This is a genomic window from Caballeronia arvi (assembly GCF_001544695.2).
Taxonomy (GTDB): domain Bacteria; phylum Pseudomonadota; class Gammaproteobacteria; order Burkholderiales; family Burkholderiaceae; genus Caballeronia; species Caballeronia arvi.
Genome location: NZ_FCOM02000016.1, coordinates 1 through 56,037, shown reverse-complemented (window position 1 = coordinate 56,037; position 56,037 = coordinate 1). Strand labels below are relative to the sequence as shown.

The following is a 56,037-nucleotide window of genomic DNA, read 5'->3' as shown; positions in this document are numbered from 1 at the left end:
AGAAAACGAAGGTGTTTCATGGTGACATCGGGAACGGGAAAGCCGAGCGCGAATTCTGGCGGAACACGCTCGTCACCATGTCAAAAAATGTAGCAAGCTCAACCCGGCTTGCCGTCCTCGCGCGCTCGGAAGAGCGGCGCCGCATACGCGGCGACATACAGCGCGAACGCGAGCACCCAGCCGATACCCGCAGCGAAAATCCACGTCGAATGCCATGAAGGCGCAGCGAGCGGCCCGAGCACGCGCAGCGCGCCCGCCGCCATCACGAGGGCATAGCACGCGATATCGCGCTTGTCCGCGACGAGCGGCCGGCCCGTATGCCCGCGCGCGGTACGCGTGATCATCGCGATGATCGCGCCGCCGATCGCGCCCACAGCAAACGCATGCATCGCGAGGCTGTGCGGCACGCGCGTCCATCCGAGCGCGGACAGCGCGAGCAGCGCGAAGCCGAGCGGCAGCCACGCATACGCGAGATGCAGGATCGCGAGAATCGGCCGTCCGCGCACCGCGTACGAGCGCCAGCCGATCATGCGCGCCAGATGCACGCCGCAGGCGAGAAGGGCGAGCGGAGCGACGATCGCGGCATCGAGCGCGAAGGCATCCGCGAAGAACGCGGCGAGCGTGAGCGGCGCGATGGCCGCTTCGACGAACCGCCAGCGCCGCGTGACGAAACCGGGAATCGCGTTGGCGGTGAACATCGGGATCACGCGTCCGCCGATCACGCTGATCAGCAACACGACGATACCCGCCGATGCGTACACGACGCGCATCGCGAGATCGGGACGCGCATCGATCGAAAAGCTGTGGAACGCCGCGTTCAGCGCGCCGAACGCCAGCAGCACCGCAGCGATGAAGTAATTGCGCTGGTTGCCCGCTTTCACGAGCACGCGCAGCAGCAGGCACGCGGCGACGGGCAGGAACGCGCTATCGACGATCGCAGCCGGCAGCGCCGGGCCGCTCCACACGAGCACGCGCCCTGAGAGCCAGAGCAGCGCGAGCGCGGCGAGCGTCGCGCCCTTTGCCGTGTCGCGCCCGGTCCACGCGCGCACGGCGGTCAGCAGAAACCCGGCGACGATGGCCGCCGCGAAACCGAACACCATCTCGTGCGCGTGCCAGCCGATCGGGTCCGCGCGCAGCAGATAGCCGCCGAAGACCGGCACGCCCGACAGCACGAGCAGCCACACGGTCAGCGCCACCGCGCCGAATGCCGCGCCGCACAGATAGAACGGCCGGAAGCCGAGATTGAGCAGCGCGAAGCGCGGCCGATGTTCCGGCTGCCGCCGCTCCGGCGCCGCGGCGAAAACGGTGTTGGGTTCTGCGATCTTCATGACATCCTCACGATGAAACCGTCACTCGCGAGCGAGCAACGAAAGAATCCGCGCCGGCGACATGAAGACGTCTTGCGATGTCATCACGCCGGCATTTTGCGAAACGCGATCGAAAAGCGGTTCCAGCTATTGATCGCGTTGATGAGCAGCGTCAGGTCGACGATTTCCTCGTCCGTGAAATGCGGCTTCACGGCTTCCCACACGGCATCGGGCACGTGATCGTGCGCCACCAGCGTCAACGCTTCGGTCCATTCCAGCGCGGCGCGCTCGCGGTCGGTGAAGAACGGCGTTTCGCGCCACACCACCACCGTCGCCAGCCGCCGATCCGTTTCGCCGCCCTTGCGTGCATCCGTCGTGTGCATGTCGACGCAGAACGCGCAGCCGTTGATCTGCGATGCGCGCAGGCGCACCAGTTCGGTCAACGACTTTTCGAGCGCCGACTTGCCGATGCGCTCTTCGACGCCGAGCATGGCTTTGATCGCGGCGGGGCTGGCTTTGTAGAAATCGAGACGGGGTTCCATCGAAGTATCCTCTTTGCTTGGGTTCGGACCGTGCGCCAGATCGGCGCGGCAAGAGAAGATTAGGCGTCGAGGTGGTTTTTTTAAATGACCGTTTTTGCGGATTTTCAGGTAACCAGTGAATCGCGATCCGAAGCCGTTCGTCGCAGACACGGTGCGCAAAAAAAACCGCGGAGCAAATGCGCCGCGGGTCGAGAGGCGCAGTGTCACGCGCAAAGATCAGTCGAGCGCCGCGGCCGGGCCGAAGAACTCGTAGCGGCTCTGCGTTTCGGGCACGCCGAGCGCCTTCAGATGGCGCTTTACGGCCTTCATGAACGCCTTCGGTCCGAGGAAGTACGCGTCGACATCGCGGTTTTTCGGCAGCCATGTGTCGAGCAGCTTTTCATCGACGAAGCCGATGCCGTGCGCTTCATGATCGCCGTCGCGCTGATGCTCGTAGCAGTAGAAGCGCTTCAACTGCGGATGGCGCGCCGCCAGTTCTTCGATGACCGTGCGGAACGCATGCACGCCGCCGTGCCGCGCCGAGTGGATGAAGTGGACCGGGCGCTTCGTTTCGAGCGCGGCGTGCAGCATCGCGAGCGTAGGCGTAATGCCGACGCCCCCGCTGATCAGCACGAGCGGCTTGTCGCTGGCTTCGAGCTTGAAATCGCCGGCGGGCGGATAGAGATTGAGCACGTCGCTCTCATGCACCTTCTCGTGCAGGAAGTTCGACACCTTGCCGTTCGCTTCGCGCTTCACGCTGATGCGATATTCGCGGCCATTGGGCGCAGCCGACAGCGAGTAATTGCGGCGCAGTTCCACGCCGTCGATGAACACGCGCAGACCGATGTACTGACCCGGATGGAAATCGAGCAGCGGGCCGCCGTCTTCGGGCACGAGATAGAAGGACGTGATTTCGTCGCTTTCTTTCACCTTGCGGGCGACGGAGAACGGCCGCGTGCCGCGCCATCCGCCCGGCGCCTGTTCGCGCTCGCTGTAGATGCCTTCCTCGAGGCCGATCAGCAGGTCGGCGAGTTGGCCGTAAGCGGCCGCCCATGCGTCGATGACGGCGTCGGTGGCGATCTCCTCGCCGAGCACTTCGCGGATCGACGCGAGCAGGCAGCGTCCCACGATCGGATAATGCTCAGGCTGAATATTGAGCGCGACGTGCTTGTTGATGATCTGCCCGACGAGCCCGCCGAGCTTCTCCAGTTCATCGATATGCCGGGCGTATATCAGCACGCCGTTGGCCAGTGCGCGCTGCTGCGCGCCGCTCGCCTGATGCGCCTGATTGAACATCGGGCGCACCTCGGGGTACTCGGTGAGCATCTTGTTGTAGAAGTGTTTGGTGAGCGCCTCGCCGCCGCTTTCCAGAAGAGGGACGGTTGCCTTGACGATGGCGCGGTGTTCTGCTGACAGCATGTTTCGATTCCTCGTGTGATGAAGGCGGGAGCGGGCGCTTCCGCATCGAAAATCTTCGGCAGATTCCTATACACGAACCGTGCCAGAGTAGAATCGTCGATAAATCAATCGCTTAATACTCAACATGGTCGATTCGACTCTTGTCCAAAAGACTACAGAAGTAGTCGCAATGACTTCGCGAGTGCTGCTGGATGCGCTCGTTCCGCTGATCGAAGATCTGTCGGTCGCGATGCCCGATACCGAGCGTTACCGGCGTCTGCTGCACACGCTGCGCGCGCTCTTTCCCGGCGACGCGACCGCGCTTCTGCGGCTCGACGGCGACACGCTCGTGCCGCTCGCCATCGACGGGCTTTCGAGCGACACCCTCGGCCGGCGCTTTCGCGTGAGCGAACATCCGCGATTCGCGCGCATCCTCGCCCGCGAAGAGCCGACGCGTTTTGCCGCGGGCTCCGATCTCCCCGATCCCTACGACGGCCTCGTGAAAGGCGTCAGCGGCAATCTGGAAGTGCACGATTGCCTGGGCTGCCCGCTCGTCATTCACGGGCGCGCGTGGGGTCTGCTCACGCTCGACGCGCTCGATCCCGCGCGTTTCGATGGCATCGACATGGCGTCGCTGCAGGCGTTTCTGAGTCTCGCGGCGGCGACCGTGAGCGTGGCCGAGCGCATCGATACGCTCGCGCGCACGAGCGAGGCGGAGCGCCAGCGCGCGGAGGTGTACCGGCAGGCGAGCGGCCCGCGTCGGCGCGAGATGATCGGCAGCAGCGCGCCGCACAACCGCTTGCAGGAAGAGATCGCGATCGTCGCGTCGAGCGAGCTGACTGTGCTCGTCACCGGGGAAACGGGCGTCGGCAAGGAACTCGTCGCGAGCGAGATCCACGCGCTGTCGCCACGCGCCGATAAGCCGCTCATCAGCCTGAACTGCGCGGCGCTGCCCGATACGCTCGTCGAGAGCGAACTGTTCGGGCATGTGCGCGGCGCGTTCTCGGGCGCGTCGTCGGACCGGCGCGGCAAGTTCGAACTCGCCGACGGCGGCACGCTCTTTCTCGACGAAGTCGGCGAACTGCCGCTGCCCGTGCAGGCGAAGCTCCTGCGCGTGCTGCAGAACGGCCAGTTGCAGCGCATCGGTTCGGACAGCGAGCACAAGGTCGACGTGCGGCTGATCGCCGCGACCAATCGCGATCTCGCCGAGGAAGTGCGCGAGGGGCGCTTTCGCGCGGATTTCTACCATCGGCTGTCGGTGTATCCGCTCGTCGTGCCGCCGCTGCGCGAGCGCGGGCGCGATGTGTTGCTGCTCGCAGGCTACTTTCTCGAAGAGAATCGCTCGCGCCTCGGGCTGTTGAGCCTGCGTCTGTCCGCCGACGCGCAGGCCGCGCTGCTCGCGTACCGCTGGCCCGGCAACGTGCGCGAGCTGGAGCATCTGATCGGGCGCAGCGCGCTGAAGGCGCTCGCGGCGCATCGCGAGCGTCCGCGCATCCTGACGCTGACCGCCGCCGATCTCACGCTGTCCGGCGACGGCGCGCCGGGCACGCCGGAGATCGCGCCCGCTTCGACGTCGTCGTTGCCCGCGCCGGGCGCGGACTTCCGCGAAGCGGTGACGGCCTACGAGCGCACGCTGATCCTCGACGCGCTCAAGCGTCACAACCAGAACTGGGCGTCGGCCGCGCGCGAGCTCGGCATGGATCGCGCGAATCTCAATCGTCTCGCCAGGCGGCTCGGGCTCAAATGAGCAAAGCCGTTGCTTATCCCAAAAAGATGCGATTCATTGTTCAAGCGCAAAAAACGATCAGATGTGTCACACGCATCGCCGCGACGCATTGAGACAATTCTGAATCTGGGAAAAACGGGCGGTCTCTTCTAAGATCAGAAAAGCCAAGCGCAACCCATCGGCAGCAAGTACATTGCAGCGCCTTGAAAAACCGCGTCGGGCGACGCGCATCCTGCGCCCGACAAATCGAACACGGCAAATCGACAACGGGGGTTACGTGCGAAACGTGGCAAAGCGCAGCGCTTTCGTGTTGTCCGCGCTCTTCGCCTTTTTCGGCATCGCGGCGTCGGCGTCGGCCGCGGACGCCCCGGGCGGTGCGCCCCTCGAGCGCGCGCCGGACACGATGCAGGCCCGCGTGATGGGCTGTGCGGCCTGTCACGGCGCGCACGGCGAGGGCACCGACAACGACTACTTCCCGCGTCTGTCCGGCAAGCCCGCCGGCTATCTGTACAACCAGCTTCTCGCGTTCCGTGACGGCCGGCGCAAGTATCCGCCGATGAACTACCTGCTCGCGTATCTGCCGGACGCGTATCTGAAGCAGATCGCCGACTACTTCGCGGGCGAGCGTCCGCCGTTTCCGCCGCCCGCCGCCGTCACCGTCGATGCCAAGACGCTCGATCTCGGCAAGACGCTCGTCACGAAGGGCGATGCGTCGCGCAAGGTGCCCGCGTGCGTGGCCTGCCACGGGACGTCGATGACCGGCATGGAGCCTGCGATTCCCGGTCTGCTCGGCTTGCACCGTGACTACATCAGCGCGCAACTCGGCGCATGGCGCTACGGCACGCGCTCGACCGCCGCGCCCGATTGCATGGGGCAGGTCGCGAAGCTGCTGTCCGAGCGCGACATCACCGCGATCGCCGCCTATCTCGCGTCGCTGCCGGCGCCAGCCAATCCGGTACCCGTCGCCGCCGGCTCGTTCAAGATGCCGCTCGCGTGCGGCAGCGTTCACAACTAACCGAGGACCGACGTGCTCCGATTTCGACATCTCCGAGCGCTGACCGTCGCGGTCTTCATGGCGGCGTGCGCCGCGCCCGTCGGACAGGCCGTGGCGCAGGGCGCGGACCCGGCCACCGTCAAACGCGGCGAATATCTCGCGCGCGCGGGCGATTGCATCGCGTGCCATACGCTGCCCGCGGGCAAGACCTTCGGCGGCGGCCGCCCGATGGACACGCCCTTCGGCACGCTCTACACGCCGAACATCTCGTCGGACAAGGAGACGGGCCTGGGCCAATGGACCGCCGACGAGTTCTACGCCATGATGCACACCGGCAAGTCGCGCGACGGCTCGCTGCTCTATCCGGCGATGCCCTTCGCGTCCTATACGAAGGTGACGCGCGCGGACTCCGACGCCATCTACGCGTTCCTCATGTCCACGCCGGCCGTGCATCAGCCCAACCGCCCGCATGAACTGCGCTTTCCGTTCAACAAGCGGCAACTACTGCTCGGCTGGCGCTCGCTGTTCTTCAAGCAGGGCGAATACGAGCCCGACCCGAAGCAATCGGCGGAATGGAATCGCGGCGCGTATCTCGTCGAAGGTCTGGGGCATTGCTCGATGTGCCATACCGCGATCAACGCGCTCGGCGGCAACGTGACCTCGAAGGCGTTCGAAGGCGGGCTGATCCCGATTCAGAACTGGTACGCGCCGTCGCTCACGTCGAACAAGGAAGCGGGACTCGGTGACTGGAGCATCGACGAAATCGTCGGACTCTTGCACGCGGGCGTGAGCAATCGCGGCGCGGTGTACGGGCCGATGGCCGAAGTTGTCTACGACAGCCTGCAATATCTGACCGAGGACGACGTGCGCGCAATGGCCGTCTATCTGAAGGCGCTGCCCGCGCGCTCCGGCGACAAGTCCGAGCCGCCGAGCCAGGCGGTCGTCGAGCAGAAGACGAGCCTCTCGCCGCTCGGCAAGAAAATCTACGACGCGCAATGCGCCGAATGTCACGCAGCGCAGGGTCAGGGCAAACCGCCCGATTTCCCGCCGCTCGCGAACAACCAGTCGATCGTGATGAATTCGGCCGTGAACCCGATCCGCATGGTGCTGAACGGCGGCTATCCGCCGGGCACGTTCAAGAACCCGAAGCCTTACGGCATGCCGCCTTTCGCGCAGTCGCTTTCCGATGTCGAGGTCGCCGCGGTCGTCACGTATATCCGCACCGCGTGGGGCAATCGCGGCACGCCGGTCACGGTGAAGGAAGTCAACGAATTGCGTTCGGCGCCCCTTTATTGAGCATCGTTTCGAGCATCGACCCACCATGAACGAAGATCCAAACGAAGACGCAAAGGTCGACGAGATTGTGAAGCGGGGCCCGTCGGGCGCAATCGCGCTCGCGGGCATTTCGACCGCGATCGTGATCGGCATCTGGTTCGTCTTCTACTTCGCCGTGTTCCTGCCGCGCGGCGTGATCCAGTGATACGCAAGGTTTATTAAGGCATCGCATATGGCCATTGATCCAAGCTCGCACGACGTCGCCGAAAGGGTCGAACGGCGCTGGGCGATTCTCGTTCTCGCGATCGTCGTCGTGCTGGTGGCGATGGTCGTCTACACCGGTCTGCACTGGGCGATGATGCCGCCTTCGCGCGTCGAGACGGTGCGCCCGGAAACACTGCATCTTTCGGGCGAATTCGTCGAAAGCAATCTCGGCAGCGCGCCCGAGGCGGACGGCTCGGTGACGGTGCGCATCGTCGCGCAGCAGTACTCGTTCACGCCGCAGTGCCTCGTCGTGCCGGCGGGCGTGCCGGTGACGTTCCGCGCGACGAGCTCGGATGTCGTGCACGGCTTTCTCATCACCAATACGAACATCAATTCGATGCTGGAGCCGGGCTATGTCTCGACCTTCAAGACGACCTTCAGCAAGCCCGGCGAGCATCTGATGCCGTGTCACGAGTTCTGCGGCACCGGGCATCAGAACATGTGGGCGCACGTGAAGGTGGTCGATCGCGCCGAATTCATGCAGATGGCCGACAAGCTGCCGGCCAATTCGCGGAGAGTGTCCTGTGTTCAATAGCAAGCGCCTCGTACTCGCGCATTTCTGGCTGGCGTTCGGCGCCTTCGGCGTTGCGCTGTTGCTCGGCGCATGGCAGATGCTCGTGCGCAGCCCGCTGCATCCGTGGCTGCAGAATCCGGAGCTTTACTATCGCTCGGTGACGGAGCACGGCACCGTGATGGGCTATGCGTTCCCGACGCTCGTCGCGATGGGCTTCGGCTACGCGGTCAGCGAGCTCGCGCTGAAGCGTCCGCTCGTCGGGCTGCGCTGGGCGTGGCTCGGCTTCTGGCTCGTCGCCATCGGCGCGGTGACGGCGACCGTGCCCGTCGCGATGGGTCTCGCTTCGGTGCTCTACACCTTCTATCCGCCGATGATCGGCAACGTGTTCTATTACGTCGGCGTCGTGCTCGTGGTGGTCGGCTCGTGGGTGTGGGTCGCGCTGATGTCGGTGAATCTGGCATCGTGGAAGCGCGAGAACCGTGGCAAGACGATTCCGCTTCCGATGTTCGCCACGGTCGCCGGCGCGTATCTGTGGGGCTGGACGGCGGTGGGCGCGGCCATCGAAGTGCTCTTTATGATCCTGCCTGTGGCGATCGGCTGGAAGACGACCATCGATGCCGGGCTCGCGCGCATCTTCTTCTCGTGGACGCTGCACGCGATCGTTTATTTCTGGCTGGTTCCGGCGTATATCGCGTACTACACGATCATTCCGCGCGCGATCGGCGGCCGCCTCTACAGTGATGCGATGGCGCGCATCTCGTTCATCCTGTTCCTCGTCGTGTCGATGCCGATCGGCATGCACCATCTCTTCGCCGATCCGCAAGTCGGCTCGGGCTTCAAGTTCCTGCATTCGGTGTTTACCGCGCTCGTGGCCGTGCCGACCTTCCTGACGGTCTTTACGATCTGCGCGTCGGTGGAGATCGCGGCGCGGCTGCGCGGCGGCAAGGGACCGTTCGGGTGGATCAAGGCGCTGCCGTGGGACAACCCGATGATGCTCGCCGTCGCGTTCTCCTTCGTGATGCTCGGCTTCGGTGGCGCGGGTGGTCTCATCAACATGAGTTATCAGCTCGACTCGACCGTGCACAACACCCAATGGATCACGGGCCACTTTCATCTGATTTTCGCGGGCGCGATCGTCATCATGTACTTCGTGATCGCGTATGACTTGTGGCCACATCTGACGGGCCGTGCATTGCAAAGCGTGAAGCTGATGCGCTGGCAGTTGTGGCTGTGGTTCATCGGCATGATCGTGCTGACGTTCCCGTGGCATTTCGTCGGCATTCTGGGGATGCCGCGGCGCATGGCGTTCTATGACTACAAGGATCCGGAGATTGCGGCGCAGGCGCTTTCGGTGGTGATTTCGGTGATTGGCGGATTCATTCTGGTGGTGTCGGCGGTGCTGTTTTTCATCGTGCTGATCAAGGGGCATCGCGCGCCGAAGATAGCGGTCGAGGAGTTTCGCTTCAGCCGCGCGGTGCACGAGCCGCGCAGCCTTCCGGTGGCGTTGAACAGCTTCGCGCTGTGGCTCGTGCTGATGATCGGGCTCACGCTCGTCAACTACGGCTTTCCGATTGCGCAGCTGATTGCGCGGTCCGACACGGCGGTGCCCGCGGTGCCGATCGGAGCACAGCGATGAGCGACGAACGCCTCTTCACGTTTCGCAACCGCTGGTTCACGGTCAGCGTACTCGGCACGATCGCGATTGCGGTGATATCGATTTTGATCGGCTTCGTGTGGCTGCCTTCGGTGCATCGCGATGCGCAGTTCACGGGCATCTGGAACGCGATCTGCAGCGCGGCCGGCGTGCCGCGAAGCTGGTACGCGGGTGAGGATTCGATCATGGCGCCGAGGGTGAAGCTCACGAGCGTCGAAGTCACGCCGCAACTGCTCGTCGATGTGAGTGCGAATTCGATCGGGCGCGGCGCGACGCTGGCCTTGCGCTGCACGATGTGTCATGGCGAGCGCGGCATGAGCGAGGCCAACTCGCCGAATCTCGCGGGGCAATATGCGTCGGTGATCTACAAGCAACTGATCGATTTTCAGAAGGGCGCGCGGAGCAATGCGGTGATGTCGCCGATGGCGATGAATCTTTCGGATCAGGATATGCGGGATTTGGCTGCTTACTATGCGAGCCTGCCGAGGCCGCCGGCGCAGCGCAAGGTGAGCGATTCGCTCGCGCCGCCGATCGTCGCGCATGGTGCGCCGATGCGCAATATCGCGCCGTGTGCGGCGTGTCATGGTGGCATCGATAACAAGGCTGGCAGCCCCTGGCTCGATGGATTGCCGGCTTCCTATACTAAGGCGCAGTTGGTCGCGTTTGCCAACGGGACACGGACTAACGATATCAATGAGGTCATGCGCAATGTTGCGCGGAATATGACTGCTGAGGAGATCGATGCGGCGGCGATGTATTACGCACGGGAGTTGAATGCGGGGAAGTGATTTTGTTGTGGTTGCCGGATCCCGTATTCGCGTTGGTCTATTGGCACTGCCCCTATGCGGGGCGGCAGTCACTTTCTTTGCTCGGGACCAGAGTAAGCGCTAAAGCGCCAACTCTGGTCGACGCAAAGAAAGTAACCAAAGAAACAGCTATCCCCAGCCTAAGCACTTCATGCCGGCCGCGGCACAGGCGATTGGTCTAATGGCCCCCGGAGTAGCGAGTGCCCTCGAAGGTCTTATCGGGCTTGGATCGCGCACGGTCTGTCTCGTCGTGCCGCACTACTGACTGGTTCAGCACCAATAGCTCCGGCCCGCTTCGCGGCCGACCGGTCAATCGGGTCTGCGCGTGCTTCTTTGTTTAAGTCTCTATCTCACTGCACGTGCATAAGTTGCTTTCCCTTGCGTACCTGGCGCCAGCGCGCAGCGCTGTGCCGGAACTCTTTCGTGCTGAACCAGTTTGCTTGATCTTATGGCTTGTCAGACCGTGCGCGATCCAAGCCCGGTGGGACCTAAGATGGCACTCGCTACTCTGGGGGCCATTAGGTCGATCGCCTGTGCCGCGGCCGGTGTGAAGTGCTCAGGCTGGGAAAAGCTGCTTTCTTTGGTGACTTTCTTTGCAGCAGCAAAGAAAGTTACCCCCGCCCCGGGGAGGGGCAACGCTAACAGACCAACACGAAAACGGGATCCGGCGAAAAGCAAACCATCGATGCCATCGCCGCCGTCCAGGCGATCGCGCAATCGCCGCTAAGCCAAAAGGGGCTTCGTTGCCCCATCAAGGCGCTTTCTGTATCGTGGCCCGAAGAATGCTGAAAACGCAACGAACCGCAAAACGAGCCCCGAAATGGAACCGCAACGCGAAGCGATAAAAACCGACGTATTGATCATAGGCGCAGGCCCCGTAGGGCTATTCGCCGCCTTCGAAGCCGGCGTGATCGGCCTCACGTGCCAGATCGTCGATACGCTCGGGCGCATCGGCGGGCAGTGCATCGAGCTCTATCCCGACAAGCCCATCTACGATATCCCCGCGATCCCATCCTGCACCGCGCGCGAGCTCGTCGATCGTCTGCTCGAACAGATCCGTCCCTTCGACGTGCCCATCCATCTCGATCAGCGCGTGCGGTCCGTCACGCAGCGCGAAGACGATCATCGCTGGACGATCGAAACCGAAAACGGCATGACCTTCGATGCCGCCGCGATTCTCATCGCCGCGGGCAACGGCGCCTTCGTGCCGCAGCGTCTGCAATTGCCCGAAGCGGCCGCGCTCGAAGACAAACACGTGCACTACAGCGTCTCGCGCGCGGCGGATTTCGCCGGCAAGGAAATCATCGTCGCGGGCGGCGGCGATTCGGCGCTCGACTGGGCGCTCGCGTTGAAGGACATCGCGAAGAAGCTCACGCTCGTGCATCGGCGCAGCGGTTTCTCGGCAGCGGCCAACTCCGTCGCGATGATGAAGCGCGCAGTCGATGCCGGCGAGATGGATTTCGTCGTCGGGATGATCGAATCGCTCGATGCGTCCGATGGCACGCTGCGCGGCGCGCGCATCAAACAGATCGAAGGCGCGAGCGATATTCCCGTGGACGACATCGTCGCGCTCTACGGTCTGGTCTCCGAGCTCGGACCGATCGCGACATGGAATCTCGATGTGCGCGGCGGACGCATCGAAGTGGATACGTCGAACTATGAATCGTCGCGGCCCGGCATTTTTGCGGTCGGCGATATCGCCAACTATCCGAACAAGCAGAAGCTCATCTTGTCGGGCTTTCACGAAGCATCGCTCGCATTGCGCAAGGCATATTCGTACGCCTATCCCGAGAAAAAGCGCGTGCACGTGCATTCGAGCTACGACGCAAAGCTCGCCGAGCGCGTGAACGCCGCGCACGCGGCCGATAGCGCATAACCCGGCGTGTTCGCACGCGTCATCGCGTGGCTGTTGCTCGCCGCGCTCATCGGCGCAATCGCTTTCGGCTATGCGGTGTATTCCAGGCGCATCGCGCTGCCCGAACGCTACGACCCGTTCGCGCCGCTCGATGTGCGCGCGCCGCAAGGTCCGCTCACGCGCTTCAAACTCTGGCGCACGATGCACGACCCGCAACTCTGCGATGCCGCGCTCGCGCGTTCCGGCCTCGTCTATCGCGCAATGGCCGATGCAACCGGGCCGGGCGGCTGCGAGTTGAAGGGCGTGATGCGCATCACGCAGTCGGAAGACCTGCGCTTCAGTTCGCCGTTTCTCGCGACGTGTCCGCTCGCGCTCGGCATCGCGTATTTCGAGCATCAGTATCTTCAGACGGCGGCGCTCGAGACATACGGCGAACGCGTCGCGCGTATCGAGCACGTGGGCAGCTATGCGTGCCGCAACGTCAATCATCAGCAGGACGCGGCGCTGAGCCAGCACGCGAGCGCGAACGCCATCGACCTGACGGGCTTCGTGCTCGACGACGGACGCCGCATCACGCTCGCGCGCTGGGACGATGCGTCATCGCTCGATGGACAATTCCTGCGGCGCGTTCACGAAGGCGCATGTCAATCGTTCGACACGACGCTCGGCCCCGATTACAACGTGTTGCACAAGACGCACTTTCACGTCGATATGGGACCGTATCGCGTCTGCCGCTGAATCACGCGTGATGATGCGCCGGATTGCGGCACGCCGAATGATCGTGAGGCTGATCGTTCCACGCCGAGCCCAGAATGATGCTGCAAAAATTCAGCCGCCTGTAGTTCGGGTCCTCCAGCGCGAGCACGTCGGCCTTGACGTTGCCGAACGTCGACAAGGGCTTGTTGATCGTGCCTTTGGCGAACGCATCGATGATGCTCTCCTTGAAGTTCGTCTCGCGCGGATGCGCCGCGACGACGAGACGACGCTGGTCCGCGCTGAACTCGTCGTAGGCAAGACCGAGCACGTCCATCTCGACGCCCGCCGTGACGAGCGCGACCACCGGCTTCTTGTACTGCGGAATGCCGGGCGTCGTATGCAGTGCGATCGCGTCCCACACCTGTTCGATCTCGTATTCGCCGATGCCATGCTGGTGCAGGAAATCGCGCGCGGCGTTCGCGCCATCGACCTCGAAGCGATCTTGCGCGCTGCTATACGCTTCGGTGAGGCCCATGTCATGGAACATCGCGCCGATGTAAAGCAGCTCCGGGTCGTACTGCAATTGCTTGCGCTCGCCCGCGAGCGCGCCGAACAGGAACACGCGGCGCGAATGGTGATAGAGCAGGTCGGGCTCGGTGTCGCGCACGAGTTGCGTGGCTTCGCGCGCCATCTGACTGTCGGGAATCCTGATGCCTGCGATGATTTCGCTCATGAGTGTGGCTCCTTGATGTAGGGCGATGAAGTAAGTCGATGAAGTAAGGCGGTGAACGACGCGAACCTCTGCGCGTTGCTAAAATCGCGCAGCGCGTCGGATGCCTTTAGTCTCGGCAAAACGCCTTCGCGCCTCAATCGGAACGACGCGTGAAAGCCTGCCAAGCGCACGCCGTCTCCTGCCACGCGAACTCATCACGGACATTCCCGCCGATGCGTACAGTTGCGATCGCAATCTTCCAGGGCGTGCAGGCGCTCGATGTCGCCGGTCCCGTCGATGTCTTCGCGGAAGCGAACGGCTTCATCCCCGCATCGAGCGCATACGAGATCACGCTCGTCGGTCCGGAGGAGCGCATCGTGCGGGCATCGAACGGCACGCGGCTCATTGCGGACTTGCCGTTCGACGAAGCGGATGCGCGCTACGGCACCGCGCTCGTCGCGGGCGGCCCGCGTCTTCCCGTCGATGCACCCGATGCCGATCTCATCGCCTGGCTCACCGATACTGCGTCGCGCTGCGAGCGCTACGGCTCGATCTGCACGGGCGCGTTCGCGCTCGGGCATGCGGGCCTGCTCGACGGGCGTGAGGTGACCACGCACTGGCAGAACGCGCCGCGTCTCGCCGAGCGCTTTCCGCACGCACGCGTCGAGCTGGATCGCATCTACATGCGCGACGGCAATCTCGTCACGTCGGCGGGCGTGACGGCGGGCATCGATGTCGCCCTTGCGCTCGTCGCCGAGGATCACGGCGCGCAAGTCGCGCTCGCGGTCGCGAAGCGCCTCGTCGTGTTTGCGCAGCGGCGCGGCGGCCAGTCGCAGTTCAGCCCTTACCTGAGCGCGCCCGCCGACGAGACTTCGCCGGTCGCGAAGGTACAGGCTTACGTGATGGAACACATTGGCGAGCGGCTGTCGGTCGCGCAACTGGCGAGCGTCGCGGGCATGAGCGAGCGCAACTTCGCCCGCGCCTTCGTGCAGCTCGCGCAGATGACGCCGCATGAGTTCGTCGAACGCGCGCGTGTCGACGCGGCCCGCAACGTGCTGGAAAGCAGCGACACGCCGTTGAAAACCGTCGCGTACGACTGCGGCTTCGGCACGGCTGACCGCATGAGGCTCGTGTTCGCGCGGCGGCTCGGGGTGTCGCCGAACGACTATCGGCTGAGCTTTCGCACGCGCTTTGCGAAGTGACCCGAGCGCTCGCGCGCCGACGTGTCACGGCAGGTTCGCTAAAATTCGAGATGAACGCGGCACGTGCGGCAGTGCGCGTGCCAAGAATCCACCCTCGACATATCGGAACAACGAATGACGAAACAAGAGACCGCCATGCAAGATCCCTACGAACGACGCGCTCTGCTGCTGCATCTGGGCGATGTGCTGGAGACGGTGTTTTGCCTGAGCCAATGCGCCGACGATTACGCGAGCATCGGCGATGCGGTGAAGGGCAACGATGCGCTCGCGGGCTTCACGCTGCTCGGCTTCGTCGACGTCAAGATGACGCCGCGCGATTTCATCCGGCGTGCTTCGGGCGCGTTTTTCGTGTGGCCGAAAGGGCTGCTCGATGAAACCTTGAATCGCCCGATGCTCGCCAACACCGTGAAGCACGATCTCTTCGCGGATAACGCGGCGGGCTGGGATGCGTATGCGGCAGAGCGGCGCAAGGAAGTGCCTTGGTTCGGCGAGGATTTGCCCGAGACGGCGGTCAGCGCGGCGCCGGCGCACGAGGCCGAACCGTCCGCTCCTGCTCCCGTTCCCGCTCCCGCGCCGGCGGAAAAGCGCGGCGCCAGGGCCGCGGCCAAGAAGACATCGCGCTATGCGACGTGGCCGTGGCCGGACAAGCCGTCCGACGCGTGATCGCTGCTACTGCTTCTTGCCCATGCCGCTCGCGCCCGCATCGAAGCCGAGGCCGTTCGGCCGATCGGGCTTCGCGCCTTTGCCTGCGGATTGTTCGCCGGGGCGCGTCTTCAGCGCGTCGCTGGCTTTCGCGGCTGCGGCCGCGGGCGGCGTGACGTTCTTCTCCGAATACGCGGGCGTGCTGTCGTAGTCGAGCTTGTTCGGTTTCTGCGGCGCCTGCTGAGCGCTCGCCACGACGGCGAGCGTGCCGCCGAGCAGGATGCCCGTCATGCGCCCGAGTGTGCTGAGTGTGGGTCTCATCTGCTGCCTCCCATTTTGTTCTGCACTTTCCCTTTGGGTTAGCAAGACGCGGACCCGCTTTCCGGTGGCTTTCGAACGCTTTATTTGTCGGCGCGCAAGCTTGCGGCGTGCGAGTGTGCATGCGCACCGCGCGATTGACTGCCATCAAGGGCGCGGGGGGAGGGTGCCGGGACAATTCTATTTTTAACGTAGGAAAGATAGAAATGAGAAAAGGTCTCGGGGCAATCGTGATGGCATGCGCGGCGCTGTTCGCAGGTACCGCGCAGGCAGCGGGCGAGGCATCGTCGAACAGTTCGATGGACGGCATCCACGCGGGCGACATTCTCGTGCGGCTGCGCGCGATCAGCATCCAGCCCGACGTATCGGCGGGCGGCGCGCTCGGCACGCTCAACGTCGGCGTGAACAATGCCATCGTGCCCGAGCTCGACTTCACGTACATGTTCACCGACCAGATCGGCATGGAACTGATTCTCGCGACGTCGCGGCATCAGGTGACATCGAGCATCGGCGGGCTGGGCGGCGTGGGCGTGCTGCCGCCTACGCTGCTCCTCCAATATCACTTCAATCACGCGGGACGCGTGCGTCCGTACGTAGGCGCGGGCCTGAACTACACCTATTTTTATAACGACAAGCTGAAGGCCGGCGACACGCCGGTGTCGATCAAACACAGCAGCTTCGGCCCGGCGCTGCAGGCCGGCGTCGATGTGCAGGTGGCGAAGAACCTGTTCGTCAACGCGGACCTGAAGAAGATCTGGATGCGCACGAGCGCGTCGGCCGACGGCGCGGATCTCGGCTCGCTGAAGATCGATCCGTGGGTGATTGGCGTCGGTGTCGGCATGAAGTTCTGACGCGCGCGGCTTCAGCCCGTGCGTGTGCGCCGGGCCGCTCACGTCTGAAAAATTGGCGGAAGATGCCAGTGCTTCTGGCGTGGACGGTTTGGCGGCCGCGGTATCCTTGACAGCAGGCCCGGCGCAGACTCGCGCCGCCGAGACATGTGCGAGTGGCGCGGCCTGCAACGACAAAAAACACCGCATCGGGGAACTGCAAGCCAATGAGACCTTCCACTTACGCGGGAATCGCCTTGCTCGCGGCGTGTGGCGCCGCCTTCGCGCAGCAGCCGCTCACCGTGCCCGGACGCAGCCAGTCTCCGTGGCAGCAATCGGTCGATAACGCCGCCTGCTACGGCTACGCGAACCAGACGACGAAAGTGAACATGGCGCGCGAGCCGCAGACGGCACCGCGCGACGCACCGCGTGAAACGCGCGTGCTCACGCCGCCGCGTCCGGTCGAGCCGCCGTTGCCGGCGCTTGCATCGGGCGCATCGGGCGCGCACGGGGCTTCGGCCGCAGTGCCGGCATCGGGTGTGGCGGTGGCCGTCGCGGCATCGGGCGCACCGGCAGCGACGATGGCGGGGGCTTCCGCGCCGCGCGACGCTTCGTCGGCGATGCCCACGCTTCCCGCATCGATTGCGGCCGGGGCTCCCGGCGCATCCGACGCCATCTACGGCGGCGACATGAAAATGCCGCCGCTTCCGCCGCCCGAACCGCCGATGGCGCGCTACTGGCGCGCGTACAGCGACTGCATGTCGAACCGCGGCTACTTCGTGCGATGAATCACCGGCCAGCGCCCGGCTCATGCCGGGCGTTGCCGATCGCGGGAGACACGACGCATGAACTCTCAGCCTATCCACGCAGGCGGTTGCGCATGCGGCGCGGTGCGCGTGCGCGTCACGGGCGAGCCGAAGGAAGTGAATCTGTGCCACTGCATGACGTGCCGGCGCATTCACGGCGCGCCGTTCGGCGTCTACGCGGTTTTCACGCGCGCCGCGTTCGAGGTATCGGGCGATACGGTGGCGTGGGAAAGTTCAGCGACAGGCAAGCGCCATCATTGCCCGACATGCGGTTCGCCCGTCTATCTGGCGTTCGATGGCGTGGATGAAATCGAAGTGCCGACCGGCATTTTCGACGAAACCGGGCTGTATCCGCCGCAGTATGAAATCTGGTGCAAGAGCGCCGAGCCTTGGCACGACGCGCAAGGCCGCCCGCGCTTTGCACGCGGCGCGCCGGGATCAACTCCTTAGCACTCGACGATCGCCTTCACGACGCCCGCTTTCGGATCGAGCAGCGACGAGAAGCGCTCGGGCACGTCGGAGAGCGTCAGACGATGCGTGTTGAGCGCATCGGTGGGCACTTCGCCTTTGCGCATCGCGGCGAGCACGGTCTCGAAGTCTTCGGGCGTCGCGTTGCGGCTCGCGAGCAGCGTCGCCTCGCGCTTGTGAAACTCCGGATCGGCGAACGAGATGCGGTCCGGCACGATCGACACCAGCACATACTTGCCGCCATGCGCGATGAACTCGAAGCCGCGTTCCATCGCGCGCGAGTTGCCGGTCGCGTCGAAGACGACATCGAAAAATTCGCCGTTCGTCAGCTTCGACAGTTCTTCCTTGTCATGCTCGCCGATCTGCACGGTCGCGTCGGCTTTCAGTTCGCGCTTGCAGAACGCGAGGCGGTCTTCGCGCGTGTCGAGCGCGGTGACGGTCGCGCCGCGCAGCCGCGAAAAGGTGATGGCCGCCATGCCGATCGGACCGGTGCCGACGACCAGCACGCGCTGCTTCGGCTGAACGTCCGCGCGTCGCACGGCATGCGCGCCGATCGCGAGGAATTCGACCATCGCGGCCTGATCGAGCGTCACGCCTTCCGCCTTGTGCACGAATTGCGCGGGCAGATTCAGATATTCGGTGAACGCGCCGTCGCGATGCACGCCGAGCACCTGGATATTCACGCAGCAGTTGGTCTTGCCCTGACGGCACGCGATGCACTTGCCGCACGACAGATACGGCATCACGTAGACGGTGTCGCCCGCCTTCAGGCCGCTCGCCGGGTCCGCTTCCTCGATCACGCCGGAGAGCTCATGGCCCATCACGCGCGGATACGAAAGATACGGCTGATTTCCGGTGAAGATGTGCAGGTCCGTGCCGCACACACCGACGCGCTTTACGCGCAGCAGCACTTCGTTCTCGCCGCGCTGCGGTTTCTCGCGCTGTTCGGCTTTCAGGGTTCCGGGCGTTTCGCAAATGACGGTCAGCATGCTTTTGTCTCGTGGTGTCTTTGGAGTGGGGCGTCCGACAATCTAACGAGCCGCGTCCATTTGGTCAAGCCAATTTCAATATTAGTAAAGTGGTAAGGCCAGCGACGCGCGCGGTTTCGCCTTATATTTTCACGAGAACGATGCGCACCCCACGCGCGGGAAAGGACGGCACGTGCAGCAGCTTCATGAATTCGTCGAACGGCATCCGCGGCTTTTCGTGCTTTCGGGCGCGGGCATCAGCACGGAGTCGGGCATTCCCTGTTATCGCGACCGCGAAGGCCAGCGGACGGGCCGCGCGCCGATCCTGCTGAAGGATTTTCTCGGCTCCGACTATGCGCGGCGCCGCTACTGGGCGCGCAGCCTGATCGGCTGGCCGGTGGTCGAAAAGGCCCGGCCGAACGCCGCACATCACGCGTTGCGGGCGCTCGCGGCGCGCTCGCGGGTGCATCGGCTCGTCACGCAGAACGTCGATGGATTGCACACGCGCGCGGGCAATCCCGATGTGATCGAGCTGCACGGCAATATCGGGCGGGTACGTTGCATCGAATGCGGCGAGCGGCATACGCGCGCGGCAGTGCAGCGCATGCTGGAGGCGGCGAATCCGGGTTTCGTCGGTTACACGGCGCCGGCAGTGCCGGACGGCGACGCGCAGATCGAAGATCTCGACTTCGCTTCGTTCGATGTGCCCGGCTGCACGCGCTGCGGCGGCGTCCTCAAGCCCGACGTGGTGTTCTTCGGCGAGAGCGTGCCGCGCGCGCTCGTCGACGACGCAGCGCGCTCGCTCGAAGCCGCCGACGCGATGCTCGTCGTCGGATCGTCGCTGATGGTGTATTCGGGCTATCGCTTCTGCGAGTGGGCCGCGAAGAGCGGCAAGCCGATCGCCGCCATCAACATCGGCAAGACGCGCGCCGATGCGCTCCTCGCGCTCAAGATCGAAGCGCCGTGTTCCGAAGCGCTCGAACGTCTGATCGAGCGCCTCGACGTGCGCTGACGCTTATTTCGACTCGCGCGACAGCGTTTCGATGCCTTCGAGCAAACGCGCCGCGTCCGACATCGTCGAGAACAGCGCGGGCGTCACGCGCACGACTTCGCCCGAGTCCGGGCCGGGGCGCGTCACGGTGAACACGCCGAAGCGGTCGCGCAATGCGGCGACGATCGCGTCGCAGGCGTCTTTGGTCGCACGCCCGTGCAGCCGGAAAGCGGTGATGCCCGCGCTCATCGACGAATTCATCGACGTATCCGCGGGCGTCATGATCTGCACGCCGGGCAGCGCGCGCGCGGGTTCCGCCCACGCATCGCGCAATGCCCGCAGACGCGCCTCCTTCGCCTTCGCGCCGATGCGCTGGTGCACGTCGAGCGCGGCCGGCAGCGTGAACCACGCAGCGAAGTTCGGCGAGCCGGTGTGCACGCGCGCGCGGATGTCGTCGGCGGGCCAGGTGCGGTCGCCGAAATACGGATCGATCGACATGACATGGCCGCGGCGGATATAGATCGCGCCGCAGCCGAGCGGCGCGCCGATCCACTTGTGCAGATTCAGTGCAGCGAACGGCGCGTTCAGATCGGGCACGTCGAAATCGAGCTGGCCCCAGGAATGCGCTGCGTCGACGATCACGTCGGCGCCTGCATCTTTCGCCATCGCCGATATATCCGCGACGGGCAGCACGAGACCCGTCGCGAAGCACACGTGCGAGAGCAGCACGAGCCGCGTGCGCGGATGCTCGCGCAACGCCTTCGCATACGTTTCGAGCACGGCTTCGCGCGTCGCGGGTTCGGGCATCACGATCCGCACGGGCGTCACGCCGCGCCGCTCGCGCAGCCATTCCATCGCGTCCTTGCCGCACGGGTAATCCAGATCGCTGTAAAGCACGGTATCGCCTGGCGCCAGGCGGTTATAGCCGCTGATGAGCGCGAGCAGCGCTTCGGTCGCGTTGCGCGTCAGCTCGATTTCCTCGACCGCACAGCCCATCGCGGCTGCGAGACGCTCGCGCAAACCCTGATACAGCGTCATCAGATGCGGCCGGATGAACAGCGTCGTTTCGCGATTCACCCGGTCGGTCCAGTGCTGGAACATCGCCTTGACGGGCTCGGTCATCGCGCCCCAGAAGCCGTTCTCCAGATTGATCAGCGCGTCGGAGTGATGCCACAGCGCGCGCACCGCATGCCAGTAGGGTTCGTCGGCGGCGAGGTTCGACGCGGGCGTGGGCGGGAGCGCCGCGAGCGCGGCTTCGAATTGGGGCGTGCGGTAGTCGAGGAAATCGGGCATCGGAGCGCGAGGGTGAATTGAAGGAAAGCGAGCACGAGCGTTCAGTATCGCCGATCGCGGATGCATGTAGGCAATTAACGGAGCGGAATCGGCCGATTCGACCGCACGCATCGGACAAAATGCGGACCGTCTGCATCTTTTACCCTTCAGATGGAAATGGGGCCGCCGTAATCAGCAAGTAGAGCGCCCCGTCCGATCCGCGGGCAAACGTTCGCTCGTGCGGTGCAGCATGCCGTGGGAAGCGATCGCAAATGGCGCCGTTTGTCTGTCGAACAGACCCTGAGAGAACCCACAAACATGAACCTCGAGAACATCACGATCAAGAACAAGTTGATCGCAGGATTCGGCATTCTGGCTGTACTGGTCGTGCTGGTTGCAGGCATGTCGCTGCGCGCGCTGTCGAGTGCGACGGAGAGCTTCGCCGATTACGTGAACGGGATCAACGCACGGGCCGATGTCGCCGCGCAGATCCGCACGGCCGTCGATCGCCGCGCGATTGCCGCGCGCAATCTCGTGCTCGTCACGAAGCCCGCCGATGTCGAGCTCGAGAAAGCCGAAGTCACGCGCGCGCACGAGGACGTGCAGGCGCGGCTGAAGCGCTTGCAGGACATGATCGCCGCCGCGACCGATACGAGCGAGAAGGCGAAGAGCCTCGTCGTCGAGATGGCGCGCGTCGAGGCGCTGTATGGGCCGGTGGCGACGGATATCGTCGCCACCGCGCTCGCGGGCCGGCACGAGGAGGCGGTCGCCAAGCTGGACGAGCAGTGCCGCCCGCTGCTCGCGCAACTCGTGAAAGCCACCGACGACTACGCGACCTACACTGCTACGCGACGCGAAGAGATCGTGCGCGCCGACGAGGCCAGCTACCACGCACAGCGCAACGTGCTGATCGCGCTGTGCGCGGTGGCGGCGCTCTTCGCGGCTGGCGCAGGCATCGCGGTCACGCGCTCGATCACCGTGCCGATCGGCGAGGCGGTCAGCATCGCGCAGACGGTGGCGCGCGGCGATCTGACGAGCCGCATCGTCGCCGAGCGGAAGGACGAAACCGGCGACCTGCTGCGCGCACTCGCCACGATGAACACGCGCCTTACCGAAACCGTCGCCCGCGTGCGCGAAAGCAGTGGCGCGGTGGGCGGAGCGGCGAAGGAGCTCGCGTCGGGCAACACCGATCTGAGCCAGCGCACCGAAGAGCAGGCTGCGTCGCTCGAGGAGACGGCGTCGAGCATGGAAGAACTCACGTCGACGGTGCGTCAGAACGCCGAGAACGCGCAGCAGGCGAGCGCGCTGGCGTCGAATGCGTCGGATATCGCGAAGAAGGGCAGCGATGTCGTCGGCCGCGTGGTCGATACGATGAACGGCATCAGCGACAGCTCGGGGAAGATCGCGGAGATCACGGGGATCATCGAAGGCATCGCGTTCCAGACCAATATTCTCGCGCTCAACGCGGCGGTCGAGGCCGCGCGCGCGGGAGAGCAGGGCCGCGGCTTTGCGGTCGTGGCGAGCGAAGTGCGCAGCCTCGCGCAGCGTTCGTCGACGGCGGCGAAGGAGATCAAGGAACTGATCGCGGATTCGACGACGAAGGTGCGCGACGGCTCCGTGCTCGCCGACGAAGCCGGCACGACGATGGCCGAAGTCACGCAGGCCGTCGCGCGCGTGACGGACATCATGCAGGAGATCGCGGCGGCGTCGGCGGAGCAGGGACGCGGCATCGAGCAAGTGAATCAGGCGATCACGCAGATGGACGAAGTCACGCAGCAGAATGCAGCGCTCGTCGAGGAAGCGGCGGCGGCGGCCTCGTCGCTCGAAGATCAGGGGCGCAGGCTCAACGAAGCGGTGGCCTTTTTCAAGATGGAGGGCGCGGCGGTTGCGTTCACATCGCCGGCGCCGCGCGTCGCGCGTGCGCCTCGCGTCGTCGCACAAACTGCCACGCCTGCCCGCAGCGAAGGCTGGAGCACCTTCTGACGCTTCAGGCGTTGACGTCGACGATCACGCGTCCCTTGATCTCGCCGCGCAACAGACGCGCGGCGGCTTCGGGCGCGTCGGCGAGCGCAATGGCCGCCGCGACGCTCTCGATGGTCGCGACCGGCACTTCGTCGGCGATCGCTTTCCATGCCGCGATGCGCCGCGCGCGCGGCACATAGACGCTGTCCACGCCCAACAGCGCGACGCCGCGCAGGATGAACGGCGCGACCGTCGCGGGCAGATCCATGCCTTGCGCGAGGCCGCACGCGGCGACCGCGCCGCCGTAACGCAGGCTCGCGCAGACATTGGCGAGCGTATGGCTGCCGACGCAATCGACCGCGGCGGCCCAGCGTTCTTTTTGCAGCGGCTTGCCCGGCTCGGACAGCGTCGCGCGCTCGACGATATCCGCCGCGCCCAGCGCGCGCAGCCGTTCGGCTTCCTCGGGACGTCCCGTCGACGCGATCACGCGATACCCGCGCTTCGCCAGAATCGCGACGGCAAAGCTGCCGACGCCGCCGTTCGCGCCGGTCACGAGTACGTCGCCGTCTTGCGTTCCGACGCCGTGTTTTTCCAGCGCCTGGACGCATAACATCGCGGTATAGCCCGCGGTGCCGACGGCCATCGCCTGGCGCGTCGTGATGTTCGCCGGCAGCGCGATCAGATGATCGCCCGGCACGCGCGCCTTCTGCGCGAGTCCGCCCCAATGCGTTTCGCCCGCGCCCCAGCCGTTGAGCACGACCTTGTCGCCCGGCTGGTAGTCCGGATGCGAACTCGTTTCGACGACGCCCGCGAAGTCGATGCCCGGCACCATCGGCCATTTGCGCACGACGGGGCCCGTGCCCGTGATCGCGAGTCCGTCCTTGTAGTTGAGCGTGGAGAATTCGACGCGCACGAGCACGTCGCCATCGCCGGACGATGCAAGGCTGGATTCGTCGATCGACTGAATGGACGCGACGGTGCGGTCGTCCTGTTTGTCGAGCATGAGGGCGCTGAACATCGGTGAACTCCGGTTGGCAAAAAGCGAAGAGGCGGCACGCTGGCCGCCTCCGATGGCTCGATCAGTGGTGCTCGTATTCCGCGCGCGGCTTGGCCGTGGCCTTCACCTTGTTGTACTGGAATTCGGGCAGCGCCTTGATCGCGTCTTTGGTCGCGCCTGCGAGCACGAACTGGCCGTTCTTCACGTCGAGTTGTTCGATGGGAATCGCGACGTCGTGACGCGCCACGCCGAGGAACTTGTTCGCCGCGATGATCGCGAACGAAACCGATTTGTCGGGCGCGACGATGATGTCGTTGATCACGCCGACGCGCTGTCCCTGTTCGTTCACGACGGGTTTATTGAGTACGGATTTCTTGACGCTCCAGCCGTCGATGATGGCGGTCGAGACTTCGACCGACACGCCGAGCGGTTGGGCTCCCGCGACCTGGGCGAACGATGCCGTGGAAGTCAGGCCGAGTGCCGACGATGCAACGAGCAGTGCCACGAGTTTCGATTTCATTGGTTCGATTCCTCAAGGTTTGTGCAAACCGGTTCAATAGAATGCGCGATTCAAGCTTCCGGCGCGGTAGAAGTTTGACCGCTAATCGTGTTTTTTGCAGGAGCGGTGTAAGGTCGCGCCGCGCGCACCGGAATAGTGCGAACGTGCGGCGCGATGCAAGGCTCAATGAGCGATGCGCTTGAGCGCGTCGGCCTTGTGCACCGCGCGCTTGCCGCTCTTGTCGCTTTCGACCTCGAAATGTGGATCGTCGCGCGATGCGTTGACGGTGTGGCCGTCGAGCGTCGTGTGTTCGGTGACGATGCGCACGATGCGGCCCGTCGTCTCGCCTTGCGGCGTATTCCAGCGGACGTGATCGTGCAGCTTGAAGGACTGGCTCATGGCGTCGGGCTCCTCGGAACGTGAGTGTTCCGAAAAGCGCAACGGCCATGCCCGTCATCCGAGGCGCGCGAGCGTCGCGTCGTCGGCGTGGCCTTCGAAATAGCGGCGCAGGGCTTCGTCGAACACGTCGGGATCGTCGGCGGTGCGCGCGAAGAGCGTCATCGACGAATGAAATTTCAGGTCGTCCGGATAGCCGAAAATCTGCTCGACGCCGCGCCCCTGCACGCCATTGACGATGCGCGTCAGCTCGACGAGCCGCGCGCCCAGCACCGGATGCGCGAGATATGCGCGGGCTTCGTCGCGCGACGAGATGGCGTAGTGCTGCGCCATCGCGCTGTGCCCGAGGCCGGCGATCTGCGGAAAGACGAACCACATCCAGTGCGTGCGCTTGCGGCCGGCCGAAAGCTCGGCGCGGACATCGTCGATGACGCTCGCCTGCGCGTCGACGAAACGCTGAAGGTCGTAGGGATCGCTCATCTTTGACTCCTTACGCGACCGCATCGGCGATGCGCTGCGTCATCGCCGCATCGGGATAGACGCCGACGCCCGCGCGTGCGTTGTCGATCATATAGTCGCGCCGTCCCGTGCCGGGAATCACGCAGGTGACGGCGGGGTTGGCCAGCACGAATTTGAGCAGAAGCTGTGCCCACGACGTGCAGCCGAGTTCCTGTGCGAACCCGGGCAGCGCGCGGTTGCGCAGACTTGCAAGCAGCGAGCCGCCGCCGAATGGCTGATTGACGATCACCGCGACGCCGCGATCGGCTGCGAGCGGTAGAAGGTGCGCTTCAGCGTCGCGGTCATTGGCGGCGTAGTTGATCTGCACGAAGTCGATGCGCTCCGAGCGCAGCACCGCTTCGACTTGCGGGAAAGCGCCCGACGTGTAATGCGTGACGCCTATGTAACGGATTTTTCCGGCGGCTTTCCAGTCGCGCAGGGTGGCGAGATGCGTGCGCCAGTCGAGCAGGTTGTGAATCTGCATCAGGTCGATGCGATCGGTTTGCCAAAAGCGCATCGACTGCTCCATCTGCGCGATGCCGGCGGCGCGGCCGTCGGTCCAGACCTTGGTGGCGATGAAGGCCTTGCTGCGCGTGTTCGATTCGGCGAGCAGCGCGCCCGCGACGGCTTCGGACGAGCCGTACATCGGCGATGAATCGATCACCGAACCGCCGGCCGCGAAGAGCGCGCGCAGCACGTCGGCGAGTTCGCGGCGGCGGGCGGCGTCATCGCCGGCATCGAAGGTGCGCCAGGTGCCGCAGCCGACGATGGGCAGTTTTTCGCCCGTCGAGGGGATCGGGCGGGTGTGCATGAGTTGTGGCTGCGACTCGGCGGCGTGGGGCGCGGGGCTGAATGGCGCGGCGAGGGCGGCGGCGGTGCGGAGGAAGTGGCGGCGGGTGGTCATGGGACGGTCCATTTGATTCCCTCGCTTTCGGGAACGCACGATGACCCAAAGTTCCTCTTCAGTTTCGAGCCGCCGCGCCTGTTCGACGTTACGCTGTTTCCGCCCCGGCCGCGCTCAATGCTTCCTCAGCGCAGGCGCGCGCCGAAAACCCCTGAAGCGTTCGCGCCGATGCTCTTCGTCGAAATGCGCCTTGGCCGGCTTGACGAGATCGCTGCGCGCCACGATGCCGACGAGCCTGAGCGACTGCTTGTCCGCGACCACCGGCAGGCGTTCCAGTTCGTGCACCGCGAGGCGCGTCGCGGCGAGGCGGCACGGCTCGCCCGGCAGCGCGAACGCCGGTGCGCCATGCTGCTGCCGCTGCAAGGCATCGCCGATAGTCGCGCCCGCTTCCTGCACCGACGACGCCCCGATCAGCGTTCCCAGCGACGCCCGGTCCAGCATCCCGACGAGCACGCCGTCGCGCACCACCGGATACGCGCGATGCACCTGCTGCGGCCCGAAGTGCTTCGCGAGCACATCGGAGAGCGGCGTGGCGGCGTCGATCGTCAGCACGTCGCGCGTCATGACTTCATCGACGTGATGGCGCTCCAGCGGGTCCACGCCGTATTCGCGATAGATGTGATAGCCACGCCGCGCGATCTTCTCCGTCATGATCGAGCGCTTCATGACGACGGTCGCGAAGCCGTGCGCGACGAGCGTCGCCGCCAGCAGCGGCAGCAGCGCGTTGGCGTCGTGCGTGAGGCCGAACGCGAAGACGATCGCGGTGAGTGGGGCGCCGAGCGTCGCGCCGAGTGTCGCCGCCATGCAGACGAGCGGCCACAGCGCGGCATCGTGGCCCGGCAGGATCGCGCCGAGGGCAGTGCCGAGGCCCGCGCCGAGCATCAATAGCGGCGCGAGCACGCCGCCCGACGTGCCGGACGCGAGCGCAACGACCCAGATGATTGCCTTCACGGCGAGAATCGACAGCGCCACTGAAATCGCGATGTGCTGATGCAGCAGATCGCCGATCACGTCATAGCCGACGCCGAGCGCGCGCGGCTCGAAGTAGCCGCCGATCCCGACGAACACCGCGCCGATCGCCGGCCACCACATCCAGTGGATCGGCAGCTTGTGAAACAGGTCTTCCAGCTTGTACAGCGCTGCCGACAGCCCCGACGCGAGCGCGCCCGACAGCAGCCCCGCGGCGAGGCACGACAGCAGCGAAAGCATGTGCGGCGGCTCCGTCTGGAGCGGGAACAGCGCCTCCGTGCCGAACACCGCCGCGCGCGCGAAGCCCGCGACCGCGCAGGCGAGCGCGACCGGCAGAAAACTGCGCGGCCGCCATTCGAACAACAGCAGTTCGACCGCGAGCAGCACCGCCGCGACCGGCGTGCCGAACACCGCCGTCATGCCCGCCGCCGCGCCCGCGACGAGGAGCGTCTTGCGCTCGGCGGCCGTCACGTCGATGCATTGCGCGATGAGCGAGCCGAGCGCGCCGCCCGTCATGATGATCGGGCCTTCCGCACCGAACGGCCCGCCGCTGCCGATCACGATGCCCGACGACAGCGGCTTCAGAATCGCCACTTTCGGCGACATGCGGCTCTTGCCGAAGAGAATCGCTTCGATGGCTTCGGGAATGCCGTGGCCGCGGATCTTCTCCGAACCGAAGCGCGCCATCATCCCGACGATCAGGCCGCCGATCACCGGAATCACGATCACCCAGGGTCCGAGCGTATTGAGCGCGGGCGAGCGGTCCGCGATCGAGAACGTGCCGAAGAAGAACAGGTTCGTGAAGAGATGGATGAGCGCGAGGAGCACGACCGCCGCGAGCGTCGCGATCCCGCCGATGATGGCGGCGAGCCCGCATATTTTCAGCAGCCGGTCGTTGACCGAAAAGTCCCGTTTGTGTTGGTCCATGAGATGTGCTCCAGGGTATTCAAAGATCGATTCGCGGCACGCGGAACGCGCCTTCGAGCGACTTCAGCTCTGCGCGATGCAGCGCGGCGAGGCGTTCGAGCACGGCTTCGCCGCGCGCTTCGAGATGCACGCGCACCTGACGCCGATCCTCGACGCTGGGCGCGCGGCGCACGAGCCCGGCCGCCTCGCAGCGCGTGACGAGCGCCACGACGCCGTGATGATGGGACTGCATGCGTTCGGCGAGCTCGCCAACCGTCGCCCAGTCGCGGCCCGGATAGCCCTTGATGTGCAAGAGCATCAGGTATTGCAGCCGCGTAATGCCTTCGTCCTGCGCGGCGCGCTCGGAGAAGCGCTCGAAGCGCCGCATCTGATAGCGGAATTCGGACAGTTGCTCGAAGTCCGGCTTGCTGAGATTGCGTGACTCGTTCATGGATTTCGGCTTCCCGACGTGGCTCATGCGCTTCTGCGCTCGCCCGCGAACGATTGTCGATAGAGGCCCGAAATCAGGTCGGTCTCGGTGATCATGCCCGCGAGCTGATCGTGCTGGCCGACCACCGGAATGTGGTGGTGCCCGAAGTGCGCGAACATCGGCACCAGCTCGGCGATCGGCGTGCCCGTCTTGACCGTGCAGACATCCGTCGTCATCAGCGCGGCGACGAGCGGCGGCGTCGTCGACGGGCCGCGCATCAGCTTTTCGATCGCATGCTTCATGCCTTCCACGACGCCGTCGCGGCGCACGGGCGCGAGATCGGCGCGCGTGACGATGCCGCGCACGCGGCGCGTCGCGTCGATCACCGGGAGCGCCTTCACGTGATGTTTGTCGATGAGCGCGAGCGCCGCCTGCGCGCTCGTGTCCGGGCTCACCGAGACGATCGCGCGCGACATGATGTCCGCGCACGTGAACTCCGTGAAGCGGCGCGCGTAGGCCTGCAACTGCGTTTCGCGCAGGAGCGTTTCGAGATCGTCCGGATCGACGTCGAGCATCTCGCTGCGGCGCGCGAGCACGGTTTCCAGATCCGCGCGCGTGAACGACGCCGCATCCGCCGGCGCGCTCACGGGCTTCGGCGCGGCGTGGCCGTGCGGATAACGATGCCCCGTCAGCGCATGAAACACGATCGCCGACGACAGCAGTGCCGCCGACTGGATCGCCACCGGCGCGAGCACGAAGCCGTAGCCGAGCGCGTGTACCGACGGCCCGCCGAGCACCGCCGTCAGCGCGACCGCGCCCGATGGCGGGTGCACGCAGCGCAGCGCGAACATCGCGCAGATGGCGAGACAGGCGGCGAGCGCGGCGGCATCGACGGGATCGTGGACGAGCATCGCGCAGGTGACGCCGACCGTCGCCGACACGATGTTCCCGCCGATGATCGACCACGGCTGCGCCAGCGGGCTCGCGGGCACGGCGAAGAGCAGCACGGCGGAGGCGCCCATCGGCGCGATCAGATAGGGAATCGCGGAGGCGTCGCCGATGACGAGATGCGCGATGCCGCCCGTCAGCGCAATGCCGATCAAGGCGCCGAGCCCCGCGCGCAGGCGCTCGGTCCAGCGCAGCGTGACGGGAGCGGGAAGAAAGCCATGCAGCCAGCGAAGCAATGCGTGTCGCGACACTTTTTCAGCGTTCCGGGGAAAAGTCAGTGGAATACACACTGGCCGGCCGGTCGATGACGCGAGAGCAAGCGTGCGAAAACATGAAATTGTATCGCAATATGATACAAATTGTCGCGTGCGTCGTTTCGCGGCGTGTACGATGGGTTATCCCTCGCGCCTCTGCTCATCACGCTCGACATGGCTCGCTGCCTCGCTCTTCTCTTCGGAATTTGCGTGTGGACTGGCGTCGTGGCCGCGCCGGACGACGATCCGTCGACCATCGTCAGCGACGACCACGAGTTCGTCGTCGCGGCCGATGGCTCGCTCAGCGAAGACGACACCGCCGTCTTTCGCGCCAACACCTCGGCGGGCGTCGACGAGATCGCGCAGCGCTACGTCTGGTACGACAAGAGCGTGTCGAAGGTGGAGATCGTCGAGGCGTATTCCGTCGATGCGAACGGCGCGCGCCACGACGTCACGCCGGAGCAGATCCGCGACATTCAGGAGCCGCGCTCGGCGGGCGCGCCGACGTTTCAGGACGCGAAGCTGCGCGCGGTGATCTTTCCGGCGGTGGGCATCGGCTCGACGGTGCATCTGCGCTTTCGCAAGAGCCAGGCCGCGGCAGTGATTCCGGGGCAGTTCAACTATTACGTCGATCCGGGTCAGCGGCCGGTTTTGCAGCAGCGGCTCGTCTTCGATTTGCCCGCCGACAAGCCGCTGTACGCCGATGCGCGCGGCTACGTCGCCGAGCCGCCGGTCACGGAAAACGGGCGCACGCGCTATGCGTTCGTCTACCGGCGCGACCGGATCGCGCGCATCGAAGGCGGCTCGGTCGGCTATGCGCAATACGGCGATCGCCTGATGGTCTCGACCTTTCCCGATTACGCGCGCTTCGCGCAGAGCTACCGTGATGCCGCCGCCGATCCCGGCGCGAACGATCCCGCCATTCGCGCGCTCGCGCAATCGCTCACGCAAAACGACGCCGACGATCGCGCGAAAGCCAAAACGCTCTACGACTGGGTGCGCCGCCAGATCCGCTATGTCGCGATGTTCATCGGTCAGAGTCCGGCCGTGCCGCATCGCGTGACGGACGTGCTCACGAACCGCTACGGCGATTGCAAGGATCATGTCGCGCTCTACGGCGCGCTGCTCGATGCGGTCGGCATCCGCAACGAGCCCGCGCTGATCGGGCTGGGCTCCGTCTATACGTTGCCGTCGGTGCCGGGTTACGGATCGGGCGCGATCAATCACGTCATCACGTGGCTGCCGGATCTGAACGTGTATGCGGACAGCACGGCGTCGAGCGTCGAGTTCGGCTTTTTGCCGCTCGCCGACATGGACCGGCCCACGCTGCTCGTCGGCTCCGGCCTGCTTTCCCGCACGCCCGCGACGCAGGCGCTCGCGCGCACGGCGCGGCTGCAGATCGAAGTCGCGCCGCAGGGCGAGGCGAGCTTCGCGTACTGGGTCGAGGATGCGGGATGGAGCGCGGAGATCGAGCGCATGAACCTGCGCCTCGCGAACACGCAGCGGCGCGATCAGATCGCGGCGGACCGGCTGCGCTACACGAATCTGCGCGGCGCGGGCGCGCTGACGACGAGCGATGTCGCTGCAACCGGCGGCCCCTTCGCGACGACCTTGCGCGGCACGCTCGACGACGTCGTCTGGCCGACCGGCACGACGGCGCTGCCCGCGCTCTCCAGCTTGTCCGGCGGCATCGCGACGACGACGCGCGGCTGGCTTGCCGAGCGCGTGCGCACGCAGCCGTATCTGTGCATCGGCGGGACGTTCGACGAGGTGTCGCAGATTACGCTGCCAAAAGCGATGCGCGTGACCGAAGTGCCCGACGACGTGGACCTGACGAGCGATTTCTTCCGCTATCGTTCGCGTTATGTGTTCGATCCGTCGACCAACGTGATCCAGATCTCGCGCACACTCGATGCGCGCTTCGGCCGTCAGGTCTGCACGCCCGGCGACTTTCAGGCGGCGCTGCCCGTGCTCAGGAAAATCGAGCGCGACACGCAGGCGCAGATCATCGTCAGAGTGACAGGGCGATGAAACTCACTCCATGTCCCGCGCGACGCGAAAGCCGTTCTGCGATTGGCGCACGCTCGAGCTGTACTTGAAGCGCGTCGCGGACTGCATGTAGGTCGCGCCTTCACGCCACGAGCCGCCGCGAATCACGCGCACGGAGCACGAGGGATCGTCCCAGGCGCGGCCATCGGCGGGCGCGTTCTTGTACGAGCTGTGCCAGCAGTCGGCGACCCATTCCCAGACGCTGCCGTTCATGTCGTAGAGGCCATACGGATTCGCCGCGAACGATCCGACCGGCGTCGGCGCTTCGGGCTTGTACGGATCGCCGCAGTCCTTGCAGTCGGCGTTGCCTTTTTTCATCTGGTCGCCCCACCAGTAAGTGGATTGCGTGCCGCCGCGCGCCGCATATTCCCATTCCGCTTCGGTCGGCAGCCGATACGCCTTGCCGCCCACTTTGCTCAGCCATTTGACGTAGACCTGCGCGTCGTCCCAGCTCACGTTGCGCATCGGCGCATTGCCGGGTGACGGCGTCGCACCTTCGCCCTCCGCCGCGATGCGCGTGCACGCGCCCGCATCGGCGCATGCGTTCCATTGCTCGACGGTCACCTCGTATTTGCCGATCGCGAACGGATGCCCGATCGATACGCGATGCGGCGGCTTCTCGGCGGGATCGTCGTTGTTGCTGCCCATCGTGAAGCTGCCGGGCGATAGCGGGATCAGCAGGGGGCATTGCGGGCAATCCTTGATTTCGCTGCCGCTCGCCGCTTTTGCGGCGGGTTTCGCGTTGGCGGCGGGCGCTGCCGGTGCTGCGGCCGCGGGCGCAGCCGGTGTGGTCGCACGCGGTTTTTCCGGCGCGGCGGCCGTGGGCGGCGTCGACGGCGCGGGCTTGGGCGCGGGTGCGGCGGGCGTGGCTGTCGCGGCCGGCGGCGCAGCGGGTGTTGAGGGCTTCGTGCTCGCCGCGCCCGATGCCTTGAGCCGCTCGATGCGCGCCTTGGCGAGCGCCGCGAAACGTCCGTTCGGATACGCCTTCAGATACGCCTCGTAATCGCCCGGATAGGTGCTGTCCTTGATCGAATCCCAGAAGGTCAGTTCGTACTGCTCGTTGCTGTCTTTCGGCAGGATGCCGCGCATGCGGATGGCCGTGGCGGATTTGGCGGAATCGATGGCGTTCGCGTCCGTCTGGGCGATGCGCACACTCGCCGGCGCATCGTCGATGGCAAAGCCTGCATCGAGCGTCGATGCGATCCACGGCCGTTGCGCGCCACGCGACTGCTGCGCGACATCCGATGCCGCGGCCGCGAACGTCGCCGATGTCACGGCATGCGGCGCATCGAGCGCGCGAAGGAGTGCCGCCGTGTAACGTCCGTTGCGCTGGTCTTCGGCTGCTGCGTCGCCGGGCGCGGCCGCATAAGCGACGAGCGTGCGCGGTGGCAGGTTCCAGACTCGCGCGGGCGCCTTTTCGAACGGCGCGTCGAGACACATGTCCAGCACGACGATATTCGCCGCGCCCGGCCGCGCGCGCGTCATGCGCTCGACGATGTCCTTCGCCGAAACCGCATTGCGCACGAGTGTGACCGGCCGGCGCTCGCTCGCGTCGAGCGGAAGCAGCAGCGCATCGCCGCCCGCCTGCAAGCCGTGACCGGCGTAATAGACGAGGCTCGTATCGTCCGGGCCGAGCCGCGCGGCGAACGCATCGAGCGCGTGGCGCATCGCGGCTTCATCGAGATTCGTGCGGCGCGTGACCTGGAAGCCAAGCGACAGGAGCGCGGCGCTCATGTCGTCGGCATCGCGCGATGCGCTCGCGAGCGGGCGCTCCGCATAGTCTGCATTGCCGATCACGAGCGCCAGACGCTGAGACGATGGAGCGGGCGATACGGTGACGGGCGTCGCGCTCGCTGGCGCAGGCACACCGCCGATCATCAACATGAACACGCCCGCGATAAGAATGGTTCGCCACATATTCACACCCTGTCCGTCCGGCTTTGAGTGGATGGCATAGCGCCGCATTCGCGCATCTATGCCGAGGCTTTCGGGGCGAGGTCCGCGCCCTCGATGACCAGTACCAACAACAGCATCAACAACGATAGCACGCACTCACGCGCCACTTAATCCCCTGAAAGGAGGTATTCGTCATGAGGGTCGAGAGATCGTCGTGTGTACGTAGTTTTTTTAAACGTTACGTCCTAATCTAAAAGCCGAAGACGATGCGTCACGCTGGCTGCATCGCGGCGCCGAGCACGAGCGTTCGCGTGCGCAAGGATCGATTTCCGGGCCCGTCCGCGAGGCCTTTCAACGAGAGGGGCGTGCATAACATGATGAGAAGAACCGTGCTTGGCGCGCTGGCTTCCCTGGCCGCGCTGGCCGCCGATTCGACGTTTTCCGCCGCGCGCACGCGTACGCCCGCGCCGCCGAACGCCGAGGCGTACATCATCTGGCCGTACGATGGCGCCGTCATCTCCGGCGGCAAGCTCTGGGTGCGCATGGGCTTGCGCAACATGGGCGTGTGTCCGAAGGGCGTCGATCTGCCGAACGTGGGGCATCACCATCTCCTCGTCGATACGGACCTGCCGCCGCTCGATCAGGAAATACCATCGGATCGCAACCATCTGCATTACGGCGCGGGCGAAACCGATGCGCGCCTCGAACTGCCGCCGGGCAAGCACACGCTGCAATTGCTGTTGGGCGATTACAACCACGTGCCGCACGATCCGCCGGTCTATTCGAAGAAGATCACGATCACCGTCACATGAGCCGCGAAGCCAGTCGCACGACGTGCTTCGCCGCCATAACCCGCGCATTTGCCGAGGGCATACGACATGAAGAATCGATCCGCTGACGCGCTCGCGCTCTCGCGTTCGCTCCTCGTCGCCGCCGCGCTGGCGACGGCGCTCGCCGCGCCTTGCGCGCTCGCCGGGCCGACGCCCGCGCCCGCCAACGCGTATGCGTACATCGGCTATCCGAACGACGGTCAGACCGTGCCCGCGGGCAAGCCGTTCAAGGTCTGGTTCGGGCTGCGCTTCATGGGCGTCGCGCCGCGCGGCGTGAAGTTTCCGAACACGGGGCATCATCATTTGCTGATCGACGTGGATCTGCCGCCGATGGATCAGGAGATTCCATCGGATCGCAATCATCTGCACTACGGCGCCGGCGAAACCGAAACGATGCTCGAACTGCCGCCGGGCAAGCACACGATTCAGCTTCTGATGGGCGATGACAAGCACATACCGCATAACCCGCCGGTCTATTCCAAGAAGATCACGATCTACGTCAAGTAAGTCGGGCGCTGCGCGCGCGTGTCCTGAGCGGCGCCTTTTCCGATCCCTTTATCGCGTTTCGTTCCGCGTGTTTCATCGCGGCGGGAGGCGTTTGTTTTCTGCTTTTAGCCGATGTCGCTTCGAGACAGACAGGCGAAATACGAAGTGTTGGTTCGACAGCATCAAGTGATGTTATCGGCACATTGGAGCGTGAATCGACGAGAGCCTTATGCATCAAGCCAGACGCGGCAATTAACGCGGTTTGAATCGCAATTGGCACGCCTCATGCATTTAACGGTCGCAAGCAGACAAGCTGTCCGAAGCCACCACCGAATGCGCGATGCGCACCAAGGAGCACCGAAATGAAGACGCTGACCATCAAGGACCTTCCCGTTACCGAAGAGCTCGACAGCCGTGCGATGTCCGCGGTGCGCGGCGGCTATGCGGTGCTGTTCCCCGGCTTCATCTCGATGGACGGAACGACGCTTTCGATGCCGTTCAGCCCGCAGCAGTTCATCAACCAGACGCAGACGACGACGAACTCGGTCGGCAGCAACATCGCCTTCGCGGAAGCGCTCAAGTCGCAGTCGAACGTCGCGCCGACGCAGAGCGCGAAGAACATCGCCAACGTCAACTTCGGCAATGCGGGCAATCTCGCATAAGGCGATCGTTGCAAGGAATGAATCATAAGTCGATGCAGTAAAGCATCCATGCAGTCAGCAGTAAAAGCGGGGCACGGGGAGCTTCGCTAAAACACCGCCCGCATCTGGGCGTCGCGGTTCGAGCGCAGCAGGGGCGTCGCATCGAACCGCGTCACGAAAACGCGCGACGTGCCACAGAGCACGCGCGCGCCATGTGACTTAACCCGTATGGAGTCCCGGCGCGCCGTGTGATTTACTTGATGAACCGAACGGCCGGCGCCGCGCTTCTCACCCAACATAATCTGACCGTCGGTGCGCGTTCACCGGGAGCGAGATCGTGCAAGCCTTGTTGCCATCATTGCGCGTCGCCATCGGGCGAAAGTGGACCGTATTGCCGGCGCTGGCCGCTGCCGCGCTGCTCGCCGGCTGCATCGACGTGAAAGTGCCGACGTATCAACGCCCGGACACGCCCGAGAAAACCGCCTTCACGAAGATCGACGCGCCCAAGGTCGCCGCCTCCGACACCATCCAGCCTGACTGGTGGAAGCAGTTCCAGGACCCGTATCTCGACTCGCTGGTGGAGAAGGCCATCGCCGGCAACTTCGATATCAAGGTGCTCGCCGCGCGCATCCAGGTGGCGGGCGCGCAGATCGGCGAAGCGCGCGCGGGCGCATTGCCGTCGATGGATCTCGGCGCGGGCGCGAGCTTCGAAAAGACGACGGGCCAGAAGTTTTCGAAGCAATACAACCTGGCGACGCAGGTCAGTTGGGACATCGACATCTGGGGCACCGTCGAAAAAGGCGTGCAGGCGCAGAAGGCCGAGTTCCGCGCGACCGAGGCCGACTGGCGCGCGGGCTATCTCGAACTCGTCGCGCTCGTCTCGACGACGTACTTCCAGATTCTTCAGTTCGACGATCAGATCCAGCAGCAGAAGCAGACCATCGCGACGAACCAGCAGATCCTGACGATCTTCGAGGGCATGCAGAAGAACGGCCTCGTGCCGAAGACGCAGGTGCTCACGCAGCGCGCCGAACTCAACCGCCTGACGCGCGAATTGCTCGAACTGCGCCGCTCGCGCGATCTCGCGAACAACGCGCTCTCGACGCTGATCGGCGTGCCCGCAGGCGAATTCAAGATGCCCGACGGCAAGCTGCAAAAACGCGTGCAGCCGCCGCCCGTACCGAGCGGCCTGCCGTCGCAGTTGCTCGCGCGCCGTCCCGATCTGATCGCGGCCGAATATCGCGTGCTCGAAGCGTATGACCTCGTCGGCCAGGCGAAGCTCGCGCAACTGCCGACCATCAACCTGACCGGACGTGCGGGCTCGGCGAGCTTTCAACTGACCGATCTGCTGAAGATGTTCACGCTGAGCTTCGTGCCGAGCATCAATATCCCGATTCTCGATCCGTCCGTGCGTGCCCATGTGAAGACGACCGAAGCGCAGACCGGGGTTGCGGAACAGCAATATCGCAGCACGGTGATGAATGCGTTCGAGGAAGTGGAGAACGCGCTCGTCAATCTGGATTCACACATGAAGCAGCGCGTCGAGTTGCAGCAGGAAGTCGATCAATTGAGCGTGGTGGCCGCGCAAATCGACGCGCAATTGAAAGAGGGCGTGATCTCGCAGCTACAGGTGTTCGAGACGGAACGCACGCTGCTCGCCGCGCAACTCGCGCTGCTCGCGAATCATCAGCAGATTCTGTCCGACACCGTGACGCTTTATAAAGCGCTCGGCGGCGGCTGGCCGACGGTCGACGTGCAGAGCGCGAGCAAGGACGGCTTGAAGTGAAGCGTTCCATGAATAGCCGGGCCGCAACGATATGAATAACTAACGATCGTTCCAAAGCGGATCGTTTCAAATCGCTGTTCTATGGCGTGATGCGCCAGTGCCGCACGATTGACTACGACGATGCGTGACTTAAACTCTCAACAGCCGCCGGTTCCCAATGACATCGATGACGGCGCGGTCCAACCTGTCCATGCGCCCGAGCTTGCCGGGCGATCCTCTGGCGCGTGCGCGGCAGCGGCTGGACGTACCTCGTGACATGGACATGGCTCAAGGCTCTTCCGTAGCGGAACAACAGCCGAGCGTGGGCGAGGCGTTCGACGTCATTCTGAAGCCCGCGCCGCATCCGGAGCTTGCCCGCGAACTGGCGGACAAGCTCACGGAAATCCGTATCGACGAAAATCTGTTCGCGATCGGCCGTGCGGAAGCACCGTTCGATACGAGTCCGCCTGAAGCCGTCGCGCAGCTTTCGCGCCGCCATGCGCGCATTTTCATCGAGCATGGCTTCGTTTATATCGCCGATCTCGGCAGCAAGAACGGCACCGCGGTGAACGGCACGCCCGTGCGCGAAACGCCCGCGCGCATACGCAGCGGCGACATCATTTCGTTTGGCAGCCGGCTGTCGTATCGCGCGCAGTTCGCGCCGCGCACGCGTCGTCTCGATGCGCCTAAGCCGGTCGGCATCACGCTCGCGCCGCAACGCGACGACATCGGCCTTCATCCGATCGAGCTCGCGCAGTTTCCGTTTCTCGTCAGCAAGACCGATGACACGTTCGCGCGCTATCGCGAGCAGTATCCGCATCAGGTGAATTACGTGTCGCGCCGGCACGCGCATGTGTTCATCAAGGGCGGCGCGCCGTTCGTCGAGGATCTCGGCAGCACCAACGGCACGTTCGTCAACGGCGAGCGGCTCGGCGCGTCGGCGGTCGAGCTGAAGAACGGCGACACGCTCGCGTTCGGCGGCACGCACTTCGCGTACAAGGTGCAGTTGCACGGCGACGAAGGCGAATCGACGCTCACCGAAATGGTCGCGCAAGCGGCCGCGGCGCAGTCTCATCACGATGACGGCGACAGCGACAAGACCACGTTCGTCGGCTCGGCGCATTCGTTCCTCGATATCTTTTGCGTCGATCAGGCCGCTGCGCGCGAAGACGAAGTCAACGAGGAAGCGCAGCCGGCGCCCGCCGAAGAGAAACGTCAGGACACGCGTCAGGCGAAACGCAGCAAGTTCTCGCTTTTCGTCGGCGAATTGCGCCGTGCGCTCGCAAGCGACGATCCGCATGCGGCGCGGCGCACGCGCATCATCGTCGCGTGCGTGCTGGCCGTGCTCGTCGCGGGCGGCGCGGCGCTTTTCTATAGCGGCTCGCCCGAACGTCAGGCGAAATCGCTGATGGCGAACGGCGAGTACGGCGAAGCGGCGACGGTCACGAACGATTATTTGAAGACGCATCCGAAAGACGCGCAGTTCGCGGCGATGAACACCGAAGCCGTGCTCAAGTCGAACGTGCCGCGCTGGCTCGCCGCGTTGAAGAAGGGCGATTTTGCGAACGCTGACGCGATCATCGCGCAGATGCGAACGCTCGCTGCGAACAACGCCGACGTGCACTCGCTCGTCGACGAACTCGAATGGATCGGCAAGCTGGAAAGCTTCGTGATGAGCCGCGGCGGTGCCGATGCGCCGATCCGCATGTACGGCGACGAGGGGCGCATCAGCGCGATCCTGAAGCACTGGGAAGCGGACGCGTCGGGGCATCAGCGCGATCTCGACCGCATCGCGGGCTACGTGCCCGAGTTTCGCGATCCTTATGCGCTCGCGCTGAGCCATCTGCGCAAGCTGCAAAGCGACGACTCCGTGTATCTCGCGGCTATCGACAGGCTCGATGCGAGCATCGTCAAAAGTCTCGGCCAGGACGATACCGATGCGATCAACGCGACGCTGAAGGAATACGCGGACAAATACCCGCGCCTCGCAGGTCTCGATCGCGTGCGCGCCGATCTCGCTGCCTACACGGCGCTGCGTCGCGGTCTCATCGGCGCGAGCCTCGCACCGGTTGCGGCCGCGGCGGCCAAGGCTAAATTTTCGACGCCGCCGTTCCAGGAAAAATTCAGGCAGATGAGCGCGGGCCAGTTGCCGCCGCCCGATGTGCTCGCGCAATACACGACCGTGTCCGATGCGTGGAATCGCGGCCAGAGCGCGCAGGCGATCGACGCGCTGCAGAAATTGCCGCAAGGAACCTGGTCGCCGATGGTGCAAAAGGAGCTCGCGCACAAGAAGTCCGTGGCTGCGCAGTTCGCCGACTTGCAGAAGGCGCGCGGCTCGAAGGGCTATGAAGACTCGCTGCTGTCGTTCTACGAAACGCTCGATCTCGACGCCGATTCGTTCTATGCGAAGGCGGTCGCGCCCGAGGTCGCATCGCTGAAAGACAAGGCGATCGGCCGCGCGCAAACGCTGATGGCGCAGGCGCAAACGTCGTGGCAGCAGTATCGGACGAACGGAGGCATCGGCGGATCGCAGCGGCTCGAATCGGGCGTGTCGGATACGTTCAGGACGCAGGCGCGGCTTCTGACGGATGCGCAGGACGCAGCCACGCGCGGCATGCGCATCTTCAGGCAGGTGAAGGCGGACAGCGCGACGGCGAAGTGGTCCGCGCTCGCCAGTGAGATCGACACCGAAGCGGACTTGCAGCGGCGTTCGCTGCAGGACCTGCGCATGGTGCTTGAACCGGGGCTTCTCAATACGAAGCTGAGTCTGATCGGCGGAGGCGCGAACAGTGAAGCGAGACGCACACCTTAAGCCGCTGTCGGAGGCGCTCGGAGAGCACGGCGCCGAAGGCATCGCAATACTTGCAGCCGAGCCGGCCCGTATCACGCAGGGGCTCGTCTTCGCGATGGTCGCGCTCGTCGCGTCGGCGCTCGTATGGTCCTTCGTCGGTCATGCCGATGTAATGGTCAACGCGCAAGGCACTCTCGCGCCCGAATCGGACGTGCGCCGCTTCTATGCGCCTATCGACGGCGAGCTCGCCGATCTTTTCATCGCCGAAGGGCAGCCCGTGCGCAAGGACGATGTCGTCGCACGGCTGAACGCGCGCGGCGCGATCGAGGCGGCGACCAATGCGCTCGAAGCGCAATTGAAGCTCGACGACGCCGAGCGCGAGTGGAAGCAGTTCCCCGAGAAAAAGCTCCTGATGGAGCGCCGCATCGCCGCGCTCAAGGATCAGATGGATGTGGAGGAGCATCAGCATCAGCAGCGCGTGTCGGAAGGCACGAGCAAGCTCGCGGAAGGCCAGAAAGCGCAGTTGCAGGAAGCGCGCAGCACGCTGGAAAACGCCCGCCGCGCGCGCGATGCCGCGAAGGTCGATCTCGACCGTTTCCAGCGCCTGCTCGCGCTGCCCGGCGGCGGCGGCATTGCGGAAGCGCAGGTCGATCAGAAGCGCAACGCGTATCTCGAAGCCGACGGCGCGTATCGCATCGAGCAATCGCGACTCGCGGAACTGGACTTTCGTTTGAGCCACGATTTCACGCAGGCGAAGCGCCAGCTCGAAACGAGCGGCCAGGAAGCGACGAGTCTGCGCCTGCAATACGAAGCCGCGATGCGCGAAGTCGCGAGCACCGAGGACAAGCTGCGCTTGCAATTGCAAACGGCGCGCCTCGTCGCGGATGCCGCCGCGCGCATCAAGTTCGAGAACATCGACAAGGATAATTTCCTGCTGATTCTCGCGCCGGTGTCGGGTGTCATCACGGACGTGACATCGACGCAGCCCGGCGACAAGATTCAGGCGAACACGCCGCTCGGCGGTATCGCGCCGGCGAATGCGAAGCCCGTGCTGAAGATCGAGATCGCCGAGCACGACCGCGCGTTCCTGCGCGAAGGCCAGCGCGTGAAGCTCAAGTTCAATGCGTTTCCTTATCAGCGCTACGGCGTCATCGACGGCACGCTCGCGTTCATATCGCCCGCGACCAAGCCGAGCCCGACGACCAAGCAGCCGGTCTATGAAGGACGCGTGACGCTCGATCGCGATTTCTATCAGGTGGCGGACACGAAATATCCGCTGCGCTACGGCATGACGGCGACAGCCGAAATCGTCGTGCGCGAGCGGCGCCTGATCGATCTCGGGCTCGATCCCTTCCGCAATGTGGCGGGATGAAAGAAGGGATACGAATGGAGGGTGACGCGCTCGCCCGGACACGAACATGATGCGCAATTCAACCTAAAACCAAACGGAGAACGACATGACGGCGATTGTGCGTATCGACGACGAATTGGTCGATGTCGGCGAATTCATCAGGTTATTGAAGCTGAACGGTCAGTTCGACGGTCTCATCGAGCAACTCGTGCGCGACAAGCTCACGGTCCGCGCGGCGAAAAAATCCGGCGTCGCGGTCAGCGACGACGAGGTCCAGAACCGCGCCGATCAGTTCCGCCGCATTCGCGGGCTGCATCGCGCGGCGGACATGAACAATTATCTCGATGCGCTTCACGTGAGCCTCGACGAATTCGAGGTCTTCATCACCGACACGCTCTATCACGAGAAGATGCTCGACAAGGTCGGCACGCAGCGCGAGATCGAAGAGTATTTCCAGCTCAATTCGCCGAAGTTCGACAGCATCGAAGTGAGCCACATCCTGCTCGATACCGAAGGCAGCGCCAAAGAGATGATCTCTTATCTCAACGACGATCCCGACAGCTTCGCCGAGATGGCGCGCGAGCATTCCCTCGCCGATACGCGCGACGAAGGCGGTGTGATCGGCCGCGTGATGCGCGGGCAGATGAAGCCGGAAGTCGAAGCGAAGGTGTTCAACGCGGAAGCCGGCGATCTGCTCGGGCCGTTCATATCGGCGGACGGAACCTCGTATGAAATCTTCGCGGTGACGGCGAAGTATCCCGCGAGGCTCGACGAAGACGTGTCCGCGGAAATCCGCCGCCTGCTGCGCGAAGAATGGATGATGGCGCGCGCGCAGGAGCATGTCATCGAAGCACGCTGACTTCACGCTGAGCTCACGGGAAACGCGATAGAACATGGACGCTCCATCGAGCCTTGATTCGCCCGCCGACTTTCTTTCGTCGGTCGAGATTCTCTCGCCGTTCACGCGCGAGGAAATCGAGCATCTCGCGGCGCACACCGAGTCGCGGCGCTTCGGCTTCGGCGAAACCGTGTGCAACGCGGGCGATGCCGCTGCCGGGCTCTTCATCGTGAAGGCGGGCTCCGTGCGCATCTTCACCGAGGAGCACGGCAAGGAAATCAGCATGGGGGTGAAGAAGGAGCGCGAGACGTTCGCGGATATCGCGATGCTGCGCGACTACCGCCATGAGTCGTCGGTGCGTTCCTCGGGCAAGACGGAGCTGCTGTATATCCCGCGCAGCGCGATCGAACCGGTCATCGCGACGAATCCCGCTGCGCTCGCGTTCGTCACCAGCTATGTCGCGATCAATTCGGCGGGCGGCTTCGTCGCCAAGCTCTTCGATTTGCGCGGCAAGCTCGACAAGGACGAGCTTGAGGAATGCGTGCGCAGCGTCGGCGTGAAGCGCGTCGGCGAAGGCAAGGAGATTCTCAAGCAGGACTCGCGCGACGACCGGCGGCTCTATGTCGTGCGTCAGGGCGAAGTGCGCATCGTGCGCGAAGAGGGCGGACAGCAGCATGTGCTCGCGACGCTCGGTCCCGGCGAGATCTTCGGCGAAAAGGCCTGCGTGATGCGTCAGGAGCAGATGGCGTCGGCCATTGCGAGCGCCGATACGCGTTTGCTCGTGATTCCCGAGAAGACGGTGCACTTCATCATCGAGCGCAATGTCAAGCTGCGTGAAGTGCTCGAAGAGCGCATCCGTTTCACCGAGCGTGAACTGACGCGGCAAAAGAAGATCGCCGAGCGCCGCAAGCTGCCCGCGATGCTCGATCTGCACACGAAGCCCGAGCTGGGCGAGCGCGTGATCAAGCGCTTTGCGTGGGTGGAGCAGGCGGAGGAGATGGACTGCGGCGCGGCCTGTCTCGCGATGATCTGCCGCCACTACGGCATCAACATGACGCTCGGCAAGCTGCGCGAGCTGGCCAACGTAACGACCTCTGGCGCGACGCTCGATTCGCTCGCGCGCGCGGGCGAATCGCTCGGCTTCACGACGCGTGGCGTGCAATGCACGTTCGAATCGCTGCGCGGCTTCGAGATGCCGTTCATCGCGCATTGGGAGGGATACCACTACATCATCATCTATGGCATTTCGAGCGAGAACGTGTGGGTCGCGGACCCGGCGATCGGCTTCAGGAAGATGACGGTAGGTGAATTCGAGCGCGGCTGGAGCGGCACGTGTCTGCTCTTCACGGCGGGACAGGATCTCACGCAGCAGGCCGTGTCGCGCTCGCCGTGGCTGCGCTTCGTCGGCTATCTGAAGCCGTACAAGAAGATCCTGCTGCATCTCTTTCTTGCGACCTTCGTGATTCAGGTGCTGGGCGTGATTCCGCCGCTCATCATCCAGAACATTCTCGATGGCGTGATCGTGCATCAGAACGTCAGCCTGCTGCATGTGCTGATCGCGGGGCTCGTCATCGCTAGTCTCTTCACGCAACTGATGACGACGATACGCGCGTATCTCGCGAACTTCATGGTCCGCAACATGGACTTCGCGATGATGTCGCAGTTTTTCAAGCACACGTTCTCGCTGCCGTTCGGGTTCTTCGCGAAGCGCAAGACCGGCGACGTGTTCGCGCGCTTTCAGGAGAATCACACGATCCGCGCGTTCCTCACGGAGTCGACGGTGTCGACCGTGCTGAACCTGCTGATGATCTTCATCTATTTCACGATCATGTTCCTCTACAACGTGAAGCTCACGTTGTTGCTCATCGCATTCGTGATCCCGATGATGGCGCTGACCGTGCTCGCGACGCCGCGCATCAAGCACAACGCGCGAGAAACCTTCAACGCGGGAACGGATGCGCGTTCGTATCTGATGGAAGCGCTCGGAGGCGTCGAGACGGTGAAAGGCATGGGCATCGAGCGCGCGGTGCGGCTGAAGTGGGAGAAGAAGTACGCGAAGTCGCTCGAAGTGCAATACAGGTCGCAGCGCTTCAATATCGCCGTGGGCTTGTGCAGCCAGTTGCTCAATGCGGCGACGACCATCGGCATATTGTGGGTCGGCGCGAATCTCGTGCTCGCGCGCGAGCTCACCATCGGGCAACTGATCGCGTTCAACGCTTACATGGGCAGCGTGCTCGCGCCGCTGATGGGCCTCATCAACCTGTGGAGTCTGCTGAACGATGCGGGCGTCGCGATGGAGCGCCTCGGCGACGTGCTCGACATCGAACCGGAGCAGAAGCCGCAGGACATGCAGCAACGCGTGATGCTGCCCGACCTGCAGGGCGATATCAGCTTCAACGGCGTGTACTTCCGTTATGGCGAAGGCGATGCGCCGTACGTGCTGGAGAACATCAGCTTCGATATCAAGCCGGGCGAGCTGATTGCGATCGTCGGGCGCAGCGGTTCGGGCAAGACGACGTTGGCGAAACTGCTGGTCGGTTTCTATGCGCCGAGCGAAGGGAAAATGACTGTCGATGGTTATGACATCAACGTCGTCGACAAGGGTTTCTTTCGCGCGCAGATCGGCTATGTGATGCAGAGCAATCTGCTGTTCTCGGGAACGATCGCCGATAACATCGCGAGCGGCGATGAAGCGCCCGACAGGCGGCGCATCGAAGAAGTGTCGAAGATGGCCGACGCGCACGGGTTCATCGCGAAGATGCCGCTCGGTTACGAACAGGTGGTCGGCGAACGCGGCGTGGGGTTGTCGGGCGGACAGATTCAGCGGCTATGCATTGCGCGGGCGCTGTATCACGATCCGCGTCTGCTCGTGTTCGACGAAGCCACGTCCGCGCTCGATACGCAATCGGAAAGCAATATTCTCGGCAACATGCAGGAGATCCTGAAAGGGCGCACGGCGGTCATCATCGCGCACAGGCTTTCGACGATCATGCGCGCCGACAAGATTCTCGTGCTGTACGAAGGCGGCATCGTCGAGCAGGGCAAGCACGACGAACTCGTCGCGAGAAAGGGCATGTATTACCAACTCGTGCAAAAGCAACTGAGCGCAGCATGAAAATACTCGACCAGCCGGAAAGCGATACCAGCACGCCTGCAGCATCGGCGATTTCGTATGCGGGGCTCATCGAGAAGATCGAGATCTTGCGCTCGACGCTTCGATGGACCTCGCGGCTGGAGCGGCCCGAAATCGAAAAACTCTTGCGGCAGGCGAGCACCTTGCGCGATGAAGTCATGCAGTTGTCGCACAAGGAGCGTTTCGTGCAGGCCGCGGCTGCCGAGCCCAAGCGCGAGTTGTCGGCGGGCGCGCGGCGTCAGGCGCTGATCGAACGCAGCTTCGTCTTCGAAGGCACGTTCGGCGATAACCCCAAGCTGCTCGAAGCGCTGGAAATCGCGGAAAAAGCCGCGCCGACGGATCTGCCCGTTTTGATCGACGGTGAAAGCGGCACCGGCAAGGAACTGATGGCGAAGGTCATTCACGCGAACGGTGCGCGCGCGGACAAGCCGTATATCTCGGTGAACTGCGGCGCGATTCCGGAGAATCTGCTGGAGTCCGAACTGTTCGGGCATCGCAAGGGCGCGTTCACGGGCGCGACCAACGATCGCAAGGGCAAATTCGAAAGCGCGCATACAGGAACCATCTTTCTCGATGAAATCGGCGAGTTGCCGCTATCAGGGCAAGTGAAACTCTTGCGCGTGCTCGAATCGCACGAGATCCAGCGCGTGGGCTCGGACGAGCCGATCGCGGTGGATACGCGCATCGTCGCGGCGACGAACCGCAACCTGCGCAAGTTCTGCGACGAAGGACGTTTTCGCGAGGATCTGTTTTATCGGCTGAGCGTGATCCATTTGACGCTGCCTGCGTTGCGCGAACGGCGTGACGAGATTTCGCTTTTGCTTGCCTATTTCGGCGATGAAGCCGCAGCGACGTTGAAACGGCGGCCGGTGAAGCTGTCGCCGAGGCTTCGGGATTTTCTGCGCAACTACGACTATCCGGGCAATATCCGCGAGTTGAGGAACGTGGTGTATCGGCTCGCGTGTCTTGCGGGCGATATGGCCGACATCGATCATCTGCCGGTGGATATCCGGCCGAAGTCATCGCTTTCGCTGGCGATGGGCGGGCCGGCCGCGAGCGGCAACGGCATCGCGACGGCGAGTTCGCTGGCGGAAGCGAAACGCGTCGCGAGCGACGAGGCCGAGCGTGCGTTTCTCGAACGCGGGTTGCAGGAGACGGGTGGCACGGTCGCCGAGCTCGCGCGGCGGTATGAGATGAACCGGTCGCATCTGCAGATGCTTTTGAAGAAGCATGGGCTGCATTCGAAGGAGTTTCGGGCGGCGGCGCAGAAGAATCGGGAGGCGGGGGGGTGAAGTCTGGCGTCTGGTGCCCCAGACGCCCCTAAATCGACGGATTCACCTGCGTCTTATCAGTCGCCATCAAATCCTCCGCATGCGCGACGACAACCGAAATGTTGTCGCGCCCGCCTCGCGCCAGCGCGATCTCCAGCAGCCGTTGCGCCGCCGCTTCGCAATTCCCCGGCGCGAGCTCGCTCGCCATCTCCGCTTCGCTGACCTCGTTCGACAACCCGTCGCTGCACAGCAGGAACGTATCGCCATCGTTCAGCGTGAGCGTGTGCTCATCGAGCTCGAGCACGTCGAGCGCGCCGACCGCACGCGTGATCAGATGCTGCGCGGGATGATGCAGCGCTTCCTCGGCCGTCAGTTGACCGCGCGCCTTCAGTTCCTCGACATGGCTGTGATCGCGCGTGAGCTTCATCAGGCGGCCCTGCCGGAACAGATAGATACGGCTGTCGCCTGCCCACAGATAAGCGCACGCGCCGTCGCGCGCCGCGAGCAGCACCACCGTGCTGCCGATACGCGATACCTGACGACGCGCCGCTTCCAGCCGCAAGCGCTCGTTGACGTCGAGAAGGCGCGCGCGGGCATCGGCGATGACGCTCGCGAGGCCGTCCGGGCCGGCCGCCTTCGCGAGGCTCTCGACCACCATCCGGCTCGCCAGATCGCCGACCGCGTGCCCGCCCATGCCGTCCGCGACGACCCACAGGCCGCGCTCGGGCGCATCGAGCAGCGCGTCTTCGTTGATGTGCCGCACGCAGCCGGTGTCGGTGCGGGCGGCGGAAGTCCATCGGAATTCGGTGCTGAAGGTCACGGCAACCTCCGGAATCCTGGGTGACGCGGCGGGGGGCGGGCTGGGCGGACGGTCCCGCTCATTGTGACCCAACCCGCGCCTGAAGCGAATCTTGATGTCCACCGCGTCAGCCCGCGCGATTTCCCGCCACCGAATTCGGATTGACGGTGAGCGTCGCGCCGTTCCCCGTGTTGCTGACCGCGACGCTCTGGAACTGATTGACCATCTGGCCGACCGTGATGTTGTTGTTCGTGATGTTGTTGGTGACCTGATAGATGTTGTTGGTGACATCGATGAGCGTCACCGCCGCAGCACCGCCGCCACCGCCCGACGACTGTTCGACGAACGGCACGATCCAGCCGAACACCCAGGGCGCTCCGCCGCCGCCGCCGATGGCCGACATCGCCGAGTGATCCAGCTCGCGGTCGTACTGAAGATCGCTGATGGTGAGGGCGCACATGTCGTTTTCTCCGTGATGGCCTGTGAGCAGGACGCCCGCAATCAACGCAAGGCTCATGCCGACGCACACGTCTTTCCGGGCCTTTTCGCTGTTTGGCCGATGGGGCGGGGTTGTGGCGGCAAAGTCCGATCCGAGCCGGCCAGCATCACCGATGCAACAGTCGGATCGCCGCCAACACGCGATGTTGGCGCAGCGAAGACGAACCAACACATCGACGCTCGATCGACGGGACGCTTTATCAGGCGCGTCCGGGGCGATTTCGGCGCGTCCGATTCTGACGCTCTCAATCCAACAAACATCGCCAAAATCTGTTGGCTCGGAAAAAACACAAAGGCCTTGCCGGTCGTCACTAAATCGCGCTTAGTGCATAAAAATCAATGGCTTAAAGAAGCTGGCAAGGAAGATGCAAATGACATGGCAACCCGGCACCAAACAAACACTCGGCGCCGGACAGAGAAAAATCGGAGCCAGCCATGTCAACCAACCAACAATCCGGACTGATCGAACAGCAAGCCGTCTGCGCTTTCTCGCTCGACGATGAACCGGCGCTCGGCACCGAACTCGTCACGCGCCGCTCGGGCTATGAACACCACGGCGTCTACGCAGGCAACGGCATGGTCATCCACTACGCCGGCTTCGCAAAGTCGCTGCATCGCGGTCCGGTGGAAGAAGTCACGGTCGAGCAGTTCGCCGCCGGCCATGAAGTCACGATTCGTCAGAATCCGGCCGCGAAGTTCGTCGGCATGGAAGCGGTGCGCCGCGCTCGCAGCCGCCTCGGCGAAGACAACTATCACCTGCTGACCAACAACTGCGAGCACTTCGTCACGTGGTGCCTCGACGGCCGCGCCCGCAGCCGTCAGGTGCAAGCGTGCTTCATCCACCCGAGCGCAGCGGTTCGCGCCGTGGCGGGCCTCTTCCGCGCCTACGTCGCCGCCGAGCGCCGCCGCATGAATGCAGCGCTCGCAGCCTGAACCTGAAGCGTAGCCGACCGAAGCCGACCGATTCCGAGGAGACCAACATGCAAACCACCGAAAACTCGCTGCACTGGGCCGTCGACAAATGGCTCGCCCCGACGCCCCGCGCATCCGGCACGCGTCGTGCGTCTGTGCCGCTCGCATGTCACCGGCGCGCGCTATGTCTGCATCGAGGCCCAGCATCCGGGCGGCCCGCTCGCGATCATTTTCTTCCGCCATGACGACGGCACCTGGAATGTGTTTCCGCCGCAGGCAAAGCGCCCGTCGATGAGCGCGGAGCGCCTCGCCGCGTAAACGGCGTCGATCAATGCCGGGGCGCGTCGGGTGCCCTGGCTTTGACACGGTAATCCCGCAGCCGCTACTCTAGGTGCACCCGATGCAGTCGCCGGGTCGCACGGATGCGGCAGGTCGTGATAGTTTTGCGTCCGTGAACCAGATCGACCATTTTCGAGGTATTGCCGATGACCCAGCCCGACTCCTCTTCCTCCGCCCGCGCGATGCCCGATCCGAACGTCGGCGACAATCCGCTCGGCATCGCGGGGCTGGAGTTCGTCGAGTTTTCCAGTCCCGATCCCGAAGGGCTCGCGACGCTGCTCGAGACGCTCGGTTTCGTTCCCGTCGCGGAGCACGTCAGCAAGGCGGTGACGCTGTTTCGCCAGGGCAGCATGAATTTTCTGCTGAACGCGGAGCCGGATTCGTTCGCCTCACGCTTCGCCGAGTCGCATGGCGTCGGCATCGCCGCAATCGCCATTCGCGTGCTGGATGCACAGGTCGCTCATGAACGCGCGCTCGAATACGGCGCGTGGGATTTCGAGGGCGAGAAGATCGGCCCGAACGAACTGGCGATACCGGCGATTCAGGGCATCGGCGATTCGCATATTTATTTTGTCGATCACTGGCCGGGCAAGAACAGCGGCGAGGCGTCGATCTATGACATCGATTTTCGGCCGATTGCTGAAACGAGCCCGGACCTGAAAGGCGCCGGCCTGCTCGAAGTCGATCACTTCACGCAGACGGTCGGCGCGGGCCGCATTCAGGAATGGCTCGATTTCTATCGCGAAGTGCTGCACTTCTCGGAGATTCATCAAGTGCATCCGGACTGGCACGTATCGCGGGATTCGGCCGTCACGCTGTCGCCGTGCGGCTCGATCCGCATTCCGGTGTACGAGGAAGGCACGTATCGCACGGACCTGATGCAGCAGTATCTGCCCGATCACGAAGGCGAAGGCGTGCAGCATATCGCGCTGGCATCGGCGGATATCTTCGCTTCCGTGGATGCGTTGATGGCGCGCGGCGTGCGCTTTCTGCAGCCGCCGCCGCGCTATTACGACGAGATCGACGAACGTCTGCCCGGCCACGGACTCGACACGAATGCGCTGCGCACGCGCGGCATTCTCGTCGATGGCGAGATCCTTGCCGACGGCACGCCGCAGCTTTTCCTGCAAACCTTCGTCGAGCGCAAGCCCGGCGACATGTTCTTCGAGATCGTCGAGCGCCGCGGGCATCACGGTTTCGGCGAGGGCAATCTTGCGGCGATCGCGAAGGCGCGCGGCTGACGCGGCACGCCTTCGCGGGCGGCTTCATTGCACGACGACCGTTCCCGTCATGTGCGGATGCAGCGAACAGAAGTACTTGTACGTGCCGGGTTTGTCGAACACGTGCGAGTAGCTTTCGCCGCTGTCGAGCGGATCGGACTTGAAGCTCTTGCCCTCATCGGCGACGGTATGCAGCATGTCGTCGTGATTCACCCATGTCACCTTCGTTCCGGCCGGCACGGTGATCGTCGCCTGATTGAACGCGAAGTTGTCGATGGAGATGGTCGGCATATTGGCCGCCGCGACCTGCTGAACCGGTTCCTGCGCGCAGGCGCTCGGAATCGCCGCACTGATGACGCCTTTCACGACGAGCGCGAACGCGGCCTTGCGCAGGAACTTGCCGGCGAGCGGGCGGAGGTATTGTGGCGAGACGTAGCCCGCGATCATCGCGGCGTTCATGATTGCCCCGCGGCGAGCGCCGTGTCGGTGACGGCGAGATATTCGCGTCCCGCGACATGCGTGACTTCGCGCAGGCCCAGCATCGTGCGCAACTGGTCCGCCGGCACTTTCATCGGGCCGGGGCCGGACGGCGCGCCCGGCGCGGGCTGCGGAAACGCGGTGGACATCGCCGAATAAAACCGCATCTCTCCCTCCACTTTTTGCGCCACCTGATGCACGTGGCCGTTCAGAACCGTCACGGAACCGAAGCGCTTGAGGAGCGCGAGCGCCTGCGCGCTGTCGTCGGTGCCCCAGCCCCATTGCGGATACAGCGCCCACAGCGGGATATGCGCGAACACGACGATCGGCGTGCTGCTCGATTTGCCCTGCAGGTCGGCCTTGAGCCATGCGAGCTGTGCATCGCCGAGAAAGCCGAGACCGCCGCCTTTCAGGTCGATCACGTTGGTGAGGCCGATGAAATGCACGCCGCCCTGATCGAAGCTGTACCAGTGCCGGGTGCTGTCCTTGCCGTATTGGCCGGAAAAGCGCTCGAAGAACGGGTTGCCTTCTTCGACCAGAACGTCGTGTTCGCCCGGCACGTAATGCACGTCCATGCCCGCCTTGTTGATGATCTGCGTCGCGGTGTCGAACTGCGCGGGCTTGGAAAGATGCGTGATGTCGCCGGTGTGGATCATGAAGGCGGGGCGTTTTTTCAGCGCGCTCACGCGGTCGATGGCTTCTTCGAGCGTGCTGGTCGGCTCGGTGTTGGGATCCTTGTTGAAGCCGATATGGCTGTCGCTGATCTGCACGAAGCTGAACGAACTGGTTTTCTCGGCCGCCTGTGCCGACGAGATCAGCCGCGAGACCGGCACGCCGCCGCTCACGGTCCAGATCACGCCCGCGCCGGCCCAGGCCATGCAGGAGAGTGCGGTGCGGCGGCGCTTGCCGTGCTCGTCGAGTTCGTCGTGTTCGTGCTCCGGCGGCACGAGGGTGGGATCGGGTTTCATGACGGTTCCTTGGATGTTTGCGGCCGCGTTTCTTGTCGTTCGAATCGGCAAATTCACGCGCATGGCGGCTCGATGCATGGGCGCGAGGCCGGCGGCTTTTCCCCGATGAGCGAGGCCGCAGCGGCTTGTGTCCATCGAACCGGCAATGACAGCGCGTTATTCCCGCGATATTTTTTCGATTGATCGACGCAAACGGGAATAAACCGGGAGCGCGGGGAGTATCGGAGGGGAAGGCGCGCAAAGGCGTGACATGGCTGCGCCGAATCGATGTTCCCCGAACGTGGTTGTCGAAAGGAGACCCGCGCGATGTGGCAGAGCAGGTCGAAAGAAGACAAGTCCGGGCGCCGCGACAAAGCGGACGCCGAGGCGGCCCACGCGCGCTTCGAGGCGACGGTGATGCCGCATCTGGACGCCGCGTACAACCTCGCGCGCTGGCTGTCGGGCAGCGCGAACGACGCCGACGATGTCGTGCAGGAAGCCTATCTGCGCGCCTTCCGATTTTTCGGCGGATTCGAGGGCGGCGAGGAGGCGAACGCGCGGGCATGGCTGCTCGCGATCGTGCGCAATACGTGGTTCACGGAATGGCGGCGGCGCGTGCAACTCGCGGACGCGACGCCCTACGACGAGGAACTGGGCGGCGACGAAGCGCTGCCGGGCTGGTCGGAGGAAGGCGCGGCCGACCCGGAGACGCTCGCCGTGCGCCGCGATGAAATTCATCTGGTGCATCGCGCGCTGGAGGCGCTGCCGATCGCCTTTCGCGAGGTGCTGGTGTTACGTGAGCTGGAAGACATGAGTTACAAGGAAGTGGCGTCCGTGACCGGCGTGCCGATCGGCACGGTGATGTCACGGCTCGCGCGCGGCCGCAAGATGCTGGCGGGGGCGGTGCGCGCGGCGCAGGGCGGGCAGGACAGGCCAAGCGTGCGGCTCGTGCGCCGCGCGGGACCGGGTCATTCAGAGGAGTCGGGAAATGGAAAATAACGACACCGCCTCGCTCGATACGAGGCTCACCGATGGTTCGCTCTATCAGCGTGCGCCCGTGCATCTGCAGGCGCAGGTGCTGGCGCGCGTGCGGGCGCAAGCCGAACAGGAAGCGCGCGAGCATGCGCCGGCGCGCCGTGCAAAACGTGGCTGGAGCAACCCGTTCGCGGCGCCCTGGCCGTTCTTCGGCGGCGCATTCGCGGGCGCGACGCTTTCCGCGCTCGTGCTCGGCACGATGCTGTGGTTCCAGGCGGCGCCGCTCATGTCGACGATGTCGGGCGGCTCGCCGATTGCGCAAGAGATTGTGTCGAGCCATGTGCGCGCGCTGATGTCGGATCGTCCGATCGACGTGCTGTCCAGCGACAAGCACACGGTGAAGCCGTGGTTCAACGGCCGGATCGACTACGCGCCGCCGGTGATCGATCCGGCGGGGCCGGGCTTCGCGCTCGTCGGCGGGCGGCTGGATTACATCGATCATCGGCCGGTGGCGGTCGTGGTCTATCGCTATCTGAAGCATCCGATCGACGTGTATGTGTTTCCCGAGCGCAAGGGCGAAGCGAAGACGGAGCCGGTCGTCACGCAGTCCGACGATGGCTATGCGCTCGCGCGCTGGAATCACGATGGCATGACGTTCTGGGCCGTCACCGATGCATCGGGCGGGGTGCTGCGTCAGTTCACGCAAGCGATCGAAACGGGTACGCCGCGCTAGAAAAGCGGACATCGATTCAAGGGGTGCGCAAGGTTGCGCGCGGTCGTCCTCCGGGGGATAGCCGCGCGCTTTTTTTTGTTCGAGATTCCGTGCTGCTCCATGCGCTGCACGCTTGCGGTGCGTCAGACGTGCGCTAACGCTCGTGCTCTTCGGGTATGTCCGAATATGGTCATATCCTTACATTTTTCTAAACTCGCTCCCACCATGTAATCGATAACGCCCGGGGCACTTAAAAAGCATTGCCGGCTTTTGCTGCGTTGCATGGGCCTTCAAATAACGATTAACGATTCAGCGACGGAGACACACATGGGTATGCAGATGAAGCTCATCGCGGGCGCGCTCGCATTCGGCGTATTTTCGATGGCGCACGCGGCCGAGCCGATCAAGATCGGCGTCGATGGCCCGTTCACGGGCGGCTCGTCTTCCATGGGTGTCAGCATGCGCGACGGCGTGCGTCTCGCCACCGCGGAGATCAACAAGTCGGGCGGTGTGCTTGGCCGTCAGATCGTGCTCGTCGAGCGCGATGACGAAGCGAAGAACGAGCGCGGCGTGCAGATCGCGCAAGAGTTGATCAACAAGGAGAAGGTCGTCGCGGTCGTCGGTTATATCAACACGGGTGTCGCACTCGCGTCGCAGCGCTTTTTCCAGGAAGCGAAGATTCCCGTGTTCAACAACGTCGCGACGGGCAGCGTCGTGACGAAGCAATTCGACGATCAGCCGGATAACTACGTGTTCCGCAATTCGGCCGCCGACCGCATCCAGGCGCCGATGATCGTCGATGAGGCCATCACCAAACGCGGCTTCAAGAAGGTCGCGATTCTCGCCGATTCGACCAACTATGGTCAGCTCGGCCGCGAAGACCTGGAGAAGGCGCTGGCCGCGAAAGGCGTGAAGCCTGTTGCTGTCGAGAAGTTCAACATCAAGGACGTCGACATGACGGCCCAGTTGCTGAAGGCGAAGGAAGCGGGCGCGGAAGCCGTGCTGACGTACGGCATCGGGCCTGAGCTTGCGCAGATCGCGAACGGCATGGCCAAGCTTGGCTGGAAGGTGCCGCTGGTCGGATCGTGGACGTTGTCGATGGCGAATTACATCGACAATGCCGGCACGAACGGCGAAGGTGCGCGCATGCCGCAGACCTTCATTCAGGAAGCGAATACGCCGAAGCGCAAGGCGTTCATCGATGCCTATCTGAAGGAATTCAAGCCGAAGAACGAGCGTATCGATTCGCCGGTGTCGGCGGCGCAGGGTTATGACTCGATCTATCTGCTCGCGGCGGCAATCAAGCAGGCTGGCACGACGGATGGCCCGAAGGTCAAGCAGGCGCTCGAGAATCTGAACGGCAAGGTGGAAGGCGTAGTGATGGTGTATGACAAGCCTTTCACGAAGACCGATCACGAAGCGATCACACCGAATGTGCCGGTTATCGGGGAAGTGAAGAGCGGGAAGGTGGTTTTTGCGTACGACGCCGATAAGAAGGGCGGCGGGACATTGCGGATGAAGCAGACGACTGCTGCTAATTGATCGGTTTTTTTCGACTGATCCCGTTTTCTTGTTGGTTTATTAGCGTCGCCCCTATGCGGGGCGGCAGTCACTTTCTTTGCTGCTGCAAAGAAAGTCACCAAAGAAACAGCTATCCCCATCCAAAGTGCTTCACGCCGGCCGCGGCACAGGCGATTGGCTGAATGGAACCCGGAGTAGCGAGTGTTCTCGTAGGTCTTATCGGGCGTGGATCGCGCACGGTCCGCCGCCCGATAACTTTAAGCATGCCGGTTCAGCACGAAATAGTTCCGGCACAGCGCTACGCGCTGCCGTTGGGTATGCATGGGAAAGCAACGCGCAAACCGGAGCCCAACCCGATTGACCGGTCGGCCGCGAAGCGGGCCGGAGCTAGTAGGGGCTGAACCAGTAACTTAAGTGGTGCGATGTGACAGACCGTGCGCGATCCAAGCCCGGTGAGGCCTACGAGGGCACTCGCTACTCCGGGGGCCATTAGGTCAATCGCCTGTGCCGCGGCCGGCGTGAGGCACTTTGGATGGGGATAGCTGTTTCTTTGGTTACTTTCTTTGCAGCAGTGTATAGACCGGAGACATGGGTAACACCTGTTCCA

General features: G+C 64.3%; 52 protein-coding genes and 1 pseudogene (1 of these 53 only partly in view). 32 read left to right on the top strand and 21 right to left on the bottom strand.

The window, feature by feature from the left end; translation table 11 throughout:
* The 4 genes from AWB74_RS46960 to hmpA all read right to left on the bottom strand — a co-directional run.
* A protein-coding gene (locus AWB74_RS46960; protein ID WP_200821997.1) for a hypothetical protein crosses the window boundary here: on the bottom strand, positions 1 to 20 show its 5' portion. The gene continues 124 nt to the left of window position 1, outside the view; the window shows 20 of its 144 coding nt (coding positions 1–20); its start codon is at positions 18 to 20; its stop codon lies off the left edge, out of view.
* A 78-nt stretch (positions 21 to 98) separates the two neighbouring features.
* Positions 99 to 1,328: an NnrS family protein gene (locus tag AWB74_RS19410; RefSeq protein WP_061148362.1), complete on the bottom strand. Its 1,230-nt coding sequence runs from the start codon at positions 1,326 to 1,328 to the stop codon at positions 99 to 101.
* An 83-nt stretch (positions 1,329 to 1,411) separates the two neighbouring features.
* Positions 1,412 to 1,849 carry a carboxymuconolactone decarboxylase family protein gene (locus AWB74_RS19405; RefSeq protein ID WP_061148361.1) on the bottom strand — a complete coding sequence of 146 codons (438 nt, stop codon included), beginning with the start codon at positions 1,847 to 1,849 and terminating at the stop codon, positions 1,412 to 1,414.
* Between the two features lie 216 nt (positions 1,850 to 2,065).
* The gene (gene hmpA, locus AWB74_RS19400; protein ID WP_061148360.1) at positions 2,066 to 3,247 is read right to left on the bottom strand and encodes an NO-inducible flavohemoprotein; all 1,182 of its coding nucleotides are present in this window, start codon (positions 3,245 to 3,247) and stop codon (positions 2,066 to 2,068) included.
* 124 nt (positions 3,248 to 3,371) lie between these two features.
* Here hmpA and norR point away from each other — a divergent pair, with 124 nt between their 5' ends.
* From norR to AWB74_RS19355, 9 genes are all read left to right on the top strand, one after another.
* Positions 3,372 to 4,973, top strand: coding sequence for a nitric oxide reductase transcriptional regulator NorR (gene norR, locus AWB74_RS19395; RefSeq protein ID WP_061148359.1), 1,602 nt, complete (start codon positions 3,372 to 3,374; stop codon positions 4,971 to 4,973).
* Between the two features lie 382 nt (positions 4,974 to 5,355).
* Positions 5,356 to 5,967: a c-type cytochrome gene (locus AWB74_RS19390; protein WP_200822000.1), complete on the top strand. Its 612-nt coding sequence runs from the start codon at positions 5,356 to 5,358 to the stop codon at positions 5,965 to 5,967.
* 57 nt (positions 5,968 to 6,024) lie between these two features.
* A complete protein-coding gene (locus AWB74_RS19385) occupies positions 6,025 to 7,242 on the top strand; it encodes a c-type cytochrome (RefSeq protein WP_061148358.1) in 1,218 nt (405 codons plus the stop codon).
* A gap of 25 nt (positions 7,243 to 7,267) precedes the next feature.
* Positions 7,268 to 7,426, top strand: coding sequence for a hypothetical protein (locus AWB74_RS46955; protein ID WP_087039100.1), 159 nt, complete (start codon positions 7,268 to 7,270; stop codon positions 7,424 to 7,426).
* Positions 7,427 to 7,453: 27 nt separating this feature from the next.
* Positions 7,454 to 8,020, top strand: coding sequence for a cupredoxin domain-containing protein (locus AWB74_RS19375; protein ID WP_061148357.1), 567 nt, complete (start codon positions 7,454 to 7,456; stop codon positions 8,018 to 8,020).
* Positions 8,010 to 9,635: a cbb3-type cytochrome c oxidase subunit I gene (locus AWB74_RS19370; protein ID WP_061148356.1), complete on the top strand. Its 1,626-nt coding sequence runs from the start codon at positions 8,010 to 8,012 to the stop codon at positions 9,633 to 9,635. The genes AWB74_RS19375 and AWB74_RS19370 overlap by 11 nt, the downstream gene beginning before the upstream one ends.
* Positions 9,632 to 10,441, top strand: a complete 810-nt coding sequence (locus tag AWB74_RS19365) for a c-type cytochrome (RefSeq protein WP_061148355.1) — start codon at positions 9,632 to 9,634, stop codon at positions 10,439 to 10,441. Before AWB74_RS19370 ends, AWB74_RS19365 begins: the two co-directional genes overlap by 4 nt.
* 838 nt (positions 10,442 to 11,279) lie before the next feature.
* On the top strand, positions 11,280 to 12,335 hold the full coding sequence (locus AWB74_RS19360) for an NAD(P)/FAD-dependent oxidoreductase (protein WP_061148354.1): 1,056 nt from the start codon (positions 11,280 to 11,282) through the stop codon (positions 12,333 to 12,335).
* Between the two features lie 6 nt (positions 12,336 to 12,341).
* The gene (locus tag AWB74_RS19355) at positions 12,342 to 13,052 is read left to right on the top strand and encodes an extensin-like domain-containing protein (protein ID WP_061148353.1); all 711 of its coding nucleotides are present in this window, start codon (positions 12,342 to 12,344) and stop codon (positions 13,050 to 13,052) included.
* Position 13,053: 1 nt separating this feature from the next.
* Here AWB74_RS19355 and AWB74_RS19350 read toward each other — a convergent pair whose 3' ends face one another.
* A complete protein-coding gene (locus tag AWB74_RS19350) occupies positions 13,054 to 13,743 on the bottom strand; it encodes an HD domain-containing protein (RefSeq protein WP_061148352.1) in 690 nt (229 codons plus the stop codon).
* Positions 13,744 to 13,955: 212 nt separating this feature from the next.
* Here AWB74_RS19350 and AWB74_RS19345 point away from each other — a divergent pair, with 212 nt between their 5' ends.
* Positions 13,956 to 14,924: a GlxA family transcriptional regulator gene (locus AWB74_RS19345; RefSeq protein ID WP_061148351.1), complete on the top strand. Its 969-nt coding sequence runs from the start codon at positions 13,956 to 13,958 to the stop codon at positions 14,922 to 14,924.
* A gap of 135 nt (positions 14,925 to 15,059) precedes the next feature.
* Positions 15,060 to 15,587 (top strand): hypothetical protein, encoded by a 528-nt coding sequence (locus AWB74_RS19340; RefSeq protein ID WP_235024626.1) that lies wholly within the window; start codon positions 15,060 to 15,062, stop codon positions 15,585 to 15,587.
* A 6-nt stretch (positions 15,588 to 15,593) separates the two neighbouring features.
* Here AWB74_RS19340 and AWB74_RS19335 read toward each other — a convergent pair whose 3' ends face one another.
* Complete coding sequence (locus tag AWB74_RS19335; RefSeq protein WP_143749282.1) at positions 15,594 to 15,887, bottom strand: hypothetical protein; 294 nt, start codon at positions 15,885 to 15,887, stop codon at positions 15,594 to 15,596.
* Between the two features lie 230 nt (positions 15,888 to 16,117).
* On the opposite strand from AWB74_RS19335, the gene AWB74_RS19330 reads away from it, so the two are divergent.
* The 3 genes from AWB74_RS19330 (at position 16,118) to AWB74_RS19320 (ending at position 17,967) form a co-directional block, all read left to right on the top strand.
* Complete coding sequence (locus AWB74_RS19330; protein ID WP_061148348.1) at positions 16,118 to 16,735, top strand: OmpW/AlkL family protein; 618 nt, start codon at positions 16,118 to 16,120, stop codon at positions 16,733 to 16,735.
* A 203-nt stretch (positions 16,736 to 16,938) separates the two neighbouring features.
* A complete protein-coding gene (locus AWB74_RS19325) occupies positions 16,939 to 17,499 on the top strand; it encodes a hypothetical protein (protein WP_061148347.1) in 561 nt (186 codons plus the stop codon).
* 57 nt (positions 17,500 to 17,556) lie between these two features.
* A complete protein-coding gene (locus AWB74_RS19320) occupies positions 17,557 to 17,967 on the top strand; it encodes a GFA family protein (RefSeq protein ID WP_061148346.1) in 411 nt (136 codons plus the stop codon).
* Here AWB74_RS19320 and AWB74_RS19315 read toward each other — a convergent pair.
* Positions 17,964 to 18,974 carry a zinc-binding alcohol dehydrogenase family protein gene (locus AWB74_RS19315; protein WP_061148345.1) on the bottom strand — a complete coding sequence of 337 codons (1,011 nt, stop codon included), beginning with the start codon at positions 18,972 to 18,974 and terminating at the stop codon, positions 17,964 to 17,966. The genes AWB74_RS19320 and AWB74_RS19315 overlap by 4 nt on opposite strands.
* A gap of 172 nt (positions 18,975 to 19,146) precedes the next feature.
* Here AWB74_RS19315 and AWB74_RS19310 point away from each other — a divergent pair, with 172 nt between their 5' ends.
* The gene (locus AWB74_RS19310; RefSeq protein WP_061148344.1) at positions 19,147 to 19,965 is read left to right on the top strand and encodes an NAD-dependent protein deacetylase; all 819 of its coding nucleotides are present in this window, start codon (positions 19,147 to 19,149) and stop codon (positions 19,963 to 19,965) included.
* Positions 19,966 to 19,968: 3 nt separating this feature from the next.
* Here AWB74_RS19310 and AWB74_RS19305 read toward each other — a convergent pair whose 3' ends face one another.
* Positions 19,969 to 21,237, bottom strand: a complete 1,269-nt coding sequence (locus tag AWB74_RS19305) for an aminotransferase class V-fold PLP-dependent enzyme (RefSeq protein WP_061148343.1) — start codon at positions 21,235 to 21,237, stop codon at positions 19,969 to 19,971.
* Between the two features lie 297 nt (positions 21,238 to 21,534).
* Here AWB74_RS19305 and AWB74_RS19300 point away from each other — a divergent pair, with 297 nt between their 5' ends.
* The gene (locus AWB74_RS19300; protein ID WP_061148342.1) at positions 21,535 to 23,199 is read left to right on the top strand and encodes a methyl-accepting chemotaxis protein; all 1,665 of its coding nucleotides are present in this window, start codon (positions 21,535 to 21,537) and stop codon (positions 23,197 to 23,199) included.
* Between the two features lie 4 nt (positions 23,200 to 23,203).
* Here the strand turns inward: AWB74_RS19300 and acuI are convergent, their stop codons facing one another.
* The 8 genes from acuI to AWB74_RS19260 all read right to left on the bottom strand — a co-directional run bounded on the left by acuI (position 23,204) and on the right by AWB74_RS19260 (position 29,976).
* Entirely contained in the window at positions 23,204 to 24,196 is a 993-nt protein-coding gene (gene acuI / locus AWB74_RS19295; RefSeq protein ID WP_061148341.1) for an acrylyl-CoA reductase (NADPH), read from the bottom strand.
* A gap of 61 nt (positions 24,197 to 24,257) precedes the next feature.
* Positions 24,258 to 24,695: a PRC-barrel domain containing protein gene (locus tag AWB74_RS19290; RefSeq protein ID WP_061148340.1), complete on the bottom strand. Its 438-nt coding sequence runs from the start codon at positions 24,693 to 24,695 to the stop codon at positions 24,258 to 24,260.
* 162 nt (positions 24,696 to 24,857) lie between these two features.
* Positions 24,858 to 25,073: a hypervirulence associated TUDOR domain-containing protein gene (locus AWB74_RS19285; protein WP_061148339.1), complete on the bottom strand. Its 216-nt coding sequence runs from the start codon at positions 25,071 to 25,073 to the stop codon at positions 24,858 to 24,860.
* Between the two features lie 54 nt (positions 25,074 to 25,127).
* Positions 25,128 to 25,550 (bottom strand): DUF1810 domain-containing protein, encoded by a 423-nt coding sequence (locus tag AWB74_RS19280; RefSeq protein ID WP_061148338.1) that lies wholly within the window; start codon positions 25,548 to 25,550, stop codon positions 25,128 to 25,130.
* 10 nt (positions 25,551 to 25,560) lie between these two features.
* A complete protein-coding gene (locus AWB74_RS19275) occupies positions 25,561 to 26,472 on the bottom strand; it encodes an aldo/keto reductase (RefSeq protein WP_061148337.1) in 912 nt (303 codons plus the stop codon).
* A 114-nt stretch (positions 26,473 to 26,586) separates the two neighbouring features.
* On the bottom strand, positions 26,587 to 28,368 hold the full coding sequence (locus tag AWB74_RS19270) for a chloride channel protein (protein ID WP_061148336.1): 1,782 nt from the start codon (positions 28,366 to 28,368) through the stop codon (positions 26,587 to 26,589).
* 19 nt (positions 28,369 to 28,387) lie between these two features.
* Positions 28,388 to 28,798 carry a MarR family winged helix-turn-helix transcriptional regulator gene (locus AWB74_RS19265; RefSeq protein ID WP_087039108.1) on the bottom strand — a complete coding sequence of 137 codons (411 nt, stop codon included), beginning with the start codon at positions 28,796 to 28,798 and terminating at the stop codon, positions 28,388 to 28,390.
* A gap of 23 nt (positions 28,799 to 28,821) precedes the next feature.
* Positions 28,822 to 29,976 (bottom strand): HPP family protein, encoded by a 1,155-nt coding sequence (locus AWB74_RS19260; protein WP_061148334.1) that lies wholly within the window; start codon positions 29,974 to 29,976, stop codon positions 28,822 to 28,824.
* Between the two features lie 177 nt (positions 29,977 to 30,153).
* On the opposite strand from AWB74_RS19260, the gene AWB74_RS19255 reads away from it, so the two are divergent.
* On the top strand, positions 30,154 to 32,010 hold the full coding sequence (locus AWB74_RS19255; protein ID WP_061148438.1) for a DUF3857 domain-containing transglutaminase family protein: 1,857 nt from the start codon (positions 30,154 to 30,156) through the stop codon (positions 32,008 to 32,010).
* Between the two features lie 3 nt (positions 32,011 to 32,013).
* Here AWB74_RS19255 and AWB74_RS19250 read toward each other — a convergent pair whose 3' ends face one another.
* The gene (locus tag AWB74_RS19250) at positions 32,014 to 33,945 is read right to left on the bottom strand and encodes an SUMF1/EgtB/PvdO family nonheme iron enzyme (RefSeq protein WP_200821999.1); all 1,932 of its coding nucleotides are present in this window, start codon (positions 33,943 to 33,945) and stop codon (positions 32,014 to 32,016) included.
* Positions 33,946 to 34,298: 353 nt separating this feature from the next.
* Here AWB74_RS19250 and AWB74_RS19245 point away from each other — a divergent pair, with 353 nt between their 5' ends.
* The 9 genes from AWB74_RS19245 (at position 34,299) to AWB74_RS19205 (ending at position 47,051) form a co-directional block, all read left to right on the top strand.
* Positions 34,299 to 34,736, top strand: coding sequence for a DUF4399 domain-containing protein (locus AWB74_RS19245; protein ID WP_061148437.1), 438 nt, complete (start codon positions 34,299 to 34,301; stop codon positions 34,734 to 34,736).
* A 66-nt stretch (positions 34,737 to 34,802) separates the two neighbouring features.
* Entirely contained in the window at positions 34,803 to 35,261 is a 459-nt protein-coding gene (locus AWB74_RS19240; RefSeq protein WP_061148332.1) for a DUF4399 domain-containing protein, read from the top strand.
* A 341-nt stretch (positions 35,262 to 35,602) separates the two neighbouring features.
* Positions 35,603 to 35,902 carry a hypothetical protein gene (locus AWB74_RS19235; RefSeq protein WP_061148331.1) on the top strand — a complete coding sequence of 100 codons (300 nt, stop codon included), beginning with the start codon at positions 35,603 to 35,605 and terminating at the stop codon, positions 35,900 to 35,902.
* Between the two features lie 316 nt (positions 35,903 to 36,218).
* Positions 36,219 to 37,667, top strand: a complete 1,449-nt coding sequence (locus tag AWB74_RS19230; protein ID WP_061148330.1) for an efflux transporter outer membrane subunit — start codon at positions 36,219 to 36,221, stop codon at positions 37,665 to 37,667.
* Between the two features lie 262 nt (positions 37,668 to 37,929).
* Positions 37,930 to 40,458, top strand: coding sequence for an FHA domain-containing protein (locus AWB74_RS19225; RefSeq protein WP_061148436.1), 2,529 nt, complete (start codon positions 37,930 to 37,932; stop codon positions 40,456 to 40,458).
* Positions 40,436 to 41,809: an HlyD family efflux transporter periplasmic adaptor subunit gene (locus AWB74_RS19220; protein WP_061148329.1), complete on the top strand. Its 1,374-nt coding sequence runs from the start codon at positions 40,436 to 40,438 to the stop codon at positions 41,807 to 41,809. Before AWB74_RS19225 ends, AWB74_RS19220 begins: the two co-directional genes overlap by 23 nt.
* Before the next feature lie 85 nt (positions 41,810 to 41,894).
* Positions 41,895 to 42,647 (top strand): peptidylprolyl isomerase, encoded by a 753-nt coding sequence (locus AWB74_RS19215; protein ID WP_061148328.1) that lies wholly within the window; start codon positions 41,895 to 41,897, stop codon positions 42,645 to 42,647.
* Positions 42,648 to 42,681: 34 nt separating this feature from the next.
* The gene (locus tag AWB74_RS19210) at positions 42,682 to 45,741 is read left to right on the top strand and encodes a peptidase domain-containing ABC transporter (RefSeq protein WP_061148327.1); all 3,060 of its coding nucleotides are present in this window, start codon (positions 42,682 to 42,684) and stop codon (positions 45,739 to 45,741) included.
* On the top strand, positions 45,738 to 47,051 hold the full coding sequence (locus AWB74_RS19205) for a sigma-54 interaction domain-containing protein (RefSeq protein WP_061148326.1): 1,314 nt from the start codon (positions 45,738 to 45,740) through the stop codon (positions 47,049 to 47,051). The genes AWB74_RS19210 and AWB74_RS19205 overlap by 4 nt, the downstream gene beginning before the upstream one ends.
* A gap of 28 nt (positions 47,052 to 47,079) precedes the next feature.
* Here AWB74_RS19205 and AWB74_RS19200 read toward each other — a convergent pair whose 3' ends face one another.
* Both AWB74_RS19200 and AWB74_RS19195 read right to left on the bottom strand, forming a co-directional pair.
* A complete protein-coding gene (locus AWB74_RS19200; protein ID WP_061148325.1) occupies positions 47,080 to 47,850 on the bottom strand; it encodes a PP2C family protein-serine/threonine phosphatase in 771 nt (256 codons plus the stop codon).
* A gap of 106 nt (positions 47,851 to 47,956) precedes the next feature.
* A complete protein-coding gene (locus tag AWB74_RS19195) occupies positions 47,957 to 48,289 on the bottom strand; it encodes a hypothetical protein (protein ID WP_061148435.1) in 333 nt (110 codons plus the stop codon).
* A 473-nt stretch (positions 48,290 to 48,762) separates the two neighbouring features.
* On the opposite strand from AWB74_RS19195, the gene AWB74_RS19190 reads away from it, so the two are divergent.
* The 3 genes and pseudogenes from AWB74_RS19190 to AWB74_RS19180 all read left to right on the top strand — a co-directional run bounded on the left by AWB74_RS19190 (position 48,763) and on the right by AWB74_RS19180 (position 50,819).
* The gene (locus tag AWB74_RS19190) at positions 48,763 to 49,260 is read left to right on the top strand and encodes a lecithin retinol acyltransferase family protein (protein ID WP_061148324.1); all 498 of its coding nucleotides are present in this window, start codon (positions 48,763 to 48,765) and stop codon (positions 49,258 to 49,260) included.
* Positions 49,261 to 49,307: 47 nt separating this feature from the next.
* Positions 49,308 to 49,557: pseudogene (locus AWB74_RS19185) on the top strand (hypothetical protein).
* A gap of 167 nt (positions 49,558 to 49,724) precedes the next feature.
* Positions 49,725 to 50,819: a 4-hydroxyphenylpyruvate dioxygenase family protein gene (locus AWB74_RS19180; RefSeq protein ID WP_061148323.1), complete on the top strand. Its 1,095-nt coding sequence runs from the start codon at positions 49,725 to 49,727 to the stop codon at positions 50,817 to 50,819.
* Between the two features lie 24 nt (positions 50,820 to 50,843).
* Here AWB74_RS19180 and AWB74_RS19175 read toward each other — a convergent pair whose 3' ends face one another.
* Both AWB74_RS19175 and AWB74_RS19170 read right to left on the bottom strand, forming a co-directional pair.
* Positions 50,844 to 51,257 carry a cupredoxin domain-containing protein gene (locus AWB74_RS19175; RefSeq protein ID WP_061148322.1) on the bottom strand — a complete coding sequence of 138 codons (414 nt, stop codon included), beginning with the start codon at positions 51,255 to 51,257 and terminating at the stop codon, positions 50,844 to 50,846.
* Complete coding sequence (locus AWB74_RS19170) at positions 51,254 to 52,243, bottom strand: metallophosphoesterase family protein (RefSeq protein ID WP_061148434.1); 990 nt, start codon at positions 52,241 to 52,243, stop codon at positions 51,254 to 51,256. The genes AWB74_RS19175 and AWB74_RS19170 overlap by 4 nt, the downstream gene beginning before the upstream one ends.
* Positions 52,244 to 52,549: 306 nt before the next feature.
* Between AWB74_RS19170 and AWB74_RS19165 the strand changes: the two genes are divergently transcribed.
* From AWB74_RS19165 to AWB74_RS19155, 3 genes are all read left to right on the top strand, one after another.
* Complete coding sequence (locus AWB74_RS19165) at positions 52,550 to 53,221, top strand: RNA polymerase sigma factor (protein WP_061148321.1); 672 nt, start codon at positions 52,550 to 52,552, stop codon at positions 53,219 to 53,221.
* On the top strand, positions 53,211 to 53,930 hold the full coding sequence (locus AWB74_RS19160; RefSeq protein WP_061148320.1) for an anti-sigma factor family protein: 720 nt from the start codon (positions 53,211 to 53,213) through the stop codon (positions 53,928 to 53,930). Before AWB74_RS19165 ends, AWB74_RS19160 begins: the two co-directional genes overlap by 11 nt.
* Positions 53,931 to 54,242: 312 nt before the next feature.
* Positions 54,243 to 55,451, top strand: coding sequence for an ABC transporter substrate-binding protein (locus AWB74_RS19155; protein WP_407642452.1), 1,209 nt, complete (start codon positions 54,243 to 54,245; stop codon positions 55,449 to 55,451).
* The last annotated feature ends 586 nt before the right edge of the window (positions 55,452 to 56,037 follow it).

Bases quoted from the DNA above. Each gene is read 5' to 3' on its own strand.
- AWB74_RS19235 (WP_061148331.1), top strand. From the start codon at position 35,603: ATGAAGACGCTGACCATCAAGGACCTTCCCGTTACCGAAGAGCTCGAC.
- AWB74_RS19195 (WP_061148435.1), bottom strand. From the start codon at position 48,289: ATGTGCGCCCTCACCATCAGCGATCTTCAGTACGACCGCGAGCTGGAT.
- AWB74_RS19405 (WP_061148361.1), bottom strand. From the start codon at position 1,849: ATGGAACCCCGTCTCGATTTCTACAAAGCCAGCCCCGCCGCGATCAAA.
- AWB74_RS19315 (WP_061148345.1), bottom strand. From the start codon at position 18,974: ATGCTGACCGTCATTTGCGAAACGCCCGGAACCCTGAAAGCCGAACAG.
- AWB74_RS19245 (WP_061148437.1), top strand. From the start codon at position 34,299: ATGATGAGAAGAACCGTGCTTGGCGCGCTGGCTTCCCTGGCCGCGCTG.
- AWB74_RS19250 (WP_200821999.1), bottom strand. From the start codon at position 33,945: ATGTGGCGAACCATTCTTATCGCGGGCGTGTTCATGTTGATGATCGGC.
- AWB74_RS19335 (WP_143749282.1), bottom strand. From the start codon at position 15,887: ATGAGACCCACACTCAGCACACTCGGGCGCATGACGGGCATCCTGCTC.
- AWB74_RS19385 (WP_061148358.1), top strand. From the start codon at position 6,025: ATGGCGGCGTGCGCCGCGCCCGTCGGACAGGCCGTGGCGCAGGGCGCG.
- AWB74_RS19360 (WP_061148354.1), top strand. From the start codon at position 11,280: ATGGAACCGCAACGCGAAGCGATAAAAACCGACGTATTGATCATAGGC.
- hmpA (WP_061148360.1), bottom strand. From the start codon at position 3,247: ATGCTGTCAGCAGAACACCGCGCCATCGTCAAGGCAACCGTCCCTCTT.
- AWB74_RS19285 (WP_061148339.1), bottom strand. From the start codon at position 25,073: ATGAGCCAGTCCTTCAAGCTGCACGATCACGTCCGCTGGAATACGCCG.
- AWB74_RS19205 (WP_061148326.1), top strand. From the start codon at position 45,738: ATGAAAATACTCGACCAGCCGGAAAGCGATACCAGCACGCCTGCAGCA.
- AWB74_RS19170 (WP_061148434.1), bottom strand. From the start codon at position 52,243: ATGAAACCCGATCCCACCCTCGTGCCGCCGGAGCACGAACACGACGAA.
- AWB74_RS19340 (WP_235024626.1), top strand. From the start codon at position 15,060: ATGCAAGATCCCTACGAACGACGCGCTCTGCTGCTGCATCTGGGCGAT.
- norR (WP_061148359.1), top strand. From the start codon at position 3,372: ATGGTCGATTCGACTCTTGTCCAAAAGACTACAGAAGTAGTCGCAATG.
- AWB74_RS19365 (WP_061148355.1), top strand. From the start codon at position 9,632: ATGAGCGACGAACGCCTCTTCACGTTTCGCAACCGCTGGTTCACGGTC.
- AWB74_RS19265 (WP_087039108.1), bottom strand. From the start codon at position 28,798: ATGAACGAGTCACGCAATCTCAGCAAGCCGGACTTCGAGCAACTGTCC.
- AWB74_RS19325 (WP_061148347.1), top strand. From the start codon at position 16,939: ATGAGACCTTCCACTTACGCGGGAATCGCCTTGCTCGCGGCGTGTGGC.
- AWB74_RS19375 (WP_061148357.1), top strand. From the start codon at position 7,454: ATGGCCATTGATCCAAGCTCGCACGACGTCGCCGAAAGGGTCGAACGG.
- AWB74_RS19240 (WP_061148332.1), top strand. From the start codon at position 34,803: ATGAAGAATCGATCCGCTGACGCGCTCGCGCTCTCGCGTTCGCTCCTC.
- AWB74_RS46955 (WP_087039100.1), top strand. From the start codon at position 7,268: ATGAACGAAGATCCAAACGAAGACGCAAAGGTCGACGAGATTGTGAAG.
- AWB74_RS19215 (WP_061148328.1), top strand. From the start codon at position 41,895: ATGACGGCGATTGTGCGTATCGACGACGAATTGGTCGATGTCGGCGAA.
- AWB74_RS19350 (WP_061148352.1), bottom strand. From the start codon at position 13,743: ATGAGCGAAATCATCGCAGGCATCAGGATTCCCGACAGTCAGATGGCG.
- AWB74_RS19270 (WP_061148336.1), bottom strand. From the start codon at position 28,368: ATGGACCAACACAAACGGGACTTTTCGGTCAACGACCGGCTGCTGAAA.
- AWB74_RS19255 (WP_061148438.1), top strand. From the start codon at position 30,154: ATGGCTCGCTGCCTCGCTCTTCTCTTCGGAATTTGCGTGTGGACTGGC.
- AWB74_RS19280 (WP_061148338.1), bottom strand. From the start codon at position 25,550: ATGAGCGATCCCTACGACCTTCAGCGTTTCGTCGACGCGCAGGCGAGC.
- AWB74_RS19320 (WP_061148346.1), top strand. From the start codon at position 17,557: ATGAACTCTCAGCCTATCCACGCAGGCGGTTGCGCATGCGGCGCGGTG.
- AWB74_RS19180 (WP_061148323.1), top strand. From the start codon at position 49,725: ATGACCCAGCCCGACTCCTCTTCCTCCGCCCGCGCGATGCCCGATCCG.
- AWB74_RS19345 (WP_061148351.1), top strand. From the start codon at position 13,956: ATGCGTACAGTTGCGATCGCAATCTTCCAGGGCGTGCAGGCGCTCGAT.
- AWB74_RS19165 (WP_061148321.1), top strand. From the start codon at position 52,550: ATGTGGCAGAGCAGGTCGAAAGAAGACAAGTCCGGGCGCCGCGACAAA.
- AWB74_RS19225 (WP_061148436.1), top strand. From the start codon at position 37,930: ATGGCTCAAGGCTCTTCCGTAGCGGAACAACAGCCGAGCGTGGGCGAG.
- AWB74_RS19290 (WP_061148340.1), bottom strand. From the start codon at position 24,695: ATGAAATCGAAACTCGTGGCACTGCTCGTTGCATCGTCGGCACTCGGC.
- AWB74_RS19390 (WP_200822000.1), top strand. From the start codon at position 5,356: ATGCAGGCCCGCGTGATGGGCTGTGCGGCCTGTCACGGCGCGCACGGC.
- AWB74_RS19330 (WP_061148348.1), top strand. From the start codon at position 16,118: ATGGCATGCGCGGCGCTGTTCGCAGGTACCGCGCAGGCAGCGGGCGAG.
- AWB74_RS19275 (WP_061148337.1), bottom strand. From the start codon at position 26,472: ATGACCACCCGCCGCCACTTCCTCCGCACCGCCGCCGCCCTCGCCGCG.
- AWB74_RS19160 (WP_061148320.1), top strand. From the start codon at position 53,211: ATGGAAAATAACGACACCGCCTCGCTCGATACGAGGCTCACCGATGGT.
- AWB74_RS19305 (WP_061148343.1), bottom strand. From the start codon at position 21,237: ATGCCCGATTTCCTCGACTACCGCACGCCCCAATTCGAAGCCGCGCTC.
- AWB74_RS19175 (WP_061148322.1), bottom strand. From the start codon at position 51,257: ATGAACGCCGCGATGATCGCGGGCTACGTCTCGCCACAATACCTCCGC.
- AWB74_RS19410 (WP_061148362.1), bottom strand. From the start codon at position 1,328: ATGAAGATCGCAGAACCCAACACCGTTTTCGCCGCGGCGCCGGAGCGG.
- AWB74_RS19190 (WP_061148324.1), top strand. From the start codon at position 48,763: ATGTCAACCAACCAACAATCCGGACTGATCGAACAGCAAGCCGTCTGC.
- AWB74_RS19300 (WP_061148342.1), top strand. From the start codon at position 21,535: ATGAACCTCGAGAACATCACGATCAAGAACAAGTTGATCGCAGGATTC.
- acuI (WP_061148341.1), bottom strand. From the start codon at position 24,196: ATGTTCAGCGCCCTCATGCTCGACAAACAGGACGACCGCACCGTCGCG.
- AWB74_RS19210 (WP_061148327.1), top strand. From the start codon at position 42,682: ATGGACGCTCCATCGAGCCTTGATTCGCCCGCCGACTTTCTTTCGTCG.
- AWB74_RS19155 (WP_407642452.1), top strand. From the start codon at position 54,243: ATGCAGATGAAGCTCATCGCGGGCGCGCTCGCATTCGGCGTATTTTCG.